The sequence below is a fragment of the Paucisalibacillus globulus DSM 18846 genome (assembly GCF_000482485.1).
GTDB lineage: Bacteria > Bacillota > Bacilli > Bacillales > Amphibacillaceae > Ornithinibacillus > Ornithinibacillus globulus.
Genome location: NZ_KI519435.1, coordinates 248,786 through 306,456, shown reverse-complemented (window position 1 = coordinate 306,456; position 57,671 = coordinate 248,786). Strand labels below are relative to the sequence as shown.

The window sequence follows — 57,671 nt, the reverse complement described above, 5'->3', positions numbered from 1 at the left end:
AATCTAGGTTGCAATGATATATAAGATCATCATTCACATCGTTTTGACGGAGAAACTAGTTCGAAATGATGTATAAGAGCATCATTCACATCAATTTGACGGAGAACCTGGTTCGAAAAGATGTATAACAGCATCGTTCACATCATTTTGAACCGAAGCCAGTTAGGTTCATAACTTAATTTATTAATAAAGTACCGCAAAGCTTCCATCATCTGTGAAAAAAACAGCAATTACCATTACGAAAACAGCGTATACAAATAAATATATAAATTTACAAACCCTTTACATTTAGTCCACATAGACTTAACATTCCCAACTTATACTTAAGTTTGTAAGGGGGAAAGCAACCCTCTAAAAATACAAAACGCACTTTGGGGAGGACAATTTAGATGAAATTCAAAAAGTATTTAATGTTCCTATTCGTAGCAGCTTTAGCGGTAATGCTTGTTGCATGTGGGGACAGTGAAGAAGAGAAAAATTCTGGAGATAACGCTTCTGATGATGCTTCAGAAAGTACAGATAACGGAAACGAAGAAAATGCTTCAGAAGAATTAGAAGGTAGCGTAGTAATCGATGGATCTGGTACTGTATTTCCACTAATGGCTAAATTATCCGAAAACTATATGCTTGATGTGCAACCAAATGTGTCTGTAGAAGTGAGTCGTGCTGGAACTTCTGCAGGTTTTGAAAAATTCTTACAAGAAAATGGTACAGACTTTAACGATGCATCTCGTTTAATTAAAGATGAAGAAACAGCAAAAGCAGAAGAACTTGGAATTGAAGTAAAAGAATTAAAAGTTGCTTTAGACGGTTTGACAATTGTTACACATCCGGATAACGACTGGGCAACTGAATTAACTACAGATCAAGTACAGGGGATCTTCCTTGGTGAGTACACAAACTGGTCTGATGTTAACGCTGACTGGCCAAATGAAAAAATCCAAACTTATGGACCTAACGAAAACCATGGAACCTATGAGTTCTTCTATGAAAATATTTTGGAAGAGCAAGATTTAGTAAGTGATGTCAGTCTTCAACAAGATTATTCAACATTAGTTACACTAGTTTCTGAAGATACAAATGCAATTGGCTTCTTCGGATTTGGATACTATGATAGCAACAAAGAAAAAGTTAATGCTGTAGGAATTGACTTTGGTGAAGGTGCAGTAACACCATCTCTTGATACTATTGCTGAAGATGGAGATTACGCAGGATATACTCGCCCGGTATTCACTTACTTAAATGTGAATAATGCGAAAGAAAAGCCACAAGTATTAGATTATGCAATCTATGTAATGGAAACAGCTAATGATGTTGCTGGAGAAACTGGATTTGCTCCAATCCCAGAAGAAGAAGCAAAAGCACTAGTTGATGAACTAAAAGCACTTCAATAATAAAATAAACTATCTTAGAAATTATGCATGAGTATAACAAAAGATGAGGGCACCTTTTTGCTCTCATCTTATTGTGACTTTTCGATTTGGAAGGAGAGCTGCGCAAAATGGCAGCAAATGAAAACAATAAAAATACCGCTATAGATGTAAAGGGAATGATCGCAAAAAACAAACAGGGAAAGAGTCTTTCAAGTATTACGGAAAAACTAATACCTGTTGTCCTGTTTTTATTTGCAATCATTACTGTTTTTACAACGGTTGGAATTGTAATCACGCTCTTAACGGAGACAATAGAATTTTTTAAACGTGTTCCAATATGGGACTTCTTTACAGGAACTGTTCTAAAGCCTATGAGTCAAAATCCCGAATTTGGCGTATTGCCACTTTTAAATGGGACGATTATTTCATCGACCATTGCTATGTTAGTGGCAGGACCAATTGGTTTAATGGCGGCGATTTATTTAAGTGAGTACGCATCTGATCGGGTTAGAAAAGTATTAAAACCGATGTTAGAAATTCTCGCTGGAATTCCGACAATTGTTTATGGTTTCTTTGCTTTTACCTTTGTAACGCCATTAATCCGTTCTATTTGGCCAGATGTCGCGGCAACAAATATATTAAGTCCAGGAATTGTAATGGGAATCATGATTATTCCGATGATTGCTTCCCTTTCTGAGGATGCAATGAGTTCCGTTCCGAATGCAATGCGTGAAGGTGCTCTTGGACTTGGTGCTACAAAATTAGAAACAACATTCAAGGTTGTTATCCCAGCTGCTTTATCAGGAATTATCGCTTCGTTTGTACTGGGAATATCCCGGGCAATTGGAGAAACGATGATTGTTACAATTGCGAGTGGTAGCTCGAAAAACTTTACCTTTGATATTACACAGTCGATGCAGACGATGACAGCCTATATTGTTGAAGTATCTGGTGGAGAAGCGGCTGCCGGCACAACGATTTATTATAGCTTGTATGCTGTTGCAATGACCTTATTTGTATTCACGTTGTTAATGAATTTACTTGCAAGATATGTCTCTCGTAGGTTTAGGGAGGAATACTAAAATGAAGTATTTAAATGCTGATCAAGTAACAAAACGTATGGATGGAAGAATTGCAAAAAATAATATATTAAAGATGCTGTTCCTTTTAGCAACAATCTTTGGACTTATTGTATTAGCTATATTAATTTATCGTGTTGTTGTTGATAGTATTGGTTGGATTGATTGGAACTTTTTAACTGGAAGACAATCTACTGATGCAGAACGTGCAGGAATTATGGGTGCTCTCTTAGGTACATTGTGGATGATGTTGGTTGTTGCACCAGTTACACTAATTCTTGGTATTGGGACCGCAATTTATCTTGAATTATATGCGAAAAAGGGGCGATTACAAGCTATTATCCAAACGAATATTTCCAACTTAGCAGGTGTACCCTCGATTGTATACGGAATTTTAGGGCTAACCATATTTGTACGAGCAATGGAAATGGGAAATATCATTTTAGCTGGTGGTTTAACCTTATCACTATTAATTCTTCCTATCGTAATTGTAGCTGCTCAAGAAGCAATTAGGGCTGTTCCAGGATTCTTAAGTGAAGCTTCATATGGCATGGGAGCAACGAAATGGCAAACGATTAAGAATGTTATTTTACCAGCAGCTTTACCGGGTATGTTAACAGGAGCGATTTTAGCACTATCCCGTGCAATTGGTGAAACAGCACCACTTACTGTAATCGGAATCCCTGCGCTGATAATTCCTTTTCCAGAAGGGATCTTTGATAAATTTACAGCACTTCCGATGCAAATTTATTACTGGACAATTGATTCATCCTTAGTAGCGGAATATGCAAACCTTGCTGCCGGAACAATCATCGTTTTATTAGTATTATTGTTTGTACTGAATTCAGCTGCAATATTTATCCGTAATAAATTCCAACAACGTTTCTAAACGAAGGAGGAAGAGAGCAATGAGTCTTTTAACAGTTAAGGAGAATATGGTAATGGTAAACAATGGTAATATAGATATCGCGTCTTCTATAGCAAATAATAATGTTGTCTTTGATACAAAGGAATTAAATCTTTGGTATGGTGAAACACATGCTTTAAAGGATATCAATCTAAAGATTAAGGAAAATGAAGTAACTGCGATTATTGGTCCTTCAGGATGTGGGAAATCGACTTATTTAAAGACATTAAATCGTATGGTGGAATTAGTTCCAACAGTACGTACAACTGGAGAAATATCCTATAAAGGACAAAGTATTTTAGACAAATCCTTTAAAGTAGAGAATCTTAGAACTCGTGTTGGAATGGTGTTTCAAAAGCCAAATCCATTTCCAAAGTCTATTTATGACAACATCGCATATGGTCCAAGAATTCACGGGATCCGTAATAAGAAAATTCTTGATGAAATTGTTGAGAAAAGTCTACGCGGTGCGTATATCTGGGACGAAGTAAAGGACCGATTAAAAGAGAATGCGTATGGTTTATCTGGAGGACAACAGCAGCGTTTATGTATCGCACGTACATTAGCAATTGAGCCGGACGTTATATTAATGGATGAACCTACTTCTGCGCTGGACCCAAAATCAACGCTTAAAATAGAGGATTTAGTTCAGGAATTGAAAAAAGACTATTCGATTATTATTGTTACGCATAATATGCAGCAGGCTGCACGTATTTCAGATCGTACTGCCTTTTTCCTGGATGGAGAAGTGGTGGAGTTTGACGTAACAGATACTATCTTTACAAAACCAAACGACAGTCGTACGGAAGATTATATTTCTGGCCGTTTTGGTTAAACTATATATTGAATTTCATCTCCCCCCTTGATGAATATAGAAAAGACTGGCCAAGTGCCAGTCTTTTATTATTGGGTTTTATATTGTTTTGTACTCTCCGCAAGGGAGTTTGATAACTTAGTAAGTTTTAGACCGACTTCGTGTGTATGCTCCATCTGTTTCATTTGACTCTCACTACTTGCTAACATTTCCTCGGCACTTGCTAGTGTTTCTTGGGAAATGGATAAGAAGCCTATTGTTTCCCTTTCGAGTGGGGGTAAAAGCTGTTCTAGTTCTTTTAGTTCTCCCTGTACACTTTGAAGTTCCGTATTAACCTCAAAAACTTCTTTCATTAATTCATCAATGGTTATTTTTGCTTCATTCGATTTCGTTAAGGTTGTTTTTGTTTTCGTAAGCATTTGTTCGAACTCTTGTGTAGCGGTATTGGTGATCTTGTCCATATTAGAAATGGATTCCGTTATCTGTTCTGCTGCACTAGAAGATTGCTCGGCAAGCATACCGACCTCATTTGCGACAACTGCAAACCCTTTTCCTGCATCTCCAGCTCTTGCGGCCTCAATGGAAGCGTTCAAAGATAGCAACTTTGTTTGATCGGCAATCCCTTGTATTAATCCGACAAGCTGACTAATGGAGTTAGAATAGGACTGTACATGATGAACGGTTGAAGTTAAATGCTCAAAGTCTTGATTAAACGTATTCATGGTACTAATTAGTTCTGATATATTTTTCTCCCCGTGTTTTGCTGAGCTATCCATATCATTTGCATTCGTAAAAATTGTCCCCATACTAGCAATCATTTGTTCAATCTTTTCCTTCATTGATTTAAAGGATTCAGAGCTTCCTTCTGAACTACTAGCCGTTTGTTCAGCACCATTTTTAACAGCTTGGATGGCTACTATAAGGTCCTGACTTGAAGCAAGGGTCCCTTCTGATGATTGCTGTAGTTCGCTACCAGTCTGTTCAAGATGATTAGTCGTGTCGTTAATCTGGTGTAACAAGGATCTCATATGAGTAACCATTGCTTGATAGCTTTTTACTAAAGATGATATTTCAGGTATGTTGGTTTGAACTGTCAACGTATCATCTTTTAAATCCCCGCTTCGAATTTGTTTCATTTTTTCCCTTAGTGCACTTAATGGGTTTGTAATGCCTCGAACGAAAATAAGTACAGCGATAGTTGCAGTTAACAGACTAATAACGATAATGCCAATCATAATATAAGCCATTTGATGGATGCTACCCATGTAGCTCGAGGTTTGTACCATGACAACATAAGTGCCGTTTACTTCATCCATTTTAACAAAGCTTAATGTATAATCCTCTCCGTTAATGGGTTGGTGAATGGTACCGTGTCCCTTTTCTTGAATGGAAGAAACTAGGGAATCTGGTATTTCTATTAAGGTTTCCTTACTAATTTTAAATGGAACAACATCATCCTCGGTTATGTAAAAGTAATCGGATATAATGCCATCATTATCAAGCTTTTCCTTTTGGGAACGTACACTGATTTCTAACTGTTGCCAAAAGTAAGCTTCGTCACTAACATAAGTGAATTTTAAATTACTAGCCAAGTCACTTGTTAAATCTACTTCACTTAATAGTCTTTTTTCAATGGCCTCCATTGTTGTATTTCTAGCAATGGTGTACGAGCTAATTCCAACTGCAATAACAGAAATCGCTAATAACGTAATAAAAATAAGTAACAAACGTTTTCTAAGACTAATCCCGTTGCTATTACTACTCTTTTTCTTGTTGTTCACGTTTTATCCCCCGCAGAAACATAATAGATTTATAGTAAATTATACCAATGTAATGTAAACCCAGTATTAAGTTAATGTGAAGTTTGTAGTGCTTTTGGCATAGAAATAGTGGGTGTGTATATCCCCCCAATAATGTTATATAAAATCTACAGTTGAAACCATCTCATTAATATGATGACTATCTGCCCATAAAATAAAGAACTGGTAGGTATCTTCACCAATTGTGATTGGATTAGGATAGCGAATAATGAAGGCAGCTTGATTATTCATTTCTGCTGGTTGGTCTAATGAAGGATAGATAAAACAGGCTTCCTGATTCTGGATAGATGTATGGGTGATTTGTGGATCGGAACCATAAGGCATTAGTATATGGTGTGCTTCATTCTGACAAACAACACCGATGGTAGCAGGGGATGATTTTACTGCTAGTTGAAAAAATCCAGCAGCACCTTCATAACGTACGTAACTCACTTGCCTCCAGTGTGATGGATATTGAAATTGCACACGGAACTGGCTGTTTTGATAGGTTGCTGTTGTATCCTTACTTGCTTCTGGTGCCCATTCCAAAGCCATAATGTTAGGCTGCGTTACTAGTCTTCTGGAAACATGACGGTTTACATCAGTTACCCAAAGTTCAGTTGCAGATATTTCAGTTGTGCAGCCGGATAGATAAGCAATCTTTGTTCCGTTTGGTGACCAATCAACTGGTGTGGAGAAGCAATTTGAAATAGAAATGGTCTGTTCATTGTTACCGTGATTGTCTGTCGTTTTAATTAATGAAAAGTATCCTAGTTCTTCGAATGATGTTGCGCTAAAGGCAATCGATGTTGCATCATGTGACCAAGTTGGAAAGTAGTTCTTCCCTAATGGACCCCCCTCAACTTCATATTCACTACCAGTTGATAAGTCAATAATATGAATGATAGAGATGCTGGCCCCGGGAGTAGTGTAAAGCACAAATTGGCCATTGGGTGAGAGTCTAACATGGTTGTATCTACCACCTGTATTTGCAGTGATTTTTGTCCGGTTAGTTCCATTTGCTTGTATACGGTATAGTTGACTAATGCCATTTTCATCTGGTGCTTGAAAAAGTAATTGATTGCCATTAGGAAACCATTGTACATCAGTTGCCTCCGATTGATTGATAATTTGGAACTGATTTGTATTAACTTGATAAAGTACGATTTGGTTAGGTTTTGAATAAGTAAGAATGGAGTTATTTGGTGACCAATTGAGGTAGGCACCTATTCCCTCAGAAAGCTGATCAATTGTTGCTGTTACTCCAGTATTTATTTGAACAAGATAGATGATATTTCCCCTACCAACAAATGCAATTTTATCCCGGTTTGGTGACCAGTAAGGAACGGAGAATGATTCTCCTAATCGATTGGTGAGCTGATGTGTGTTTCCGCTTGATACATCATAAAGCCAAATGTCAAAACTTCCTATATCCCCTGCTGTATACGCGATAATACCTTTTTCTCCAAAAGGAGCGAATGGAATGAAAAGCCGCATTCCAGGATAAATCACGGTAGATGACAGATTATTTACTGTGCGAATGAGTTCGGTGTTCACTGTTCCGGCAGTCGTCACTTTATAGCGTAGGCCGATTCGGTATAACGAATCACCGGGTTGTACGGTATAGTACGGAAGACCAGGTGGTATTTCTAAAAGCTGGTTAGGATAAATGACGTAAGGAGCGCTTAGGTCGTTCGCTTGAATAATGGCTGAAATTGGAATTCTAAATTGAGAAGCGATTTTATAGATTGTATCACCTGATTGAACGCGATAACGATTGATGCCTGGTGGAATAGATAGTTGTTGTCCAATGAAAATAGTATTATGAGATGGAATATTATTTGCATTAATTAGTGTCATAGTTGTAGTGCCAAATCTGCTAGCAATTTGGTTTATTGTGTCTCCAGATTGAACCGTATAAAAAATTTGCATAAGATCCCTCCGAAAAGTACTTATTAATTAGGTTATTCACCTAGAAAAAGAGTGTTCGGGGAAGTTTAGAATTGAGATTATTAATATTTGAATCAAATTATTTAATTAATATTTAAAATAAAATTAATTATCTTAATTTTATATTTACATATCGTAGTGGATTGTTTATAATGGTATCAAAATAAGGAAAGGGAACCAATGATGACACATACTTTACTAACTCATTGTCCAGTTTGTAGTGAAACTCTTACCGTTACCAAACTTCACTGTAACCACTGCAATACAGTTATTGAAAATGAATTTGAACTACCTAAGTTCAACCTGCTTTCAAAGGAACAGCTTCAGTTTATTGAGACCTTCTTAGTTTGCAGAGGAAACATTAAGGAAATGGAGAAAGAACTAGGGATATCTTATCCAACAGTAAGGGGAAAGTTGAATGATATTGTGCAGGCACTCGGACATGATTCCAATGACAAAACAACCGTGGATGAACGTAAAGTTGTAGGAATGCTCGAGCGGGGAGAAATCACTGCTGATGAAGCAATTAAAATGTTAAAAGATTAGGAGGAAGGAAAATGAAGGATGAGATTGCAAAGGTATTAGGTATGATGGAGGAAGGAAAAATTGATGCGGATAAGGCAGCGGAATTGATTTCTTTATTAAAAGAAAAAGGAGAAAGCACTAAAAAAGTGAAATCCTCTAATTATCTTGATAAGACATTGAAAATCCGTATTCAATCACATGAAAATGATAATGTGAAAGTAAATTTGCCAGTCAGATTATGTCATGCATTATTGAAGGCAGGGCACGGTATTGCGGCCAATATACCAGAATCACAGAAGTATGTGAAGGATTTGGATGTTGATTTGATATTAGAAGCAATTGATCAAGAAATAGATGGGCAAATTGTTGATATTACCTCAGGTGATGGGGACAAGGTTGCTATTTTTATAGAGTAGGTTGAATTATATGCTTAAGATAAAAATGAAATCTGACCGTAATTTTACATTATTAGTACCTTATTTTATATTAAATACGGCAACCACTATCATGCTGACTAACTTTATTTGGCGAAAAATCACCGAACGAGACTATTATACTAGTGAATCAACAACAATCAGTAAATCTCCTATGAATAACAAACTATTAAAACCACTAATTAAAACTGCCATCAATGAAGCCAAAAAACATCGTGGAACAACCATATTAGAATTAAAAAGCTCGCAAGGTGAGGAAATTACTATTAGATTATAGTATTTAATAGAAGGGACAGTCGCTCGCTGTTATACGTAGTAATACAGTGAGGACGGTCCCTTGTTACAGAGTGTCCTGATAAAGCTTAATTGGCTGATTGAAATAAAAATTTTCACATTTTATTTGATAAATATACTAACAAACTTATACTTTAACATATTATAAATGGTAAGTTACTTGGGGAAATTTAAACTATTTTAAGAACATCCCTACCAATATAATAAATAGTAATAAGTAGAGAGCCACTTTTTGTAATGAATTTTTATACTTTTTCTCAATTAGTCCGAAAAGTATAACAACAAAAGCTACCAATAATAGAATTTTAGAAATAGGAATCATAGGAAAAAATCCTCTCATGCAGTTATTTAGACTTATTGTCAATATAGATTATATATTTCAGACTTTATTCTCCTCAAATTCTACCTAATAAATTATAAGCTTGCTTCATACAACTTTTTCTATAAACTTGCATGATGCACAGAGGTTAACATGTAAGTTAATAGAAAACATGTCTAATCTTTTCATATTTACCTCCTTTACATAATTATTCATTTGTTATAATTGTATTACAATATTAATTTTAGCTATTTTTGTTATTTATTAAATATGCATTTTTGCATACTTGGAGAGTGGGAAAATGGATTCTATAGGATTAAAACTTCGGTATTTTCGAGAGCGACGGAATTTAACTAGAAGAGAATTAGTTGAAAATATTTGCGATGAATCCACATTATTTAGAATTGAAAAAGGAAATACGATGCCTAGTATGTTTATTATTGATAAGTTGTGTGAAAAAATGAATATACCAATTGCAATGCTTTTTGATGATGGAGCAACTAATTATAGTGAAAAATCGATCCTTTACTTAAAACAGTTATGTAGGAAACTTGTATATAGTAAAAGTTTTTTAGAACTATCCTTATTACTTGAAGAACTAAGAAAAGAAATTAATAAAAACGAGTCAGTAAATAAAGAAAATGATTTATTCTTGATATGGCATGAATCTATAGTTGTCCATAAACTTAATAACGATCCTAATCATGCAAAAAATCTTTTAATAAACCATATCCCACAACATGCTTTACTTGAAATAGAAATTTCTATGATGAATAGTCTAGCTTTAATTTGTAAATCACTAGGACAGGAATTAGAAACTATGTATTACCTAACTAAAGCTTTTGAGGCTATTCAATTCAATAATATTTTTGAGGATTCTACACTTCCAATTCGCGTAGGATACAGCTATGCTTCTCTATTATTTAATCAAAAGGATTATCTACGTGTTATTGAGATAGTAGGGAAAATAATTAGTTATTTAGACATGAACTATTTATTTTATATGCGAGGAAGAATGTATCATATCTTGGCAAAAACTTATGAGAAAATGGGAGACTTTGATTTAGCTGAACTATATATGAAAATTGCTATAGATATTTTTTCTAATGAGAATAAGACACAGTATAAAACAAAAGCTTTAGCTGATTTAGAAATAATTAAAAAGAGTAGAGTAACACTAAAGGAATCCGCATCAATTTGCTAGAAAAAACTGCATATGATTTTTTAATTGGGATTATACGCGAAAAAAGGACAGTACCACAACGCTTTATCACGGTGTGCTACAGTCCTTTTTACATAAACTCTTATTCGTCTGTCGATTTCAGAGAACGGAATACGATTAAGAAATACAAGGATCCTACTAAATATAATCCTGCTGTAATCGTGAAAACATGTGCATAACCCCAGTATGCGCCATTCAACATAACGATAGAAGTAGATACTGGCCCCATCAATGCCCACCCAAGTTGGAACACCATTTGGTTAATGGAGTTGGCAAGACCCTTCACTGAATCATCAACCTTAGACATCATTAAGGAAGCCTGGATTGGATTCCCGGCATTCATCAGTGCCTGTCTAAATAGGAATCCAATACTTGCAAGCAATAGATTTTCCGTATAAGCAGTTAATAATAAGAATGGTAGGGAAGAAAGTTGTAAATAAACTACAGCCCTTACCTCTCCTACTTTTTTCACTACTAGCGGTCCTATAAACATGGCCACTGCTGTTGCTGCCTGACCTAATGAAATGATTAGTCCAATGATCGAGTTTGAAGCAGCAAAACGATCAGCAAAGTATAAATTCAAGTACGGGATAACAAGCCCACTACCAAATCCGATAAGTAATTGCGCGACGGCAAATAGAATAATTATTTTAAAGCCTGATTTATTAATCTTTAGGAACTCCCGGAATGGAGTTTTTTCAGTTTCATTGGTTTTTTGCTTTTTCTTCTCTACCATTTTAAGAGTAGGGAAAAAAGCAAGAATATAAAAGATACTACCAATGATTAAGGTGATTCGGATACTACTTAATTCGGTGGTAAATAATGTGAAGAAGTCTGTTAAGGTTCCACCTAGTAGACTACCGATAACATTCGCTGCTGTCATAATAGCAGAGTGTAAGCTAAATAAATGAACACGCTGCTTCGGCTTAGAGTTTTCAGCTAACCATGGAATGGAAGAGACCTGTAGGAATGCTGTAAAAATACCTGTTGCAAATCCGGTAAGTAATAGAAGTGTTTGTGCCTCTACAATACTCCTTAAAAACAAAATAAGTCCCGTTAAAACAACCCCGAATATCATCACTCGTTTTCTACCGAGCTTGTCACTCATAATCCCAGCGGGTACTAGAATAATAGCTGTTGCTAATGCGGTTAACGCAATAACTTGACCATTTACCTCGTGACTTAGGCCCAACTCTTGAATATAAATATTGTACATGACCATAAACATGCCCATCCCAATTTGGGAGAAAATGTTGGCCCATATTGCTAGTTTTATATTTTGATTGTATGTCTTCAGTTGCGCAGACCATTCTTGGAGGAATACCGCCATTGTTGTATACACGTCCTTATAAATATTACAAATAAATATTTCGTGTCCCTAAGTAATATACAATCAATTGGTGAAAAAGTAAATGGAATTAACTACTGTTATTAAAAAATAGATTGTATTCGTAATTTTTGTTGCTTATACTTTCGCGGTTGATGGAAACTGCGCGGTATCTAGAGATAAAAGCTAGTCTTGCATCAAAATGATGTATAGCAGGGTTCTATACGTCATTTCACCCAAGTATCTGCTTCAAAGTGATGTATAGCAGGGTTCTATACATCATTTCACCCAAGTATCTATTTCAAAGTGATGTATAGCAGGGTTCTATACGTCATTTCACTTAAGTATCTACTTCAAAATGATGTATAGCAGGGTTCTATACGTCATTTCACCCAAGTATCTGTATCAAAATGATGTATAGCAGGGTTCTATACATCATTTCACTTAAGTATCTACTTCAAAATGATGGATAGCACGGTAATTTCTTGAGTTACCACACAGTCTATACAAATTGTCTAATTTTAAAAAGAAAACTGCCAAAAAACAAAATTAATTATTGCATATTTCGCACTATTTAGGTGTATTGTATATCATAAAGATATATATCAAAAAGATAGGTGTAAAAATGAAGAAGATAAATCAAACTAGATACGCAATATTAGGTATATTGACGACAGGGTGTCGAATAGGTTATCAAATAAAACAAAAGATTGATAATAGCTTAAATCATTTTTGGAAAATAAGTTATGGTCAAATTTATCCTACATTAAAACAGTTAGTGGAGGATGGATTAGCGATAGTTCAAGACTCCGTTCAAGATGGAAAGCCTGATAGGAAAGAGTATATTCTTACGGCTAAAGGGGAAGAGGAACTAAGAAACTGGTTGAAATTTCCTTTAGAAGACATACCCGTCAATAAGAATGAGGTTTTATTGAAGCTGTTCTTTGGACGTCATCAGGATAATGAATTAATGGTTACATTCATACAAAGTTACCAGGAAATTTTGCAAAATAGATTCAGCACATATGAAGGCATTGAAGCATCCATTCGATCGTGTTCACAAGAAAGCGCAGATGCACAATATTGGCTTTTTACTCTAGATTATGGGAAGCGGATAACTGCTGCGGAAATAGGATGGTGTGAGGATACGATTGCTAAATTAAAATAGGGGGGAATAAGGATGGGAAAGGAAATATTTCCAGGGCGTTACACAACAGATAATGACGAAGGGGTTGTTGTATTTCTAATTGGAATGAGGATTAACAAGAGATGGGCAATTAGAAAGTGGTTGCCGGTATTTAAAGCAATGCCAGCGATGATCCGGGAATTGTATGGACACAAGGAAGAACTTGGGTTTCTTTCAATGGAAAGTTTTTTCGGATTAAGAACGACAATAATGATTTCTTATTGGCGGTCTACAGAGGATTTACTGGCATATGCTAAGGGAAAAAAGCATTTGACTGCTTGGAGGGAGTTCAATAAAAAGGTAGGTGATAATGAGGCTGTTGGTATTTATCATGAAGCATATTCTGTTCCTAGTGGTAACTATGAAGCATTATACGGAAACATGCCTTTATACGGGTTAGCAAAAGCAAGGAACCATCGTTTAATAACATCTGATACACGCTCTGCTAAGAAAAGACTTACTGGAGTACGGAAGGCATAAATTAATCATGGATTTAGTGATGGTTGGAAATAGGTATATAGCCCCCTATCGTGTACATGATAATATGTTAACATTGTTATGAAATAGGTTACATAATTGTATGGAGGGATTATTATGTTAAAGAAACTTGCTTCTGATGCACTCGGCTTATCAGATATTGGTAAAATTATTGGTCCTGAGGATTATGACAAAACAGATTCAGATGATTATGTAAGACATGAGGATAATGAGAAGATTTACTTTTTGATAAAAACAAAGTCTGATGAATATTGTTTTACCAATTTGGCATTGATCCATGTAGACGGTGAAAATGCAGTATCATCGAAACGAGTTTTAAAACGTTATTCCTATTCGCAAAATAAGATTACAGATGTTTTACTGGAAACAGCTGGAAGAGTAGATCTTGATATTGAAATTAAGTTTAAGATTGGAAATGTCAGCATGTCTCTCGACGTGGATAAAAAAGAAATCAATCGCCTAAATGATTTGTATAAGGCTCTCCTGTACATTTCTGAACTTACTCATGAAAACAATACTATTCAAGAAATGGCTGGGCAAAGTCTTGATAAAGCTGTAGCTGTCCTTCATAACTCTAGAACAAATGATACGCAACTAGCGGAGCAATACAAACAACTAACCGAATATGGCTTCTCCTGGTTAACATCCATCCGTGAACAATACCATAAGAAGGACTTTGGAGATGTATTTGAGAAATATATTAACAATTAATCCTAAAATAATTTAAATAATAAAAGATAATAAAACGAGTTCAGTACCTATATTTAAGGTGCTGAACTCGTTTTGTATTAATCAGGATATCGACAAGGTTTGACAAAATTCGGGAAGTGACAGGCACCAATTAATTTTTTTGAGAAAAAAGAGAAAAAACATAAATGGGTTAAATTATATGTATAATATACATAATTCGGATTTATCAGTAAATTGGTTGGGCTGTCGGAGGAGGTTCGATATATGAAGTCTGTAAAGCCTTTATTGGAGGTAAAAAACTTACATACGCATTTCTTTACAAAAGCGGGTGTTGTTCGAGCCGTTGATGGCGTAAGTTTTGATGTGAAACCTGGGGAAACGATAGGAATCGTTGGAGAGTCAGGATCTGGAAAAAGTATTACTGCAATGTCCATTTTAGGGCTGATTCCATCTCCACCAGGAAAAATAGTGGATGGTGAAATAAATTTTAAAGGAGACAACCTCCTGAAGAAAACGGAAAAGCAAATGAGGCAAATTCGTGGTAAAGAAATTGCGATGGTTTTTCAAGATCCAATGACCTCATTAAACCCTGTATTTACGGTTGAGAAACAAATGGTAGAAACAATACTTGCTCATGAGAAAGTGACTAAAAAGCAGGCGCAGCAAAGAGCAGTAGAATTATTAAATATGGTAGGGATTCCAGACCCGAAAAAGCGTCTTAAAAATTATCCTCATGAATTTAGCGGTGGAATGAGACAGCGTGTCATGATTGCCATGGCACTTTCCTGTAACCCATCGTTATTAATTGCTGACGAGCCAACAACAGCACTTGATGTAACGATTCAGGCACAAATCTTGGAGCTTTTTAAGAAAATGCAAAAGGAACTAGACATGGCAATTATCATGATTACCCATGACCTTGGTGTAGTATCCGAAGTTTGTGATCGCGTAATGGTTATGTATGCAGGAAAGCCAGCTGAATTTACACAAACAAAAAAGCTATTTGATAATGGCAGGCACCCATACACAACTGGTCTGATGAATTCCATTCCAAAGATTACACCGAATAAGGAAAAACTTCAACCGATTAAAGGACTTCCACCAGATTTAAGATCATTACCACAAGGATGTAGCTTTGCACCAAGATGTAATCATGTGATGGCAAGCTGTTTAACAAATGATCCAACTTTGTCTGAGGTGGATGATAACCACTTCGTACGCTGTTTACTCTACGAACAATCTAAGAAGGCGGTAACGACATGAGTGCACTTTTAGAACTAAAAAATGTAAAAAAACATTTTCCATTAAAAAGTGAAAAAATTCTTTCGAGAGATAAGCCTATGCTGAAAGCTGTGGATGGTATATCACTATCGGTTAAATCGGGTGAAACATTGGGTCTTGTTGGTGAAAGTGGTTGTGGAAAATCAACTGCAGGAAGGGTTGCTTTAAAGCTACTAGAACCAACAGAAGGTGAGATTTGGTTTAAAGGCGAAGACATTACGAACTACAAAGGTGAGCAACTTAGAAAATTACGAAAGGAAATGCAAATTATTTTTCAAGACCCGTATGCGTCTCTAAATCCTCGTAAAACAATTGAACAGACCCTGGCAGAGCCGATGAAGATATTTGGAATGCCTAAAGTAGAGAGGATAAAACGCATTGATTATCTGTTGGATGTGGTGGGGTTAAGTTCCTATCATAAACGTCGCTACCCACATGAGTTTAGTGGAGGGCAAAGGCAACGGATTGGAATTGCTAGAGCACTTTCTTTAGAGCCTGAATTAGTGATTTGTGATGAACCTGTTTCAGCATTAGATGTTTCTATTCAAGCCCAAGTTATTAACTTGATGGAGGAATTGCAGGATGAATTTAATCTAACCTACATTTTTATTGCCCATGACTTAAGTGTTGTACACCATATTAGTGATCGCGTCGCTGTCATGTATTTAGGGAAAATTGTAGAGGTTGGTGAGTCAAATGAACTCTATACGAATCCACAGCATCCATATACACAAGCATTATTGTCAGCAATACCGGAAACAAATATCCACAAGGAAAAGGAACGAGTTATTCTAAAAGGAGACTTGCCATCGCCGGCTAATCCGCCAGCAGGGTGCAAGTTTCATACAAGGTGCCCATTTGCAGAAGAAATTTGCCGTTTACAAGAGCCAGGGCTCAAAACCGTATCTGAGGGTGGACAGATGGCAGCATGTCACTTTGCTAAAGAAGTAATGATGGAAAAGGTTTTAACATAAAAAATTTCAGGGTTCCGCTTATAGGATCCTGGGTTTTTATAAAATTTACAAACAATGAGGGGGAAAAGAATTGAAGAAGCGTTATCTATTTATGTTGTTGGCAGTAGTTGCCATGATTATTAGTGCTTGTAGTGGTGATACTGGAAGTACCTCTGATGGTAAGGAAGATGAAGGTGGAAAGAAAACACTTGTCTTCGGACGTGGAGCTGACTCCATTCAGCTAGATCCATCTAAAGTTACAGACGGAGAGTCAATTTATGTAACAAACCAAATTTATGATACATTAGTTCGTTACGAAGAAGAAAATACGGAAGTAAAAGCGGCATTAGCAACGGATTGGGAAGTTAGTGACGATGGACTAGTTTGGACCTTCCAATTACGTGATGATGTCAAATTCCATGATGGAACAGACTTTGCTGCGGATGATGTTGTATTTAATTTCGAGCGCTGGACAACATCAGCTGAATTTGTTTATTACGGTTATATGTTTGGTGCTTCTGAAGAGGATATGGGTGGCATCATTGAAGAAGTAGAGGCAACGGGTGACCATGAAATTACAATTACACTATCTGAACCAAATGCACCTTTCCTACAAACATTAGCAATGCCTCCATTTGGTATGGCAAGTCCTGAGGCTGTTGAAGAACATGGTGATGATTATTTTAAGAACCCAGTAGGAACGGGTCCATTTGTATTTGAGGAATGGGTTCCAGATGATAGCATTACGGTAACAAAAAATGATGATTACTTTGGTGAAGTTGCTAAAGTTGATGAAGTTATTTTCCGTGTGATTCCAGATAATGGTGCCCGTTTTATGGAACTACAGGCAGGCACAATTGATTTAATGACAGGTTTGAATCCACAGGATATTGGAACTGCTGAAGGCGATGATGCGTTGCAAATTATTCGTAGACCATCTATGAACGTAGCTTATATGGCAATGAATATGGATAAGGAAGGGCCACTGGCTGACAAACGTGTACGTCAAGCAATAAATATGGCGGTTAATAAAGAAGAACTAATTGAATTGTATGAAGGTATTGGAAAAGAAGCGAAGAATCCGATTCCACCATCGCTATGGGGATATAACGATGATGTAGAACCGTATGCGTATGATGTTGAAAAAGCAAAGGCACTACTAGCTGAAGCGGGATATGCGGATGGATTCGATATTACATTAAATACATTCTCTAACCCGCGGGATTATATGCCACAGCCTAAGATTACGGCACAGGCAATAACGGAAATGCTAAAGGCTGTTAACATTAATGTCGAAATTGTTGAAAGTGATTGGGATACCCATTTAACCTTAACAGAAAATGGGGAGCATGACATGGCATTCCTAGGATGGACTGGGGACAATGGGGATCCTGACAACTTTATGTATGTCCTTCTAGATAAAGATAATGCAACTGTTGGTTCGGCAGGAAATATTGCATTTTACAAGAGTGATGAATTACATGACCTTCTAAAGGCTGCACAAGTTGAAATGGACCAAGACAAACGCACAGAGCTATACTTGAAGGCCCAGGAAATTATTCATGAGGATGCACCGTGGTTACCAATTGCACATACAACACCACCACTTGCAGCAAGCAGCAGTATAGTTGACTATGTACCACATCCAACAGGAAGTGAACCTTTTAATCTATTAGATATGAAGGAATAAAAATTGTACAGACTTGTCTCATAAGGGGAGGATTTCTCTTATGAGACACCTCTTTATTCCTAAGAAAAACGGAGGAAAGAAGCAATGATAAAATACATTTCTCGCAGATTACTCATGCTAATCCCCGTACTTATAGGTGTCTCCATTCTTGCATTTTCCCTTATTCATTTAGTTCCTGGGGATCCAGCTAGAAGTATATTAGGCGAAAAGGCAACACAGAGTCAATTGGAAGCACTTCAAGAAGAGCTAGGGTTAAATGATCCGTATTATGTTCAATATGGTAGGTTTTTAGGTGATATTCTAAAGGGGAATTTAGGGGAATCTATCCAGTCAAAGGAAAGTATTGGAGTGGAATTACTTCATAAACTACCAGCCACTATAGAACTGGCTGTTTTCGCAATGATTGTGGCTATCATTGTTGGTGTAATTGCTGGTGTAATTGCAGCAGTAAAGCAGTATTCATGGTTTGATAATATGAGCATGACAGCTGCGTTGTTTGGTGTTTCTATGCCAATATTTTGGCTTGGTCTCATGATGATTTGGTTATTTTCTGTTACCTTTGACATTTTGCCTCCAAGCGGCCGGTTGTCGACAGGAGTGGAGTTGCACACCATCACTAATTTTTACTTATTAGATAGTATCTTAACAGGAAATTGGCTAGCGTTTAAAGATTCGTTTTCACACCTTCTCATGCCCGGTTTAGCATTAGCAACAATTCCGATGGCAATTATTGCCCGTATGACTAGATCTAGTATGCTGGAGGTTATGCGTCAGGATTATATCCGTACAGCTAATGCGAAGGGATTGAAGAAGACGCTAATAGTCTTTCAACATGCATTAAAAAATGCCTCATTACCTGTATTAACAGTGATTGGTTTACAATTTGGTTTGTTACTCGGTGGTGCAGTTTTGACCGAGACAATCTTCTCATGGCCTGGAATTGGTCGGTATGTCTATTTAGCGGTTCTTGGGCGGGATTATCCGGTGGTTCAGAGTACTATATTGATTATCGCAATTATCTTTGTGTTAGTTAATCTGATTACAGATATTTTATATAAATACTTAGATCCTAGAATTAAGTTTGAATAGACAGGGTATTTCTCTTTTGTAGAAGACATTAGAAAGGAAGTGCTAGCATTGTCGCTACAACCAATACCGAATCCAGAAATTAAATCAAAGGAAATAGCAGAACAACAAAAATCAAAAAGCCTTGGTATAGAGGCATTATTGCGATTGTTAAAAAGTAAAACGTCTATTATTGGGCTAATAATTATTACTATCTTGATTGTAACGGCTATTCTAGCGCCATTCATCGCTACCCATGATCCAACAACACAAAGTATTCCTGATCGTTATCAAGCACCATCAGGGGAACATTGGCTTGGAACAGATGAGTTAGGGCGTGACATTTTTAGTAGAATTGTCTATGGGACACAGATATCTATTCGAATTGGCTTAATTGCCGTTGGTATTTCAATGATTGTTGGAGTGATACTTGGAGCGGTAGCGGGTTATTTTGGTAGATGGGTCGATCAAATCATTATGCGGGTTATTGATATTATGATGGCGTTTCCTAGTATTCTATTGGCCATCGCTTTGGTAGCGGTTCTTGGACCAAGTTTAACGAACGCGATGATCGCTGTTGGTATTGTAGGAGTACCACAGTTTGCAAGAATTGTTCGTTCGGCAGTACTCTCTGTTAAGGAAACGGAATATGTTGAAGCTGCACGAGCGATTGGTGGGAAGCACGGTAGGATTTTATTTCGGCATGTGCTACCAAATAGTATGGCTCCAATTATTGTTCAAACAACGCTTGGAATTGGGACAGCAATATTAGATGCTGCTGGTCTGAGTTTCCTTGGCTTAGGGGCACAACCACCCACTCCCGAGTGGGGTGCAATGTTAAGTGATGGGCGTGCTGCACTCCAAAATGCACCTTGGGTAGTTGCTTTTCCGGGTTTAGCGATTTTTCTATTTGTATTAGGATTTAACCTATTCGGGGATGGACTACGTGATGCTTTAGACCCGAAATTAAAAGAATAGTGAGATTTTTGACAATTTAAATGGTATGATAAAGGATAAAGCTATGGCTTTATCCTTTTTTAATGGATGAGAAAGTATAAAAATATGGCTTTGTTAAGTTCTTGTGTAGGAACAGCCACGTCCAGCTCCAGCACCCAGAGACTAGCGGACTTCCCTCACCTCCGTACGATAAGTCAACATCGACTCCCTACGGTCGTCGTGTTTCCTTTATCTCCTACGGCTCAGTCCAGTCCGTACGTCTCTAAACGGGCGCTTGCGCTTTTGTTCATGGGAGGGTTTTACAAGTGAAGCGATTTCTTCCGGCGTTAGTTTGCTTATGTGTAGCTATTATACTGCCCTTTCTGTTAGTTTCCTCCTCTAGTGGGAAAATTAGTACATATCCTAATTTACCTGCTCCGATTGCTAAAGAGAAAATATTAATCACTTCAGCAGGACAGGCAGTAGAAAGCACTGTGCTTAAATCTATTGCTGATCAGTTAAACCTAGAGTCGGATTATCGACCAAGGGCACTAGCAGCGGACCTATATGATTATAAAAGCGTAGTAATTGTCGTAGGGTTTAGTAAAAATGGTCTCTCACAAACCATACGAAGTATTAAGGAAGAAAATGGTAGGTCGAAGGAATTGATTATGGAGGCAGAGGCGAACGCCATCCCTGTTATCTTAGTAGATATCACTGGGGTCCTGCGTGAGGATGCAATAACCCATTCGTTACTTGAAACTATAATTCCACACATCACGTATTACATCGGTTTGAAAAACTCCAATTATAACCATGATGTACGTGGATTATTAAAAGAAAATCATATTCCAACAACCCTCGTAAATCATATAAATGACATAGAAGTTCCATTTAATTCGGCATATCGCTAAGGATAAATTGAAAATAGGTGGTCATATGAAAAAGAATGACAATCATACCTCCATCATGATAGGAATTATTCTCGTTATCATAGGAATCCTACTTCCAACAATTGTAGAGGGATGGTCAACCTACATGATAGAGAATTTGGAAGGCAGTACGCTATTAATGGATAGCGGGAAACTAGTCATTATTTCTATTCTTTACGTAATGAAGTATTGTATCATTTTCTTTTTTATCCTTTTTGGTGGAATTCTTATTATTTATGGCAATTTCAGTAGAAATGGAAATCTACTTTGGCAATTTTTATATGCAATGTTGATGCTTTTAATATTTTTTATATATAACTATCTTCACAAAGAAGGCTTCTCTTATATCAGTCATTTACTAACCTTAGCGTTTTTGTTATTTGTTCAGCATTTCATTCCTAGACGAAAAAATTTTTATATTATTTATTCCATACTATTAACTTTTATCCTTCTTGCCGTGGCGTGGATGCAATTAATTCCATGGCTATCCAAATTTGGAATAGGGACGGACGATATCGCAACTAGTATTAAAATTATTGATCAATATTTGAACGATAATTATTTGTTAAATACATTAGCAAGCCTATTTTTTATTTTGTTTTTAATTATTTCAGTCATTTTAACATTTCTCGTGTATTTACTAAATAAGCGGATTATAGCAATGGAGAAGATACAGGAAAATGAGATGGAACTGAAAGCCACAAGAATGGCATTAGTAGAATCAAAGGTTCATGAAGAAATAAACTCATTAGTTCATGATTTAAAGACACCATTATCAACATTGGAAGGACTTTCTTCTTTAATTAAATTACGACTCAAAGGCAGAGGGGAATCTTCCATTAAAGAATATCTTGACCGAATGGGAAGCGCTATTCAAAAAATGAATGATATGATATCCGAAATTTTATATGAAAATATTAAACAACCAATTTCAATAAAGGAACTATTGGAATATGTAACTAGCCACTTGATTTTGTCTGAAAAGAATATAGAGATTATTGTAAAACTAGAAGATTACTTACCTCTCATCTGTGTAAATAAAATACGATTTTCTCGAGCGATTTCCAATATATTAGAGAATGCGATCTCTTCCATTGGGGAAAGTGAAGGGACTATCCGTGTAAGTGTCAGAAGGTTAAATCATCAAGTAGTATTTGAAATAATGGATAATGGGCGTGGAATTGAAACCTCTCATATTCATTCTATATGGGAGGAGGGATTTAGTACCAGGAATTCTTCTGGAATTGGCTTGTCCTTTGTTAAATCAGTTGTTGAAAATCACCATGGTACGATTCGGGTTAGTAGTGTACCAGGTAGTCATACACAAATGAACATTACACTTCCAATTCATGAAGAGGGTGGTGAAACTTATGAGTATAACGATCTTAGTCGTTGATGACAATGAAAGTATCCGTTTTACATTGAAAGAAATCTGTCAGTATGCAGAATGGAATGTGTTAGAAGCAGGAAATGGAAAGGACGCGGTTACATTATTTGAAAAAATGAATCCAGACCTTGTTCTTATGGACTATCACTTACCTAATGGGGACGGCATTACAACAACGAAAGACATACGTAAACACAATGAACATGTACCAATTATTGTATTAACGGTTGATGAGAGACAGGAGGTAGCGGATTCCTTCATGAAGGCTGGAGCAACAGATTTTGCACTAAAGCCTATAAAAGCACCGGATTTGATATCTAGAATTCGTTTGAATTTAAAGGTTAGTAAGCTTACGGAGGAGCATAGTAGTGCATTTGTGGATAAAGGGATAAAACAAGATACATTAATGTCTATAAAAAATCACCTACTCTATCAGGAGGAAGCAATAACTATCGATGAAATTAAGGAATCACTGCCAATTGCTTATCAAACCGTACATCGGTACTTAAATTATTTGGAAGGTAAGGGAGAAGTGGAGGTCGTCTCACAATATGGCAAGAAGGGAAGGCCGAAGAATCGATATCGATTGATTTAACCGGTATATAAGGTTGCTTTCAAGAAAATTACGAGTAGGCAGATTGAAAAGTCAAATAGTAAATGCACTTTTAAAAAAATCACCACCTAAATGTCATACGGGTGGTGATTTTCTTTAATTAAACCTCTCTTGATTCTCTCTTTTATGCTTTTCGATAAAGCTTTAAAAATTCAGGAATATACATTATAAATGATAGTCCCAAGAACCCACCGGTTATCAGCATTAAGATAGTAGCAAAGTGGGTACTAATTTCCGGAAAGCCAATTAGTATAAAGGTGGCTGCGTAAAACACTGCCGTGGAAACCTTACCAAACCACATGGCCCCATCTAGTTTTCTACCCTTTTTAAGTAGAATAAGTCCATTGATTCCCATAAATAGTTCCTTAATAACTAGTAGTACGACAAGTATCCACATATATTCATATCGAAACATTAAACATCCAACAATTGCCGCCTGTGTTAGTTTATCCGCAACTGGATCAACCGTTTTTCCGAGTTCTGTAATCTGATTAAATTTACGAGCAATAAGTCCATCCAACATATCTGTCAGCCCAGAAAAAAGAATGATTATTGCTGCCACATAATAGTCCTCTGTGCTATCAGCAGTTAAGTAAATATAAACGAAGACAGGTATTAATAGTAATCTTATGTAGGATAAGATATTTGGTATTGAAAATACTTCCTTTGATGTAAACTTCATGAATTATTTCCCCCTAAATGCACTACTAACATTGTAATATTTATGGGTAATATTGGGAAGTAGAAGCTCTAAAAGAGAGAATTTCAATTGTAATACTAGAAATTAATGATAAAATTTTGGTAGAAGATTATGAAAATGGGAGAGAATATGAGAAAGATTACCGTTACACCTTATAACAATGGATGGAGTAGGCAATTTCAAATAGAAGCATTAAAACTAAATGAAATCTTTAAATCTGAAATACTAGAAATATATCATATCGGAAGTACTTCTGTACCAGGACTCTCGGCAAAACCAATTATTGACATTATGCCAGTAGTTCATGAGATTACTAGAATGGATAAATATAATGAGAAAATGATAAGCATAGGCTATACACCTAAAGGGGAGAATGGAATCAAAGGACGCAGGTATTTCCAAAAAGGTGGCGATAACAGGACACATCATGTACATATCTATGAAAAAGGATGCAAAGAAATAGAACGTCATTTAGCATTTAGGGATTACTTACGAGTAAACCCAGAAGATGCTAAACGGTATGGTGATTTAAAAGAGAAGTTAGCAATGATGTATCCATTTGATGTAGATTCCTATATTACTGGAAAGAATCGTTTAGCTTTAGAAATAGAAAAGAAGGCACTACGTTGGTATGAAAATGGGGGCAATCTACATGATTGAGGTTCAAAGATTAACACTCGAAAAATCAAAACGGATAATTATTATATCGGACATACATGGAAATCTTCCTCTTTTTAAAAGACTATTAGAAAAAGTGAACCATACGAATCAGGATTACCTTTTCATCAATGGGGATCTTTGTGAAAAGGGTCCTAGTAGTCTGGACGTAGTTGCTTATGTTCGAAAGTTAGCATCTACCAATGAAAATGTATTTATTACAAAAGGTAATTGTGATGTGGTACACCGTTACGTGTTTGATGGAAATGAAGGTATTCTAGCCTACATGGAGAATAGGAACTATTCTATTTTAAATGAGATGATGGCTCAACATGATAAAACCATTAAAGATTTCACAAGTTTAAAGGAACTAGCAAACTTTTATCGTGAAAATTTTCGAAGTGAGATTGATTGGTTAGAATCACTTCCTGTTGCATATGAGATGGAGGAACATATTATCATTCATGCTGGAATTAATAACCAAGTAGATTGGTATGAAACGGAAGAAACTACAGCACTCTATGCGCAGTCTTTTTGGGAAAAGGGACATCAATCAGAGAAAACGGTGATAGTGGGTCATTGGCCGGTAGTAAATTACCGTTCCCACCAGGTTAGTTCACATAACCCGTTGATTGATCTGGAAAAGCGAATTATTTCAATCGATGGTGGTAACCAAATTAAAAGAGATGGTCAGCTCAATGCTTTAATTATCGAGAATGGCGATTATTCTTCTGTTTATGTGGATACTCCGAAAATGGAAGTAAAGATTGTAAAAGAGCACTTGAATAACCCAAACAGAATTGGAACGGTTACATATCCTAATTATGAAATGAAAATAATTGAGCGTGATAAGTATTTTACACGATGTGAAAATGTCAATCTAGGAATAACCCAGTGGATTAAAAATGAGTATTTAGTTGAACAAGAGGGTAAGTATTTTTGTAAAGATGACGTTAGCGTGACGTTTTTAACTGTCCATATCGGTGAGTATGTGAAAATAGTAGATGATAATTGTGAGGGTTATGTTCTAATAAAGAAAGTTAGTGGTGAGGTAGGATGGATTCCTCAAGAATGTATTGGAAAATAGAACTTTCATACTATTTAAAGTTCCGCCACCTTTGGTAAACTTACTGTATAAGGTATTGAGACAAGGAGTGCTGGAATGGAGTTCTTAGGAAACAAAAAGAAATACAAGGCTATGATTATATATGGATCCATTATTGCTTTTATAGCCTTTTTTATTGGAATTACTACTCAAGGTGACGAATTTCAATTTCTTAATGCTTTTTTGTTTGCAATAGGTGGTGGGGCTGCAGGTGGTTTTGTTGGGGTACCACTATTTCTTCTAATGGCTCCCATTAAGAAAGTAGTCATAACGGATGAGGAAATTCAATTAATAGAAGGAAAGAAACCTAAAACAATTAAGTTGGGTGATATACAAGCTGTGAAACGTATGAATAATGGAATTGGTATTCGACATAGCAAAGGGAGAATAGTCATAAGTGGTATGCATGGATATAACTTAGAGGCTATCTACCAGCAGTTAAAATCAAAAATAAGTGCATAAATCTACCAGCATTATGGGCATACTTTCCAATGTAGTTGTATTTTACATAATTATATTCAATTTATCACTAAAAACCCATGGCGAACACAGGTTTCTAGTGGTATAATTAACTATATATAGTTAATTAGTAAGGAAAATGAGGTTGACACTGCTGTCTACCTGTACTAAAATTATATTGAATTCAAGATATTTAATATAAACTATCATGTTTTGATTATGGGAATACATGAGTCTTTCAGGTGATTGAACCATTGGAAACAGAACACGGGATAAGTTGTCAAATCTCTTCTAGAGAGAAAGGAAGTAATTACATGGTAACACTTTACGTTACACCAAGTTGTACATCCTGCAGAAAGGCAAAAGCCTGGTTTCAAGAAAACAACATACCATACAAGGAGCGTAATATCTTTTCGGAACCGTTGTCATTTGACGAAATTAAAGGGATATTGCGTTTAACAGAAGATGGTACAGAAGAAATTATTTCGGAGCGTTCTAAGGTTTTCAAAGAAATTGATGTGGACATCGAACAGCTTCCGATGAAGGAATTGTATCAATTAATCCAGGAAAATCCAGGGTTATTAAGAAGACCGATTATCATCGATGAAAAGCGTCTACAAGTAGGCTATAACGAGGATGAAATTCGTCGCTTCTTACCAAGGTCGGTTCGCACGTTCCAATTACACCAACTTCAAAAAATGGTTGATTAGTATTTAAAAAGGTGAGCGCTACTCGTGCTCACCTTTTTCTTATATTGTATTTTCTAAAGTGTTTAATATACTTTATCGCCATTGAAGATAGAGTTTTTGACTACTACATAATCAACATTTCGAATAGCCTCTAACTTGTTTCCACCAGCATAAGAAATAGAGGATTGAAGGTCTTGTTGCATTTCAACTAACGTATCTTTTAAAGAACCTTTATGTTCGACAAGCATTTTCTTTCCTTCGACATTCTTCTTCTCACCTTTTTGGTATTCTGAAGCAGAACCAAAGTATTCCTTATACAGTTTTCCATCTCTTTCGACTGTTTCACCAGGAGATTCTTCATGGCCGGCGAATAATGAGCCAATCATCACCATGGATGCGCCGAAACGTACGGATTTAGCTATGTCACCGTGTGTGCGAATGCCACCATCTGCAATAATTGGTTTGCTTGCTGCTTTTGCACACCAACGAAGTGCTGCTAATTGCCAGCCACCTGTTCCGAATCCAGTCTTAATTTTTGTAATACAAACTTTACCAGGTCCAATACCAACTTTAGTAGCATCAGCACCAGCATTTTCTAATTCGCGAACAGCTTCTGGCGTACCAACGTTTCCAGCAATTACGAAGCTATCTGGTAAGTGCTTTTTAATATGTTGAATCATTTCAATTACTGCGTTGGAATGACCGTGAGCGATATCAATCGTTATATATTCTGGAGTTAAATTTTCATTTGCTAGTTCTTCAACAAAAAGATATTCTTCATCTTTAACACCGACGCTAATTGAAGCATACAGTCCACGCTCTTGCATATCCTTAATAAAGTCCACGCGCTTTTCAGGCTGGAAGCGGTGCATTACATAGAAATAACCATTTTCTGCTAATTGTAAAGCAATATTTTCATCTATAATAGTTTGCATGTTTGCAGGTACGACAGGTAATTTAAAATTTCGTCCACCAAATGTTACGGATGTATCACATTCCGAACGGCTTTGTACAACACATTTTGCGGGAATTAATTGAATATCTTCATAATCGAATACGTTTTCCATCATTTTACACCCCTAAATACGAATGTTTTATTTAATGCGAATTTAAATCGTTCGCCATTAGCTAATTTACTATATATTCGTAAGTATGTCAAATTCCATAGTTAGGTTTACTAATTTGTCTGATTTAGATAGTTGATTTATTGCTTTTTCCATTTGAAGTACGCCCATTGTTTTATCTCTTACGATGGAATATTGGTCTTTTAAATTATAGATATAACGGTGATAATATATTGGGTATACTAGCAAGTAGAATAAATAGAAGGTGATAGGTTGGAAGTTGGAATATTTTTAGATCGTGATGGTGTGATTAATGAAGTACTCACTCGCCGTGTGAAGTTTGTTAATAAACCGAGTGATTTCTACTTATTAAATGGAGTTGGAGAAGCAATTAAGAAGTTGAATGAAGCGAGTTATAAGGTGTTTGTTGTAACCAATCAGGGCGGTATTGGTTTAGGTTATATGAGAGAAACAGCGCTAGAAAGTGTTCATCAAAAAATGATGGATGATTTAGCTGAATTTGGTGCGCACATTGATGATATTTCTTATTGTCCGCATAAACCACATGAGGGTTGTGTTTGTCGTAAACCGAGGCCTCAGATGCTATTAAATCTGGCTGAGAAACATCATATTGATTTAGAGAATAGTTATATGGTTGGGGACCGTGACCCAGATATTGAAGCGGGTAAAAAAGCCGGGACGAAGACGGTATTAGTTGGCAATCGGGAAAAAACGATTAGTGAATCAGATCTGAAGTTTAAGGATTTGCTTGAATTTGTGGAATGGTTAATAGAGGGTGGCTCTCAATAAGAGCCACCCTTTATGTTTATTCGCTAGCAACCACAGGTTCGAGAGTCGTAATACCTTGTTCTGTGACGATGTAAGCATCGGGAATACCGGCATTTTTAACCTGTTGCAAGCGTTGCTCAGCACTTTCACGACTAGAGAATGCTCCTGCTTGCACACGATACCAGGTTATACCTGATATGATTACTGTGCCGATAAATGAATCAATGCCTTTGCTACTTAGGTAGGTGACGCGATCCTCTGCGTTAGTTCTTGAAGTAAAGGAACCAGCAATAATCTTGTAAAGCGTGTCACCACCGCTTTGTTTCGGAGGTAGATTAAATGCTTTTGCTATTCCATTTGCGTGTCCTTGTGCTACAGCTTGCCTCCATGACGATTGTTTCATCAAATTTGCATCGGACGCATTATCAATGAATCCATTTTCGGTAAGCATTGCAGGCATATTGGATTCTCGTAATACATGGAAATTATCCTTTTTCTTTCCTCGATTATTTAGTTGGTTTAACGTTGTAATTTCTGTATGAAGAGTATTTCGGTATCTTGCAGTCAAAGATGAATCAGATATATTACTGTGAATATAATCCTCGTATCCTCGTGCCGACCCATTAAAAGCGTTGCAATGGATGGATAAAAAGTAGTCAGCTCCCCAGGCGTTTGCTTCGTCGGTTCGCTGTTTGAGGCTTTTTGTAATGTCGCTTGTACGGCTCATTCGAACCTCTACATTATCGTAACTATTGATAAGTGTACTTTGAATACGCAATGCAATATCTAAGGTGATATTTTTTTCTAACAACCCATTTCCACTAGCTCCGTTATCCGTACCACCATGACCAGGATCTAAAAATAGTTTCATTCAAATCTCCTCCTAAATTTTTGGTAGAAAGCATTTGTGAAACTTCTGAGGTGGGAAAAAGCTATTTGTCGACAAGTTGAATGTGGAAACTTTTAAGATGTATTTTGATAGCTACTTGAGAATAGTAGGGCTTGTCCCATATCAAGACCTCCTTTGCTTTTTGGTTAGTGGAACTATTCGATGAAAGAATCACGTTATCCTTTTTAATTTTGAAAAATGAGGTAATGTTCTTAAGTGGAATTTAGGGAAAAGGTAGAAAGTAATGTGAATATCTAGAGAACTACATAGAAGGATTCAGTACTATTTTCATAGGGTTTTTCATTTGAGTTGATAGAGTTTAAATGTCAAATAAAGACGAACTTTGTTAAAGATTTGTTAATTTGACGGATAGGAAGGAATAGTATTCCAATTTATAGAATATAGTATTTATGCTTTGAAATTTTGAAAATTAGGGAGGAATTATCATGTCCAAAAAAGTATTAATTCTTGCTGGAGATGCAGTTGAGGCATTAGAAATCTATTATCCATATTTTCGATGCTTAGAAGAAGGATTTGAAACCACCATTGCTGCCTCATCACCAAAGAAACTACATACTGTTGTTCATGATTTCATCGGTTGGGAGACGTACACGGAGAAGGAAGGTTATTTGATTAAGGCCAATGCAAGCTTTGCTGAGATTAAACCGGAAGAATATGATGGATTAATTATCCCTGGAGGGCGAGCACCGGAGCATATGCGTTTGAATGAGCATGTTCCTGGTATTGTAAGTCATTTCTTTGAAGCGGATAAACCGATAGCTGCAGTATGTCATGCAGCACAAGTACTTACAACTGTTCGCGAACATATGAAGGGAAGAGAGGTAACGGCCTATATCGCTTGTAAGCCGGAAGTAGAGGCATTAGGTTCCACTTATGTGAGCGAGCCCAACCACGTTGATCGAAACCTCATCTCGGGTCATGCTTGGCCAGATTTGCCCGGTTTGATGAAAGAGTTTGTTAAGCAGGTCAATGGAGTCGGAGTGGAAGCATAATAGATTGGCTAATTGCCTAGCTTTCCTAAAACTGGAATAACTTAGTTGAGATTGGTTATCCTCTTATTGTGTGAAAGGTTGGCAAGAAGTAAAATGATAAAAATGAAATAGAGGTGCTAATATGATACAAGATATTAATCCTTATCTAGTAACGAATGGAAATGGACAAGAGGCAGTTGATTTTTATAAAGATGCATTCGGGGCAGAGGTGCTAAGCTTCCAAACATTTGGTGAGAATCCGATGGAAGGACATCCACTTCCAGAAGAAGCAAAAAATCTTGTCCTACATGCCCATTTGAAAATCGGGAATTCGATATTAATGATATCGGATAATTTTCCTGGAAACCCTTATCAGGTAGGGGATCATTTATCAATTGCCATTATGATAAAGGGTGCGGAGAATACAAGAGAAATATTCTCCAAGTTGGAAGTAGGCGGAGAGGTCCCAATGGAGTTACAAGAGACTTTCTGGAGCCCGCTTTATGGACAGGTACAAGATAAATACGGTGTTTTATGGCAAGTATCCACAACAGAATAGTATCAACAGGTATGGGGCTTGATTCTATCTCAAGTTCCTTACTTTTTTGGAGGAAAACATATGAGAACCATTAATTTCATTTCTGACATTCCAACCCTGGAAACAGACCATTATGTCCTTAAAGGTATGACGATTGGTGACTCACCTCAACTCCTATCATTTATGTCACATAAGGAGACGATGAAATTCATTACCCCAAATCCAGTTCAGTCCATAGATGAGATGAGGGAAACCATTTCAAGGTACTTAACAGAATTCATGGAACAAAAGGGAATTCCTTGGGTTATTATTCACAGGGAAAGTGGGGAGGTCATCGGACAATTTCGTCTTCATAAACTAAACCTATGGCATAGAAAAGTAGAAATGGGAGCAATCATTAAAGATGACTTTCAAAGAAAAGGCGTAATGACAGAGATTCTTCAAGTTATACTGCCATATGTCTTTGATTCTCTAGAACTTAATCGTCTAGTTGGTGACATATTTGCGGAAAATGAAGGGTCCAGAAAATTGTTGGAAAAGTTCGGATTTCAAAAAGAAGGCGTATTAAGAGATACCGATTTTGATGGAGAGAGATTTCATGATACGGTAATTTATTCGATGCTAAGGGCGGAATATAATGAAAACGCACCTCACTAACAAGTGAACTAATTTACATAATTATTAGAAAATCATATAATTAGTCGTATAGAATGAACGAGTGGAGGTGCAAGAAATGAAGCTAGTTAGTTATCGAATGAAAGATAAAGAAGGCACGCAGCGAGTTGGAGTTATCATAAATGAAAGTGTAGTAGATTTACAAGAAGCATATCGCATTCACAATCAAGAGTGGGAAGAAGAGTTAGATAGAATACTTCCTGCAGATCCGACAGCCTTTTTCAAGATAGGTAAACCAGTGCTAGAGAAGGCGAAAGAAGTTTATACCTATTTGGCGGAAAATAAGCTAGCTAACGTTCAACGTATGTCTCGAGATGAAGTCATTTTAGGCACCCCTATTCCGGAACCTTCCAAAATCATTTGTGTAGGAAGAAATTATGTGGAGCATGCACAAGAAATGAAAAGTGATATTCCAGAATATCCTGTTCTATTTGCTAAGTTTGCAAATGCACTAATTGGCCCTGAGGATGCCATTGAAAAAACACCACTTACTGAAAAGCTTGATTATGAGGTCGAGCTTACCGTCGTCATTGGTAAAGAAGCATCTCAAGTTAAAAAAGAAGAAGCATTGGATTATATTGCTGGATATACGATTGGAAATGACATTTCAGCACGTGACTTACAGAAAAGAACACCGCAATGGCTGCAAGGGAAATCAGTTGATAAGAGTACACCTGTGGGACCATGGGTTGTAACTGCTGATGAGATTTCAGACCCTGGTAAGCTTGATGTTCGTTGTTATGTTAATGGAGAACTACGTCAGTCTTCTAATACGGAAAAGTTTATTTTTGATGTACCGTTTTTGGTGGAGTTTATTTCAAACTTAATAACCTTAAAACCGGGTGACATCATCATGACGGGAACACCAAATGGCGTGGCATTTGGTATGGAATCTCCTATATTCCTTCGCGATGGTGATGTAGTAGCTTTAGAAATTGAAAATATTGGCCGTATGGAAAACCGCGTAAGGAACAGTTGATAAATCATATTCTGATATAAAGCTGCGTAAGATAGTACTAAGTTTTTGTACGTAATCCATTATCTCACATGAAAAAGATCGTAGTGTAGGAGGGGTTTCATGGGCGAAAAGGTTGTAATCAAAGTAAATGATAATGGCTCCTATCGTATTACTGGTGATGTAGAACTTGTTGATGCGGCAGGTAATCTATTTGAAACGAAAAAGAGCTTTTCCTTATGTCGCTGTGGCCATTCAGAAAACAAACCATTCTGTGACGGGACACACCGTAAAATAGGCTTTGAAAGTGCACCTCGTGCGAAATAATAAAGTCCGTAATCCTATATACAGGGTTACGGACTTTATATTATTGAATAGGTAACCAAGATACCTTCCAGACATTTAACTCTTTATCTTTAAGGAGTCTAAATCCAATATCGTGGTCCGTGGTGAAACGAATAAGTACTTCATTCTCTGTTAGATAAATCTCATCAAATGTATTAATTTCTAGCATTTCATTATAAATTTCATCGGCTTGTCGGTTAGATTGATTTGCATCTGCCATAAATGTTTCCTTATCAGGTACAAAGTGATTTTCTTTATTGAAGTATAAGGCATAGGTTACTTCTAAATCACCCTGAAGGTCGGCGTAATGGTATAATTTAAAGACTTCAAAAGGAACTAATCCTTGTAAAACTTTATCATTCAGTGTATTCCTATATTCTTCGTAAACGGTAAGCAGTTCCTCTGATAATTCAATTGTTTCCTTATACGTATTGGTTGCCTCCCCAGGTATACTCCCATCACTTCCTAAGGTTAAATATATACTTGAACCATTTGGAGAGTAGTGGTACTCGATGATATCTACTTGGAATGTTAAATCAGAAACCATGCCCTGTTCTATATTAAGGGTACTTCTAGCTAATTCTTCATCAGAAAAATAAATAGGAATTTCCTTATCGATATCAGCTTCAGCAATTGGAATCCTATTCCAGGTTTCTTCATTTGGATGAAACATTAATGATTGTTCATCTGTAAGAAGCCCAGTAAGAAGGTCTCCTTTAAATGTAATAATCTTTTCATCTCCGTTTTGTTGAACATCAAGAACTGGTAGAATCATTTCATCCTGAACGGTATTGGGATTAAAGATATTTAATCCTGAGCTTTCTTCAGTGGCTAAATCATTTTTCGTTGAATCCGAATTCTCCATGTCAAAAGTAGCGTTTTCCTGAACACCAATTTCATGCGCTGTTTTAGCATCTGAACCAGCGGAATCATTACTGCTCGTAAAGAAATTGGGTGATTGGTTAATCGTTATCACTAGTAAAAGTATAGCTAAAGCTACCACAGCCCCAGTTAGTGCCTTTGGATAGAGTTGGAATACCTTGCGTTTCTCCTGATTTTGTAACTTCTCAATTTTGCCACGGACAGCTTGCTTATCTTTATTCGTAAAAGTGGTAGGGATTTGATTAAACTCACTTTGTAAATTTTTAATTTCCTTATCCACGGTATACACCACCTTTTTCAGAGGATAAGCATTCCTTTAATTTTTGCCTGCCACGAGTAAGCCTCGTGCGGACGGTTGCTTCATTCATATCCAGAATCTTGCTTATCTCCCCAGTGGATAGCTCTTTAAAATAAAACAGAATAATTATTTCCCGATACTTGATTGGTAGATCCATTACAGTACGGAATAGTTCACTGGAATGGTCTCTCTGAAGTGCTTGTTCTTCTGGAGTTATTTCTTCCTTTTTCATAGTATGGGAAGATGTAATAAGCTTCTCGCGTAATCGCTTGTTTCTAGCATGCCAACTTCTGAGATAGTCTTTGCACTTATTAATCGCAATCGAGTAAATCCAGCTTTTTAAGGATGAATTACCCTTGAAAGTATTTAATTTTTGATAAATCGTTACAAACACTTCCTGTGTGACATCGTCTGTATCTGCGGAGTTTTTGACATAAGCAAAAACTAGTCGTTTAATTTCATCTCCATACATATCCATAATGGTTTCTATGGCAAGGGCCGGGTTGGACTGCAGTTCCTTTATGCCCTCTTTGTCATATGTCGGATGGAAAGTATCTTGAGTGGCCACTCTAATTTCCCCCTAACTTTCTAACTCATCTATTAGACGTGATGATTTTTATTGAAGTTTCATGTTGGAGTTATTTTTTATATGTAGTCTATCATAAGGATTGTTTAAAGTAACTATGTTTAAAATTTTCTGATTTAAAATACATTTCATTACTATTATACTAAGAGTAAGGTTAATTAAAGATAAGGGGGTAAATAAATGGGACATGATGTGATAGTTGTGGGGGCAGGATTAGCTGGATTAGTAGCAACGAAGGAACTTGCCGATGCAGGTAAAAAGGTATTATTAGTTGATCAGGAACCAGAGGCGTCACTAGGGGGACAAGCTTGGTGGTCATTTGGTGGACTGTTCCTTGTCGACTCTCCTGAACAACGGCGGATGGGTATTAAGGATTCGAAGGAATTAGCATGGCAGGATTGGCTAGGTACTGCTGGTTTTGACCGTGAGGATGATGAAGATTATTGGGGGAGACAATGGGCAGAGGCTTATGTTGATTTTGCTGCAGGAGAAAAACGCGAATGGTTAAGGCGTTTAGGGGTACGTTTTTTTCCAGTGGTCGGTTGGGCGGAGCGAGGTGGCTATTTAGCGGAAGGACATGGCAATTCCGTGCCCCGCTTTCATATTGTATGGGGAACAGGCCCAGGGATTGTTAAACCATTTGAAAGTAAGGTTCGAGAATATAGGAAAACTGGTGTTGTTGATTACCGTCCTAGACACCGTGTGGATAAGTTGCTTCAAGAAAATGGAAGAGTGGTTGGTATACAAGGGTCAAAACTTGAGCCGAGTTATGTTAAAAGAGGTGAAGAAAGTTCTCGCCATGTTGTTGGTGACTTTGAATTTCGTGCAGAGTCGGTCATTGTTACCAGTGGGGGAATTGGAGCTAATTTCGATTTAATAAGGGAGAACTGGCCAAGTCGATTAGGTAATTCTCCTAAAGAAATGATAGCAGGAGTTCCTGCACATGTTGATGGACGAATGCTAGGTATTACGGAACAGGCTGGTGGAAAAGTAGTTAACCGAGATCGAATGTGGCATTATACAGAAGGAATTAAAAACTGGAATCCGATTTGGCCTTCACATGGAATTCGCATCCTTCCTGGTCCATCATCCATTTGGCTAGATGCACGCGGCGAGCGTTTCTCTGCACCAAATTTTCCGGGATTTGATACGTTAGGGACCTTGGATGCCATCATGAAAACAGGTTATGATTACTCCTGGTTTATTTTAACAGAGAAAATGATTGAAAAAGAGTTTGCCTTGTCTGGATCGGAACAAAACCCGGATTTAACGGAAAAAAGTATTCGTAAACTTCTATCAAGAGTATTACCGGGTCCACCTGCACCTGTGAAAGCGTTTATGGATAAAGGTGAGGATTTTATTGTTGCAGATAATATAAATGACCTAGTTAGCGGAATGAATAAATTAACTGGTGATAATTTGTTAGACGTTAAGGGAATTGAAAGGCAAATTGCTGCAAGAGACCGTGAAATGGATAATACATTTACAAAGGACCTTCAGATTACAGCACTTAGAGGCGCAAGAAATTACAGGGGAGATAAACTAATTCGAGTAGCTTCCCCTCATAAAATACTGGATCCCAAAAATGGCCCACTTATTGCGGTTCGATTAAATATTTTAAGCAGGAAGACACTAGGTGGGCTACAAACGGATTTATCCGCGAGAGTTTTAGACGACAATGGAAAACCAATTCCCGGCTTGTATGCAGCTGGCGAGGTAGCTGGATTTGGCGGTGGAGGTGTTCACGGATATCGGGCTTTGGAAGGCACTTTCCTTGGTGGCTGTTTGTTTAGTGGAAGAATTGCAGGTAGAAGCGTAGCGGAAGCACTCGGTAAAGGAATGGTTACGGGAACATCAATGGTAACTAGTTAACTATAGAATAGGTTGCTCTATAATATTTTGGGTATAACTTTACCATTCACTCAAAAACTATCGACAAGGAGGCGAAAACTATTGGTTAATAAAGAGAAGGAATTCAATAATATGTTTAAAGAAAACAAAAACAACGGGGAACATCGGAACGGCAGAAAAAGCCAATTTAAAAATAGTTCCACAAACGGTGAAAAGTTAAATGAGTACCTAGATAGTAAGGATTAATTAGAAAAACTTACATTCGTTCGCATTTTAATGAATGTGGTAGTTTCTCTAATATCGGTAGAAAGTTTTTATACTTTCTTAACTAACAAAAAGGCATTCGCCGTGAGCGAATGCCTTTATTGTTTACTACTAATTATTATTCATCTTTTCACTAACCATACTATTAAGTAAGTGATTAATACCAACTGTTTTTTCAACCTCTAACACAAAGGCAATACCCTTTCCGGGAATATTTAATTCAGCGTCCTTATTAATAGCGTCAAGAACAGCTTCTGTTTTATCTCTTGTAATAAGTGTCAGTACAACTTCTTTTTCGGGTTCAATTAAGATATTAAATAATTTTGCTTGTTCGTGAATTCCAGTTCCTCGACCATTGATAATGGTCCCACCTTCAGCACCTGCACTTTTTGAAGCGTCAACCACTTTTTCTGAGTCACCTTTATTCACGATGGTAATTATTAAATCGTAAAGAACTTTTTCCTCATTCATGGTGATTGATGCCTCCTCACTATCATCATCTACGTCTATTCCGAGCATATGGCAAATTCCAGTAACATGTTTCGTATTCAATACAAAAGCTATACCTTGCTTGTGTTTTGTTAATTTTGCTGTGGTAATGATAGTATCAAGTACCTTAGGATAGATGTCATTTGTCACTAAGGTTAAGATAATTTCCCGTTCTCGTTCAACTGGGATGCCCATGAAACGCATCTTTTCATCAGCCCTGAAACCATTTCCTAGGAGAGTTGTTCCGCCGCCAGCACCAGCTTTTTTCGAAGCTTGAACGACTCGTTTAGCCATTTCCTTTTTAACGATCGTGATGATGAGCTTTTGTTGAAGCTTGGTCCCCTGCATTTTGTTTTCTCTCCTTCCTACCAAATAAAATTCCAAGTGTAAGCACACTTAAAATCGGTGCAAGTGCAACTAGTGCAACCATACCAAATCCATCAAGAAGAGGATCCCTTCCTTCTGTAACAGATGCAACCCCGACAAATAAAGCTAAAAGAAAGGTTGCGGTCATTGGACCGGTTGCTACACCACCGGAATCAAAGGCTATTGAAGTAAATGTTTTGGAAGAAAATTTAACCATGATTAGTGCTATTATATAACCAGGCAAGATAAAATACCATAGGGAAATACCTAAAAATATACGGATAAAGGCAATGACAATAGCTATTCCTACACCTATGGATAAGGTATATAAAAGAATTTTCCCTGGGATATACCCTCCGGACACTTTTTCTACTTGATTAATAAGTACGCTAACTGCGGGCTCTGCATAAATAACGAAGAATCCAATAATAAACCCAATTGGTAGCAGAATCCACTTATTAGATAAGACACCTAGTTTTTGTCCCATTAATTCTCCAACGGGAAGAAATCCGATATGTACGCCTTGTAAGAATATGGAAAGACCTAAAAAGGAAAGGAGAAATCCTATTCCAATATCAATTAAACGCTTCTTAGGTAATTTTAAAAAGATTAACTGAAAGAACATAAATAGTGCGGCTAATGGTGCCAAGGCACTAAAAACTTCTACCATTACACTGCCTAGACCTTCAAAAATATGTAGGTTCATCCATAAATCACCCCTAACAATAAAACCGAAATAACAGGGCCAATGGATGCCAGGGCAACTAAGCCAAAACCATCGCTTGTTGATGTTTTACCACGAATAACCGTAGCAACTCCAACGCCTAAGGCTAATATAAATGGAACGGTTAGTGGTCCAGTTGTTACACCACCAGAATCAAAGGAAATAGGAACAAAAGTAGGAGGTGTAAACGCAGCAAGAGTGAAAGCGATTGCATACCCGACAATTAATAAATAAACAATATTAACATTTAAGATAATGCGTAGCATAGCTAATCCAACGAAAATCCCAACCCCAAGAGCAACGGATAATATTAAAACAGATTGTGGTATTGCACCATCTGACACACTGTCAACTTGTGTACCGAGTACGCGTACATCAGGTTCTGCAATGGTAACAACAACCCCTAAAATAAATCCGAATAATACAATCATCCATACCTTTTTCGTTTTAGAAAGTGCAGATCCAATTAACTCTCCAACAGGCTGTAATCCAACATTAACACCTAATAAGAATAAAATAAGTCCAACACCAACCATTGCAGCGCCAATTAAAAATTGGATAAATACCTCCAATGGGAGCCAAATCAAGGTAAATTGTAAAATGGTAATAATGACTGTAATCGGTAGAATGGATAAAATAACTTCTTTTATTGTTTCTTTAATATTGTCCATATATGACCACCCTTCATTTGATGAAAAATATAAAGAAAAGAGTAAGAGTATTCAGATAGATATATTCATAACCTATCTGAGGATTACCGCACTAATGGGGGATAAAGAGAGATTAATAATTCATACAAATAAATTATAGCATTAATCATAATTTTTCTAAAATAATTGAGCGGATGAATAATTAGTATGGTAGGTTTGTGACAAGTCCTTACTTGAATAGATTATTGTCCCGGGATTCTCACCTTTAGCATAATATAAAGTATTAATTTTTGGTGGAAAAGGGAGAGGGAATTGTGAGCTTATTTATGAATACCAATTCACATCCGAATCTTTTTAAAAATAATGATTCTGTCGAATGCCCAAATCAATCATACTTTAAAAGTGATTATTTAAAGGAACGATTAGAGGAACACTCTCGGGTTAATGAAGCTTTTCAACAATCCATGAAGAAACTTCGGATATCATTTCAGAAACAACGATATAACAATGAGGTTAAGTGGCGAGATGTTGTCAAGGATGTCGAATGGATGAAGGAAAATAACAAGCAACATAAGGAGTTTGAAATCAAGACGAGGGAGTGGATGGTCATGCTAGAACATAACAGTCAAGAACTTCATCGTATTGTTGGAGAAAATAGTACAGTTAACCAAAATATATTGAAGGAAATTCATCGAATTCATCAGTCTAATGAAGAGATTATGCAAAAGCTAATCAGCTTTGACACGACAAAGGAACAGTTTACAAACAAAATGGCTGAACTGGTAGATAAGCAACAAGTAGTGGCTGAACATGTTGCCAAACAGCATGATAAACAAGATAAAGTTATGGATCAACTAGAAAACCAGGAAGCATTAATAGAAAAGTCCAATTTACAACTAAGCAATTTGCGCTCCATTCTATTTGAACGTACAGGATTTATAGCCGATAAAATTGAGGAGAGTTATAAACTAACCTCATCCGTTCTATATAAATTCTTAACGGGATCGGATAGACCCTTAACATTAATGATGAATCAGAAGAAACAAGCGAATAGGGACGAGGATAAATAAATGACACTTTTGTTGGAAGAAAGAAGTATATTCATTTTGTTGCAGTCCGATAAAAATCAAAGACAAAAATAAGAAAAAGGCTTTTCCAGTGGAAGAAATCCGCATGGAAAAGCCTTACTTTTTAATGTCGTCTATTTAGCCATAAAACCCCAGACTTAACTAACCTGGGAACAATACCTGTAAGTGGCTGTTTCATCATATTTCCAAAGCCATCACTTTTTCCAAGTGATCCAAGCGTACCTTTTAAGCGAATTTCTTTTGGTACTTTTGGTTCTTGGTTACGTAAAACGGCGTTCAAGATAACTGCAGTTTGTTCGCCTTGGATACCAGCTAGCTGTGCACTTGGAGAGTAAATGGAAGATGCACAGTCTCCGATAACATATACATTTGGCTGATCTGGTACCTGAAAGTACTCATTGACCATAATTTTATCTTGTGTGTCCTTTTTGAAAGGTAATTCTCGGACCACTTTATTTGGCCGAACCCCGGCAGTCCAAATCGTTACATCATTCACGTAACAGACACCATTATTACAGACCCCATCTTTTTCTACATATTCTACATTCGAATGATGCAATACCTCCACATCATTTTTATTAAACCAATCGGCAACATAGCCTTGAATTCTCGGATCAAATGCTTTAAGAACCGATCCTCCCCGGTCTAATAAGCGAACATTTAAATCTGCCCGGCTTTCACGAATTTCTGAAGCTACTTCAATCCCACTTAACCCAGCCCCAACGATGGTTACCTTTCCACCGGCTTTTAAATTACCGACTGCCAAACCTGTTTTGCGAGCGTTTGCAAAAGTTTGTACACTTTCTGTGTATACGTCTGCCCCTTCAATACCATGGTAATTGTCTTCACACCCTAACGCTACAACAAGGTAGTCATAAGGAATAATTTGGCTTAAATCGCGTAAAATGATTTGTTGATTTTCCACGTCTACTTTGTCTACTTCAGCAAACACATAATTAATTGGTACATTCTTTGGGAAATCAACTCGTACTTCACGGTCTGCAACTGTACCAGCTGCAATGGTATAAAACTCTGTTTTTAGTGATTGGTATGGATTTCGATCAACAATTGTTAAGTTAATGTCCTCAGACAAGCCCTTATCAACCAAGCCTAGAGCAACCTTAATCCCTCCATAGCCACCACCTAGAATTACTAAATTTCTCATCTATTTTACCCCCATCCCCTGGTAGAAATCTAGAATGCTAGTCATTTGGGATACTAAATCCGTAAACGCTTTCCACCTTTAAGAGTATCAAAGAAACTTAAGTAAGACTAGTAAAAAATGAAGATTGTGTTACAGATTTCTTTTTCCATTATAAAAGTTCAATTGTATTGGATTGAAAATTATTGTAATTCGGTCAAACGTTTAGGTTTAAGGGACAAAAATAGTAAACAATTAATTCATGTATTTTCATTTTTTGGTAATAGTAAGTAATGATTTTATAGATAAAAGCCAAACAGGAAAGGAAGAAAAAGAATGAAAGCAAAGTTTTTTATCGTATTAACAGCAGCATTAATAGCAAGCTCATGGCAGATTTCTACTGTGTTAGGAGAAACAAACACCGATGATGCCTGGTTTGACTTCTTTAAGAAGGACAAAGAGGAAGAAAAATCAAAAGAGCATGGAAAGAAAGATGTACATAAGCATGAAACATGGATCAAGTTTAAAGCTAGTGAACTAGGGATTGAAACAGAAGGGAAAGACCTTGGTACGTTAGCAAAAGAGGTAAAAGAAGCAAGCGTTTTGCAAAAGGCAAAGGAACTTGGTATTGAAGCGGAAGGAAAAGAATTAAAAGAACTAGCAATAGAGATTCATCAGGCGGAAGTAATGAAAGAAGCGAAAGAGCTTGGTATTGAAGTTGAGGGCAAAGATACGGATGATTTAGCAGAGGAAGTATTGGATGCTAAATTCAAAGCGAAAGCAGATGAATTAGGAATAGAAACAGAAGGAAAAGAAGTAGGTGATCTTTTAGATGAAGTAAGAAAGGCAATCCTTGAGAAAGAGGCAGAATCCTATGGTGTCGAGACAGAGGGTAGAAAGCATCATGAAATCGTGATGGATATTCACGAGGCGAAGATTTATGATTCAGCGGAAAAACTAGGGATTGAAACAGAGGGAAAAAAACCGAAAGATATATTGAATGAAATATTTGAAAGCCATGCAGCGGAAGCTAAGGAGCTAGGGGTATTTCCGTTTGAAGATAATGATGATAAGTTTTATATGGAGCACCATATGAAGAATCACGATTAACAAAAACAGGCTGTCTTAAAGGGTTAAATTTCAGACTTTAAAGACAGCCCCCTCTCTTTTAAAAGATTATTTTTCAGACCGATAAGCTTCAGACGGCGGGGACATGAAGGAAATATTTTCTTCTACGTGTATAACCAACAAGTGGGATTATCAGAATTACATTAATAATCCTACTCAGGCTAAATAGATTAATAGGGTTTATACTGCCCCATTAATTTACTTTTATATTTTTCCAGTCTTTTAATTTTCTTGAATGTAAGTACAGAGCAAATTGCAATAATTATAAGTAACGATTCGTGTGCTTCTCTATCAAGTGATTTTTCTTTATCCATTTAAAAGACCCCGCAAAAAAATGATTACTTACATGTTACCATACTTTAATTTAATTTATTCAAAATATTGCTGATATTTATATAGAAAGTGAATTTTTCTCGTTCTAATATTGAAAATTAGCTTCAACTAGTGCGGTTATTTTAAACTGACCAGCCTCAATTGGTGTAGTAGTTACCTTTTCAGTAGAAACACCTAACACAAATGGTCTTGGTTGTTCAGGTGATGTGCTAGTTATTTCTTTTAAATCACTAGGAATTTCATTTATAGAAACACCTAATGTATCTGCAATTAATAATGCTTTTTCCTGTGCATTTTTGATTGCCTTCACAAGTGCTTGTTGGTAGAAACGCTCCTGATTTGAAACGGTCATATCAATATTGCGTACGGTATTGGCTCCATTATCCACAGCAATGTCCACAATTTCCCCGACGTTTGCAAACTGATCAATGGTGATGGTAAGTAAATTAGTTATCCGATATCCCCGAAACACTTGTTGACCATCTTGATAGTCATAATCGATATCGATTCGGAATTCAGATGTCTGGATATTCTCCCTAGGAATACCACTTCCAAGAATAGCATTGATAACATTTGTGGTTTCGGTAGCATTTATTTGTTGTGCTTGCTGGAGGTTCTTGTTCTCCGTAATCACGCCTAGGGTTACGGTTGCTTGATCTGGCTGTACAGAAACGGAACCTTCCCCGTAAACCTTTACTTTATTTTTATTCTGCCTAGTTGGAACTGGACTACGAAAATATGGATTAACCTGGTAGTACATAGATTCACCTCTTTAAAGGATTATATATGGTAAATATATGTATCTATAGGCAAATAGTGTATAGAAAAAAGAAAAGGAGTGCTCCAAATTGGAACACTCCTACAGGTTATGCTAGACGCTTGATACGCTCATCCAAATCTGGGTGTGTAGAGAAAATGGATGATTTACGCTTGTTATTGATTTTTAACGTAGCGATAGATGTATCCTCGCCACCTTTAATACGACTCGTGTATGCTTTTAAACTCTCCAGTGCATGACGCATTTTATCTTTACCAGCTAAATCCGCACCACCACGGTCTGCATGGTACTCACGATGTCTGGAGTATGCGTAAACAACGATACTTCCTAAAATGGAGAATACGATTTGGAACACAATAATAGCAATGAAATGCACAATCGGTGCAAGTTCTTCTTTTACAAATCGAGAAGCAACAAACGCAACGATTCGAGATAGGAAAACAACAAATGTGTTTACGATACCTTGTAGTATTGTCATCGTAACCATATCACCATTAGCGATGTGAGCTACTTCATGTGCAATAACACCCTCAATCGCATCGTCATCCATCTCCTGTAGTAGACCAGTTGAAACAGCAACTAGAGAGCGTTTCTTAGAAGGACCAGTTGCAAATGCGTTTACTTCTGGAGAGTTGTAAATTCCCACCTCAGGCATATGCATTAATCCTGCCGCTCTAGATAGACGGTGAACTTTTTCCACCACAGCTTTTTCGTATTCATTCATCGGGCCGTTTGGATCGATAACTTGTACACCCATCATTTTCTTAGCCATCCAACGGGACATGGCTAGCGAGATGAAGGAACCTGTGAAACCGATAATTGCACTGAAGATTAGTAATGGACCAAATTGAATGGTACCATTCGAGATGTAATCAACCGGTAAAATGGTAAAAATAATACTAATTGTTAAAAGTACTAAAACGTTTGTTAATAGGAAGTAAAAAATTCTTTTTCCCATACTCTCACCTTTCTATTTTTAATTTTTAAAATTGTATTCACAAAACAGTTATGTTTATTATAATGGTAAAAGCTCTTGTTGTCATCTGGAATATATATATGAACAGATGGTACAAGTTATTCAGGGAAAAGGAGTGGGAGAAATGGTGGAAAAAGTGATACATGCTATCCAAGACGATTATGCAGATGATTATTCATGGTGCTATGGTTGTGGTAGGTTAAATGAGAATGGGCTTCACTTAAGAACGGGTTGGGACGGAGAAAAAACAGTAACGATTTATACACCAAGGGAAGAGCAAACAGCAATACCTGGTTTTGTATATGGAGGAGTGATCGCATCCCTTGTTGATTGTCATGGAACGGGTTCTGCTGCACTTGCATTACACAGGAAAAACGGCCATGAGCCGGGTGATGAAGAGGAGCCACCAAGATTCGTTACGGGTTCTTTGAAGGTGGATTTTCTAAAACCGACCCCATATGGTGTGCCACTAAAAGCAATTGGTACGGTAGAAGAAATTCATCCTAAGAAGTGGAAAGTGCTGACAGAAGTTTATGCAGGAGATGTGTGTGTAGTCAAAGGCGAAGTAATCGCTGTCATTATGCCCAAGACATTTGTCCAGAAATAAATAGAGGTGAAAGCAAGTGAGTAGAATATGGTTAAATGAACTAATGTTAGAAGTTGAAAGCTTAAATGATGCAGTTGTTGAAAAGGACGAAGAAAAGCTCCTACAGCTTGAACTGGAATTTAAGGTAACCCACGAAACGTATCATGATGTAACTACTGAATTATATAAAAATGATTTTTTTGTTAGCGTTCCTGAAATTGATTTGAAATTTCAAGCAGAAATTCAAAACTACTCCACCTCTGTAACCAATTTGTATGAGAAGGATACGGTCGGTGATTTTAAACTAGTACTTATACAAAAAAGGTAACGCACAGGACTTTTGGGGTCAACTCCAAGGTCCTTTTCACATGAAAGCGTGTTAAAATACAACTAGTATTCGACAAAGTTTGGAGTGCCAGGCACCACAAAGCTTTCGGGCAAAGGAGTATCGATTGTATGGAAATTTTGGATATTGTTGGAGAGCTATTTTCGGATGAAATTTCGATTGCAGTTTCACGTGGGAATAGGTATGTGTATTACAGACCGAGTAAGCGGATTGATTTGAAGATACGGCCTGGGGATCCGGTAAAGGAAGGAACGATTGCCTATAAAGCTTGGCAAACGGAACAGAAGGTTTCTGAGTTTATAGACCGGAATATTTTTGGTGTTCCATACCACGGGATGGCAGTGCCTTTTAAAGAAGACGGTAAGATCGCAGGTTGTGTACTAGCTATTTATCCAGCTTTTACAGAGGGTAAATCGGTCATTACGTTAAAGTCCCAGGATGGTTGGAAGCCAATTCCATTCCAAGATGTTTACTATATAGAGGTAAAAGACAGGAAAACCCATGTGTACGGTAAAAGTTTTTCGGGAACACATAAAAATACATTACAAGAGTTTGAATATAGTCTTCCTAGAGAAATATTTATTCGTTGCCACCGGTCTTTTATCGTAAATGTGCGTCATATAAAGGAAATTTATCCAGATACCCATTCAACATTTCTATTAGAAATGGCTAATGGGCAAACTGTACAAGTAAGTCAATCGTATTCAAGCTATTTTCGCAAATTACTAGGATTTTAAAAAAATATTCTATTTTAAACATTCATTTTCATGGTTTAAGCAATTATTTCCTTATCCCGTCTTGTTTTCGCAATTGTCGCAATTAATGCGTTAAACTAAATGAAAACGCTTAACAGGGGATGGGAATATGGAAAACGTAACAGATCGTATTAAAGATCCTCGTATACAAGATAGAGTAGTTTCAGCTGATGAGGCAGCATCTTGGATTCAGGATGGTATGACATTGGGGTTAAGTGGATTTACTCGAGCCGGTGATGTGAAAGCAGTACCGATGGCATTAGTAAAACGTGCCGAAGCAGGGGAAAAGTTCAAAGTGAACGTCTTTACTGGGGCATCCTTAGGTTCAGATGTGGATAAGTTGTTTGCTGAGGTTGGCATTATTAATAAACGCCTTCCGTTCCAAGCAGATCCTATGATGAGAAAGAAGATAAATGCTGGGGAACATTTGTTTGTTGACCATCACTTGTCGCATACCGCGGAATTACTTCGTGCGAATGTTATCGAACAAGTAGATTATGCAATTTTGGAGGCGATTTCCATAACGGAAGATGGCATGATCATTCCAACAACTTCTATCGGCAACTCGATGGCTTTTGCAGAAAACGCAAAAAATATTATCGTGGAAATTAACTTAGCGCAATCAGAATTGTTAGAGGGATTACACGACTTATATAGTCCGGGCAGACAAGGTGAGCGTGACCCAATTCCATTAACAAAACCAAATGATAGAATTGGTACCATTGGGATTCCTGTAAATGATGACAAAATTAAAGGAATCGTGTTTACCAATCAAGTAGACTCTGCATCAACGATTGTACCGCCAGATGAGGAAACACAAATCATGGCCAATCATCTACTAGACTTCTTACGTAAAGAAATCGAGGTTGGTAGATTATCAGAGCGATTAGCACCATTACAATCTGGTATTGGCTCTGTTGCAAATGCGGTCTTACACGGCATGGTTGAATCCGAGTTCAAGAATCTAGAGGTTTACTCTGAAGTACTTCAAGATGCAGTATTTGATCTTATTGATGCAGGAAAGGTAGACTTCGCATCCTGTTGTTCTATTACACTATCAGAAGAGAAAATGAATGAGGTATACTCTAACTTTGAAAATTACCGTGATAAATTAATCATGCGTCCACAAGAGATGTCCAATCATCCAGAAATTATAAGACGTCTTGGATTAATTTCAATTAATACCGCACTAGAGTTTGATATTTATGGTAATGTGAACTCTACCCATGTGTCCGGAACGAAAATGATGAATGGTATCGGTGGATCCGGTGACTTTGCACGGAATGCTAGACTAGCAATCTTTGTTACCAAATCCGTTGCCAAGGGCGGAGATATCTCAAGTATCGTACCATTCGTATCTCATGTTGATCATACCGAGCATGATGTAGACGTTGTGGTGACAGAGCAAGGGTATGCCGATTTACGAGGACTTGCTCCTCGCGAAAGAGTTCCGTTGATTATCGAAAACTGTGTACATCCAACCTATCGTGCACAGCTCTGGAAGTACTACGAAGAAGCACTTGAACGAGGCGGGCAGACTCCACATGTGCTGGAAAAGGCATTTTCATGGCATGAAAATTATGCTAAGCATAGGACAATGCTTCATAAGGAACTTGTTAATAATTAGATTTCTAGTAGAAAAAGGGAAAATGGCAATACTTTTGTAAGTGAGAATTGCAACGGAATCTGCAATCTTAAGGCAGCTTGACTTTAGAATGAAAATTTCATAGATTTTAGGGGTTTGTTTATTATATAGAACGTATATAACCGATTTTCTTTCTGGGGGGAAGGGAAATCGGTTATACTTTTATTGAAACCAATTATGGGAATTTTTCGTATAGTACGTAACGAAATATAAAGGGGATTCACACATGGGATATCGATTTGCAGATACAAGTGATTGGAATAAACAAGCATTTGGATCATTTATAGCGGCATTTATAGCTGTTGTTACAACCACTATGACAGTGCAACGGTCCCCCGACATGGGTCTGGTATTTTTCTTCCTCGGTTTAATTCCGGTGTTGGTGGGTATTATTCGTGGAATTCACTATATGAATCGCTCAAGTCAGGATTATGTTTATTTATCTCCGAATGAGCTTGAGATTAACAAGGGGCCATTATTTTCAACAAAAAGGGCAAATTACTATGACATTGAATATTGTGTTGAATTTCATGATTATGACCGTAGATTAATAACAATCAATCTAATCGACGGAAAAGAGATTACTTTCCACGGAGAATGGCTGACAGAAGATGACTTTATAGAACTAAAAAATGAATTAGTTAAAAGAACCAAGAATGATAGACTGTTTCGTTTTAGGTCGAATAATAAAGTGCTATAAAAAGGTAAATCCAATTATTAAGACGCGGTATATATCGTGTCTTTTTTCTATTAATAGGGAACCTGATTAATTCACTTTTCGTCTAACAGAATGAAAGGAGGGAAGATATGCACGATAAACTAGGCCCAGAGAAAAATCAATCAAACCGTGAAGTTTTAGTGGATTTAATGCAAAGGTACGGAGATATGGTACTTCGAGTTGCATTTACATATGTGAAGGAAAGACAATTAGCTGAGGATATTTCACAAGAGGTATTTATTCGATGCTATCAGTCCCTAGATACATTTAAACATCAATCTTCCTATCAGACCTGGTTGTACAGCATTACAGTCAATTATTGTAAGGACTATGTTAGAAGTTGGTCTTATCGTAATCTGATCCCCCAAGCACTGATTAAGGAAGAAGAAAGAAAAGTGGATTCGGTAGATTCTCAAGTTGTCAGAAAAGAAGAGAGTGATTTCATTTTTCATGAAGTATTAAATTTATCGGTGAAACTACGTGAAGTACTTATACTTTATTATTATGAAGATCTTACCATTGAAGAAGTAGCCAATATTTTAAGTGTAAAACAAAACACAGTTAAAACTAGATTACATCGCGCTCGAAAAAACTTGAAACTTCATATAGAAGGAGGAATGGTTTTTGAAAAATAGAAGGGATTATCCAGAAAGGGTGAACCAAATGCGCTTTTCAGAGGAAAACCAGCAAAAGGTGCTGCGTGCAATTGATAAACCTTCCCCAAAAAATAAGTCTGCAAGACGTATCAACAGGAGATTAACAGTTGCTGCGATGGGGATATTGTTGTTCACAATCATTCTCTTTCTACCATCAATGGAACATGTTATTGCAAAGATTCCTTTCATTAGCCATTTCGTGAAAGAAGAAGAACAACGTATGGAAGAAATGGATAGTATTTTTAAGGAGATTCAATTGGTTTTGGATGAACAAGGAATGGAAATCGGGGCCGCTGGGATGGAAGGAAAAGAAATAAAAGTCCATATAATGGGTTTAACCGAAGATAGTAAAGACATTGCAGACCAGATACACAATAGACTAGAAGAAGTCGGACTTGCAGACTATGAAGTGAAAGTGACTGCTTATGAGGAAGGAGAAATGGATTTCGAACGACACCACAATAATAAAGATATTCAAGATAGTATTGCACTTCAAGAAGCTTTAACAAATCGCTTACAGCAAGAAGGCTATGAGCTTATGTTTCCTGTTCAGGTTCGAATAAATGATGTGGAAGGAATCTACATGAATGCGATTGTTCCTGACACCGAAAGTCGTTTAGAACAATTAGAAGAAATAATGAAGGATGAAGCAAAGGTTTATGGAGAAGAGTATAAACTAAGTATTAGACAAGTGGAAAAAGTTGCACGTGAACAAGAACTACGTTGGGAAAAGACAGGTGCACTCCGTCACATTTCAAGTGCGTTAATGGAAGCTGAAAAATATCCTGTAACTGGATTTGCACACTCGTTCCACCCATATCCACTTCAAATCAAAGTTAAAACATCTTTGGAAGTTAATGATCCTCAAACTTCAGAGATAGCTATGGAAATTCTAAACGAAATTGAGTTGTATATTCAAACGGATGAAGGAACGAAGTCGATTCGTGATGACCTTTATGAAGTGAAAGTATTAAGTAAAGATAAGAAAGAAATAAAAGTGAAGTAGGAAGTAACCATGACAATTCATCGCAAAGTGTAAAAGTTAACCAAGGCACCAGATGGATTGTCTTGTTTTTTTTATAAAGGGATGAATAATCCAATTTAGATACTAGGAAACTAAATTGAGGTGAAAATCATGAAAAAAATAATAACAATGATTATAGTAGGACTGTTTTTGGCAGTATTAAACATACCTATTGAAGCCAAAACCATAAATGATGCAGATACAGAATTATGTAAAACATTAAAATATGCTCTTATCGGTAGCCTAAGAGAACCTGTAGATAAAGCAATTGTTGAAATTTATAAAAGAGATAAAAATGCACATAAATATCTGAATTGGGCAACATATGATGCAGAAATACTTAAAATAAAGCAGGTGTATGGGGTTGGCGGATTGTATGAGCTAACACTGAAGGTATTCCCTTATTATGAAGCTCATAATAGCTATGGTATGGATGAAGTTGTTGTTAATACAGAAGGTGAACTGCTAGGGTATAAGCATCTGAAAACATATCCATAAAATATGTTAAGTGATTTCTAATAATTGTGGTTTTGTATACTCAAAGAATGGGGAAAATGATGATAGTAAACAACTCTTCACAAAAGTAAATGGACATATTTCACCGTACTATGTATAATAACAGTAGAAAAGCAATACTAATAAAATAACCGAGAATGCTGCTAACATTCTCGGTTTAGCATGATACTGTTGTTCCGGTGGGCTTCCCTCCTGAACACATGGTCAAGGAAAAGAACCTCACCCTACGTTGATTGTGGAATCAAGGGTGAGGTTCACTTTTTATTAATCAAATCATTGATTAATTGTCTAATGAAATTTAGCAGTGTAACTAAAAAAGCCCCCGCTGCAAAAAGTACCATCAAAATTGATAATACAATCTCCATAGACATCCCCTCCTTTCCACCACTTGAATGGTGTCCAGAAGGGAAGGAAGGTCCTCACCCGTCTAATATCATACTTGTCTATATTTTATCCTATCAAAAGTAATAAGCAAGTTATATTATTAGTATTTTCATTTATGGAAATTGGGCAGGTTATACTTTGTGTTTTTATATCTCCTATTCTTATTTTTAGTTAGGCTTGCTTTTTATTTAATAGTAATAAATTCAATTAACATGATAGAATGATTCCATATGTTGAAAACGTAAAAAGAGGTAACCAAATGTCAAAAAATAATGCACTACCATTTCAAGTATCTAAATCAGAAAACTACTACGATAAACTAGGTGATTATGTCGGGGATGTTTTTTATGATATTTTACCAGAGCAAGGATATGAAACTCGCGATGAACAAATTTTCATGGCCTTTCAACTAGAAAAGGCATTTAAAGAGAAGCGCACTATTTTTGCTGAGGCTGGGGTTGGAACAGGGAAGACTTTTGCCTATTTGTTGTATGCAATCTGTTATGCCAGGTATATCGGAAAACCAGCTATTATTTCCTGTGCAGATGAAACCTTAATCGAACAGCTAGTTAAAAAAGGTGGAGACATAGAAAAGCTTGAGAAAGCACTTGGTCTCGAGGTAGATGTAAGACTAGCTAAAGCAAGGGAAAATTATGTTTGCGCCAGAAAGCTGGACCAACTAATTGGAGAAACAAATAATCAAGATATTGTCAGAGTATATGATGAAGTTCCCGATTTCGTCTTTGATACGAGTTCTGTTAAAAAGACGTTTGAACGATATGGAGACCGAAAAGAATATCCATGGGTATCTGATGAAACATGGGAGAAAATTGCCTGGGATCCACTACAGCAATGTGCAACCTGTCAACTCAGACATCGAAGTGGACAAACACTAAATCGTGAGTACTATCGTCATGCGAAAGATCTTATCATTTGCTCGCATGATTTCTATATGGAACACGTATGGACAAAGGAATCAAGAAAACGGGAAGGGCAAATTCCATTGTTGCCGGAAGCAAGTACTGTAATTTTTGATGAAGGACATTTGCTGGAATTTTCTGCCCAAAAAGGGCTTACGTATCGCTTCCACTCTGAAACACTTAACCAAGTGCTTACAGGGTATATGGGACAAGATGTACGTGAAGAATCCCTTTATTTGATTGAAGATATTTTAGCGTTACATGATGACTGGTTTGATATGCTTAGTGAATCAGCCAGTGAGGTAGCGGGTTCTAACCGTAAAGAAGTAGAAGCCACCAAAGCTATGATTGAATTGGTGTCAACTTTAGATGGAAAAGTAGAAAAGCTACTTGACCAGCTAGTCTTTGATTCGGAAATGTTTACTATTGATGGTTATCATCTCAAAATAATTGAAGAGTATTTGGAGTTTTACCATTACGGTCTTTCTATTTTCCTAAAGGAAGATGAAGGAATCTTTTGGATTGAAGATAATAAAGATACGACTACCCTTGTACTGATGCCAAGACTTGTAGAAGATGTATTAAAGAAAGAGGTATTTTCAAAAAATATCCCATTTGTCTTCTCTTCTGCAACTCTTTCACAAGACGGAGACTTTTCATACTTGGCGAATAGTCTAGGTATTGAAGCGTATGATTCTTTTTCTGTGGAATCACCATTTAATTATGAGGAACAGATGCAGTTGTTTGGGCATTTGGATCAAAATAAGGATAAGAAGTGGAATCAAATAGGGAAGCAAATTGAAGAAAATAATGGTAGTACGCTAGTTTTATTTTCTAATATAGAGGAAATGAATGCTTTCCGTAGCTGGGCTGAAGGGGAGGACTGGTCATTTAATCTTCTATACGAAGGGGATCAGGAGATTAGTGAAATAGTAAATCACTTCCAAACTCAAAAGGACTCTGTCTTATGTGCCTATCACTTATGGGAAGGACTCGATGTTCCTGGTGAATCCTTAAGCCAGGTCATTATTTCATCTCTCCCATTCCCGCCGCATGACCCAGTTTTCAAAGCAAAACGAAAACATGTAGCAAATCCTGAAAAAGAAGTAGATGCTCCATATATGTTATTACGTCTTCGTCAGGGAATTGGTCGGTTAATTCGAACAAGTGAAGATCATGGGGTAATTCATTTATGGTTGAATGATGAAGAATGGGAAATGTATAAGGAAGAAATAGAGAGCGTTATGCCAGTAGGAATAAAATGGAATTGATATGGAAGTGGCTAGGATGGCGTGACATCCTAGCTGCTTTTTTATTTGGGGATGTTGATGTGGTTATGAGTTACTCTAATTCATCATTTCAGCACCGGCCTCAGTTTGAAATGATGTGTAAAAGCCTCTCATTCATCATTTCAGCACCGACCTCAGTTCGAAATGATGTGCAAGAGCCTCTCATTCATCATTTCAGCACCGGCCACAGTTTGAAATGATGTGCAAGAGCCTCTCATTCATCATTACGTCGCTGATCTCCTAGTGAAAGGATGTATAGAACACTCCCTTTCGTCATTTCTAAATAAATACAAATTTTCCCTACTTGCACTTTACGTTAAGGTAAAGTGTATTATTATAATTATATGAATATTTGTTCAAAGGTGGATGTGTGTGGATAACGTTGAAAACTATACAATAGGTGAACTGGCAGAAGAATTTGGAATTACAACAAGGGCAATACGATACTATGAAGAAGTTGGTCTGTTGACACCTGACCGCACGCAAGGGAATCGCCGTATATTCACAAAAAAAGAACGCATTCGCCTTCTACTCATTTTCCGCGGGAAAAAATATGGGTTCCAACTAGAAGAAATACGAGAAATGATTCAGTTATTTGACCGCGACCGCACCGGGAAAAAGCAACTTCAGCGAACAATGGAGTATGGGCAAGAAAAAATCGAGGAGGTGACAAAACGTATTGATGAATTAATCCAAATTCGAAATGAGATGGAAGAGTTGCTTAGTCAGTTTCAATCAAAATTAAAAGAATTGGAGCGTGGAAAAGAGTGAATATACCTAATCTACTTGCAGTGATGTCGAGAAAATACCCAAATCAAGAAGGGATTTTAACGCCAACAGAGAGAATTACATATGCAGAGTGGAATGAGGCGGTTAACCAACTGGCAGATAGTCTATCAAAGCTAGGTGTCAAAAAGGGTGATAAAGTAGTTTTGCATATGCCAAATACAAAGGAATTTATGTATGCCTACATAGCTATTCAACGTATTGGTGCTCTTGTTGTTCCAATCAATGCAAAGCTAGTTGGGCAAGAAATCTTGTACATTTTAAATCATAGTGATGCAAGTGTGTTCATGACCTATGAATTATTGTTTGAGCAAGTGAAAAGTTTGCCAGATACTGTTAAGGAAATGGTTTATATTAAAACTGGATCACAAGCAGATGGGTGGCTAGCTTTTGATACGCTTCTAGAAGAAGGTTCCCCGGAAGAAATACCATGTAATTGGACCGAAGATGATGAAGCATCCATTCTTTATACCTCTGGGACAACTGGTGATCCTAAAGGAGTGTTATTCACCTATCGAAGCATTTTAACAGTTGCTATGACTATTTGTGTAGAAATGGAACTAAAGCCGGAAAGTAGAGTACTCCACATGATGCCGCTTAGTCATTCTGCACCACTGCATTTATTTATGATAGCAGGCTTGTATGTTGGTTCAACGCATGTAGTTGTTCCAACATTCACCCCAGACTTACTACTAGAAACAGTCTCCCGAGAAAAAACTACCCACCTATTTGGCGCACCAATCGCATACTTAGTAACCTCAAAGCATCCTAGAATAAGAGAGTATGATTTGTCTTCGATGAAGTATTGGGTCTATGGTGGAGCCCCTTTGGCAAAAGAAGAAGTTATGTTTGTGAAAAGTCAATTTAATACGGATAAAATAATTTGTGTGTATGGTCTTACAGAAGCGGGGCCAAATGGAACGTTATTAGGTTTTGATGATCACGAACAAAAAGCTGGTAGCATCGGAAATCGAGCAGCCCTAAATTGCGAAATCCGTCTAGTTGATGAAAAAGGAAATAATGTTAAACAAGGAGAAATTGGCGAAATTATCCTTCAAGGAGAAGGAAACATGAAGGCTTATTATAAGAATGATGAAAAAACAAAAGAAGTATTAAAGGATGGTTGGCTATATACAGGAGATATGGCTAAACAAGACGAGGATGGATTCTTTTGGGTGGTTGACCGCAAGAAGGACATTATTATTTCTGGTGGTGTTAATATTTATCCAAAGGAAATTGAGAATCTGCTAATCACGCATCCTATGATTTCGGATGTTGCTGTTGTCGGTGTTCCAAACCCAGATTGGGGTGAAACCGTCAAAGCATTTCTAGTTGTTGATGGTGAAATAGAGGACGCAGCATCAGCGTGTAAGGAGTTCCTTCAAGGAAAAATAGCAGATTATAAGATTCCTAGGTTTTATGGGGTGTTGGATGCACTCCCAAGAAATACTACTGGTAAACTACTAAAACACCAGTTACGTGAGCGGGTTGGAAACTAGTAAGAGGATTTTGGAACTGGTTTAAATAATTCATCTTTGGAGGTTTGAACATGGCAATAGAGCTAAAGGAAAATCAAGAAGCACGTAACTTTTATAAAGATGATTCCAATTTGCATCGTTTATTAAAAGATTACTTACCAGAGGATTTCTTTCATTGGGCAGATAAGGAATTAGAACGTTACGGTACATTATGTGCAGGAGCCATTGAAAAACGGGCTATTCACACCGACCGAGAAGGAGAGCCTAAACTAATTCGCTACGACAAAATGGGCAATGAGGTTTCTGAAGTTTGGCTCAATGAAGGATATAAGCAATCGGTAGAGGATACGTATAACACGGGAATAGTGGGTTATGTCCATAAAAAGATTCCCGAGCTGGGTATGAAGGGAAACTATGTGTATGCTTATGCGCTGACCTATTTACTTTCGCATACTGAACCCGGATTAGCATGTCCCGTGACGCTAACAAAAGCAACGGCATATTTAATCGACCATTATGCGTCGGAAGAACTGAAAGAAAAATATTTACCTCATGTTGCTTCAACTGGTGATGTCGAGCTTTATGAAGGTGCTACGTTTTTAACGGAGCGCCAAGGTGGTTCTGATGTTGGTGCCAATGAGGTAACCGCGATCAAAGACGGATCCCTTTATAAAATTTCTGGTGAAAAGTACTTTGCCAGCAACGCGGGAGCCTGTGAAGTGGCAATGGTATTAGCTCGTTTAGAAGGAGCATCCAAAGGAACAAAAGGGTTAAGTTTATTTCTAGTACCTTGGGAAGAGAACCGGAGACAAGGACATTTAAGAATTCGTCGCTTGAAAGATAAACTCGGTGTTCGTGCGGTGCCATCTGCTGAAGTAGAATTTCAAGGTGCTAAAGGTTATTTAGTTGGAGAAGAAAATAAAGGATTTTATTACATGATTGAAGCACTGAACTTATCACGAGTGTCAAATGCAATAGCTTCTCTAGGCATTATGAGACGTGCCTATCTAGAGGCAAAAAGCTACGCAAATAACCGTGCTGCTTTTGGTAATAAACTAACCAATTATCCAATGGTCCAAGCGACATTAAGTAAACTAGTTGCAAAACAGGAAGTGGAAATGAACGCAATGTTTGAAGTGGTCCAGATGATGGATGAAGTTATGGGACTTGAAACAAAGCATACCGCACCGGAAAAAGAACAAGCACTATTCCGTTTGTATGTCGCTATTATGAAAAAGGAAACAGCTGAACAAGCCGTGCATTTTTCTCATGAAGCGATTGAAATGCATGGCGGGAATGGTTATATTGAGGATTTTGTGACACCACGACTACTTCGGGATGCTCAAGTTTTAACTGTATGGGAAGGTACAGCGAATATACTTGGGCTAGAGGTACTTCGGTTAATCGATAAATATAGTGTTGACCAAGTCTTTGCGGAGGAAATGCTGAATCGACTGAATAAAATAAGTGTAGGTAAAAGTGAAATTTGTGGATGGATTGATCGGGTTGAGGAAGAAGTTATTAAAATGACAAACAAAATAAATGAAATTAAAACATTTCCGGCAGATTTGCAAACGTATTACTGTAAGGACCTTGCCAGGTGGATGGTGGATATATTGGAAAGTGTTGTTGCAATTGAACATGCCGTTAAAGCAGGCGGTCGCCAGGAAACAATTGCTAAAGTTTATTTGGAAATGGTATGGGAAAAGGAAAATATTAAAACTAAACCGTCAGATTTGGCTATGTTTAGTGAGATAGTTGAGAATTAAATAGATTGTTAATAAATCAGTCGCAGCCCGATTCGTGGCTGCGGCTGATATTCCTCAAACCTGGCTGATATTCCTCAAACCTGGCTGATATTCCTCAAACCTGGCTGATATTCC

Annotated in this window: 59 protein-coding genes; 45 read left to right on the top strand and 14 right to left on the bottom strand. The window is 37.0% G+C overall.

All coding sequences use genetic code 11. The annotated features are described in order from the left end of the window. The first annotated feature begins 389 nt into the window (after positions 1-389). The 4 genes from K332_RS0113645 (at position 390) to pstB (ending at position 4,194) form a co-directional block, all read left to right on the top strand. Entirely contained in the window at positions 390-1,394 is a 1,005-nt protein-coding gene (locus K332_RS0113645) for a PstS family phosphate ABC transporter substrate-binding protein (protein WP_026907962.1), read from the top strand. 107 nt (positions 1,395-1,501) lie between these two features. Then, entirely contained in the window at positions 1,502-2,455 is a 954-nt protein-coding gene (pstC, locus tag K332_RS0113640) for a phosphate ABC transporter permease subunit PstC (protein WP_026907961.1), read from the top strand. A gap of 1 nt (position 2,456) precedes the next feature. Beyond that, positions 2,457-3,341, top strand: coding sequence for a phosphate ABC transporter permease PstA (gene pstA, locus K332_RS0113635; RefSeq protein ID WP_026907960.1), 885 nt, complete (start codon positions 2,457-2,459; stop codon positions 3,339-3,341). 52 nt (positions 3,342-3,393) lie between these two features. Continuing rightward, positions 3,394-4,194, top strand: coding sequence for a phosphate ABC transporter ATP-binding protein PstB (gene pstB / locus K332_RS0113630; protein ID WP_425414460.1), 801 nt, complete (start codon positions 3,394-3,396; stop codon positions 4,192-4,194). A 68-nt stretch (positions 4,195-4,262) separates the two neighbouring features. Here the strand turns inward: pstB and K332_RS0113625 are convergent, their stop codons facing one another. Then, on the bottom strand, positions 4,263-5,954 hold the full coding sequence (locus K332_RS0113625; RefSeq protein WP_036688932.1) for a methyl-accepting chemotaxis protein: 1,692 nt from the start codon (positions 5,952-5,954) through the stop codon (positions 4,263-4,265). Between the two features lie 135 nt (positions 5,955-6,089). Then, entirely contained in the window at positions 6,090-7,904 is a 1,815-nt protein-coding gene (locus K332_RS0113620) for a LysM peptidoglycan-binding domain-containing protein (protein ID WP_036688930.1), read from the bottom strand. A 201-nt stretch (positions 7,905-8,105) separates the two neighbouring features. Here K332_RS0113620 and K332_RS0113615 point away from each other — a divergent pair, with 201 nt between their 5' ends. The 4 genes from K332_RS0113615 to K332_RS0113595 all read left to right on the top strand — a co-directional run bounded on the left by K332_RS0113615 (position 8,106) and on the right by K332_RS0113595 (position 10,698). Next, positions 8,106-8,468 carry a DUF2089 domain-containing protein gene (locus K332_RS0113615; protein WP_026907956.1) on the top strand — a complete coding sequence of 121 codons (363 nt, stop codon included), beginning with the start codon at positions 8,106-8,108 and terminating at the stop codon, positions 8,466-8,468. A gap of 11 nt (positions 8,469-8,479) precedes the next feature. Then, a complete protein-coding gene (locus tag K332_RS0113610) occupies positions 8,480-8,863 on the top strand; it encodes a hypothetical protein (protein ID WP_026907955.1) in 384 nt (127 codons plus the stop codon). Positions 8,864-8,873: 10 nt separating this feature from the next. Continuing rightward, the gene (locus K332_RS0113605; protein WP_026907954.1) at positions 8,874-9,158 is read left to right on the top strand and encodes a hypothetical protein; all 285 of its coding nucleotides are present in this window, start codon (positions 8,874-8,876) and stop codon (positions 9,156-9,158) included. Positions 9,159-9,795: 637 nt separating this feature from the next. Continuing rightward, positions 9,796-10,698, top strand: coding sequence for a helix-turn-helix domain-containing protein (locus K332_RS0113595; protein ID WP_026907953.1), 903 nt, complete (start codon positions 9,796-9,798; stop codon positions 10,696-10,698). Positions 10,699-10,798: 100 nt separating this feature from the next. Here the strand turns inward: K332_RS0113595 and K332_RS0113590 are convergent, their stop codons facing one another. Continuing rightward, a complete protein-coding gene (locus tag K332_RS0113590) occupies positions 10,799-12,046 on the bottom strand; it encodes an MFS transporter (RefSeq protein WP_026907952.1) in 1,248 nt (415 codons plus the stop codon). 622 nt (positions 12,047-12,668) lie between these two features. On the opposite strand from K332_RS0113590, the gene K332_RS0113585 reads away from it, so the two are divergent. From K332_RS0113585 to K332_RS0113535, 11 genes are all read left to right on the top strand, one after another. Beyond that, positions 12,669-13,211, top strand: coding sequence for a PadR family transcriptional regulator (locus tag K332_RS0113585; RefSeq protein ID WP_026907951.1), 543 nt, complete (start codon positions 12,669-12,671; stop codon positions 13,209-13,211). A 12-nt stretch (positions 13,212-13,223) separates the two neighbouring features. After that, positions 13,224-13,709 (top strand): DUF4188 domain-containing protein, encoded by a 486-nt coding sequence (locus tag K332_RS0113580; protein WP_026907950.1) that lies wholly within the window; start codon positions 13,224-13,226, stop codon positions 13,707-13,709. Between the two features lie 114 nt (positions 13,710-13,823). After that, entirely contained in the window at positions 13,824-14,438 is a 615-nt protein-coding gene (locus K332_RS0113575; protein WP_026907949.1) for a PH domain-containing protein, read from the top strand. 243 nt (positions 14,439-14,681) lie between these two features. Then, complete coding sequence (locus K332_RS0113570) at positions 14,682-15,680, top strand: ABC transporter ATP-binding protein (protein WP_026907948.1); 999 nt, start codon at positions 14,682-14,684, stop codon at positions 15,678-15,680. After that, positions 15,677-16,672 carry an ABC transporter ATP-binding protein gene (locus tag K332_RS22535; RefSeq protein WP_051359463.1) on the top strand — a complete coding sequence of 332 codons (996 nt, stop codon included), beginning with the start codon at positions 15,677-15,679 and terminating at the stop codon, positions 16,670-16,672. Before K332_RS0113570 ends, K332_RS22535 begins: the two co-directional genes overlap by 4 nt. A gap of 70 nt (positions 16,673-16,742) precedes the next feature. Further along, positions 16,743-18,341: an ABC transporter substrate-binding protein gene (locus K332_RS0113560; protein WP_026907947.1), complete on the top strand. Its 1,599-nt coding sequence runs from the start codon at positions 16,743-16,745 to the stop codon at positions 18,339-18,341. An 84-nt stretch (positions 18,342-18,425) separates the two neighbouring features. Continuing rightward, entirely contained in the window at positions 18,426-19,430 is a 1,005-nt protein-coding gene (locus K332_RS0113555; protein WP_026907946.1) for an ABC transporter permease, read from the top strand. Positions 19,431-19,478: 48 nt separating this feature from the next. Next, positions 19,479-20,384 carry a nickel transporter permease gene (nikC, locus tag K332_RS0113550; RefSeq protein ID WP_425414459.1) on the top strand — a complete coding sequence of 302 codons (906 nt, stop codon included), beginning with the start codon at positions 19,479-19,481 and terminating at the stop codon, positions 20,382-20,384. Between the two features lie 284 nt (positions 20,385-20,668). Continuing rightward, positions 20,669-21,256, top strand: a complete 588-nt coding sequence (locus K332_RS0113545) for a DUF6305 family protein (protein WP_026907944.1) — start codon at positions 20,669-20,671, stop codon at positions 21,254-21,256. Between the two features lie 25 nt (positions 21,257-21,281). Then, positions 21,282-22,670, top strand: a complete 1,389-nt coding sequence (locus tag K332_RS0113540) for a sensor histidine kinase (protein WP_026907943.1) — start codon at positions 21,282-21,284, stop codon at positions 22,668-22,670. Then, a complete protein-coding gene (locus K332_RS0113535; RefSeq protein ID WP_211237419.1) occupies positions 22,645-23,256 on the top strand; it encodes a response regulator in 612 nt (203 codons plus the stop codon). Before K332_RS0113540 ends, K332_RS0113535 begins: the two co-directional genes overlap by 26 nt. Positions 23,257-23,398: 142 nt before the next feature. Here K332_RS0113535 and K332_RS0113530 read toward each other — a convergent pair whose 3' ends face one another. Then, the gene (locus K332_RS0113530; protein WP_026907941.1) at positions 23,399-23,956 is read right to left on the bottom strand and encodes a CDP-alcohol phosphatidyltransferase family protein; all 558 of its coding nucleotides are present in this window, start codon (positions 23,954-23,956) and stop codon (positions 23,399-23,401) included. Between the two features lie 135 nt (positions 23,957-24,091). On the opposite strand from K332_RS0113530, the gene K332_RS0113525 reads away from it, so the two are divergent. From K332_RS0113525 to spxA, 4 genes are all read left to right on the top strand, one after another. Further along, positions 24,092-24,634: a GrpB family protein gene (locus K332_RS0113525; RefSeq protein WP_425414458.1), complete on the top strand. Its 543-nt coding sequence runs from the start codon at positions 24,092-24,094 to the stop codon at positions 24,632-24,634. Beyond that, on the top strand, positions 24,627-25,718 hold the full coding sequence (locus K332_RS0113520) for a metallophosphoesterase (RefSeq protein ID WP_026907939.1): 1,092 nt from the start codon (positions 24,627-24,629) through the stop codon (positions 25,716-25,718). The genes K332_RS0113525 and K332_RS0113520 overlap by 8 nt, the downstream gene beginning before the upstream one ends. A gap of 75 nt (positions 25,719-25,793) precedes the next feature. Then, the gene (locus K332_RS0113515; RefSeq protein WP_026907938.1) at positions 25,794-26,198 is read left to right on the top strand and encodes a hypothetical protein; all 405 of its coding nucleotides are present in this window, start codon (positions 25,794-25,796) and stop codon (positions 26,196-26,198) included. Between the two features lie 311 nt (positions 26,199-26,509). Next, positions 26,510-26,905: a transcriptional regulator SpxA gene (gene spxA, locus K332_RS0113510; protein WP_026907937.1), complete on the top strand. Its 396-nt coding sequence runs from the start codon at positions 26,510-26,512 to the stop codon at positions 26,903-26,905. Between the two features lie 62 nt (positions 26,906-26,967). Here the strand turns inward: spxA and guaC are convergent, their stop codons facing one another. Next, positions 26,968-27,951, bottom strand: a complete 984-nt coding sequence (gene guaC / locus K332_RS0113505) for a GMP reductase (RefSeq protein WP_026907936.1) — start codon at positions 27,949-27,951, stop codon at positions 26,968-26,970. A gap of 270 nt (positions 27,952-28,221) precedes the next feature. Here guaC and K332_RS0113495 point away from each other — a divergent pair, with 270 nt between their 5' ends. Then, on the top strand, positions 28,222-28,758 hold the full coding sequence (locus K332_RS0113495; protein ID WP_026907935.1) for a D-glycero-alpha-D-manno-heptose-1,7-bisphosphate 7-phosphatase: 537 nt from the start codon (positions 28,222-28,224) through the stop codon (positions 28,756-28,758). 16 nt (positions 28,759-28,774) lie between these two features. Here the strand turns inward: K332_RS0113495 and K332_RS0113490 are convergent, their stop codons facing one another. Next, positions 28,775-29,608, bottom strand: coding sequence for an N-acetylmuramoyl-L-alanine amidase (locus tag K332_RS0113490; RefSeq protein ID WP_026907934.1), 834 nt, complete (start codon positions 29,606-29,608; stop codon positions 28,775-28,777). A gap of 464 nt (positions 29,609-30,072) precedes the next feature. Here K332_RS0113490 and K332_RS0113485 point away from each other — a divergent pair, with 464 nt between their 5' ends. The 5 genes from K332_RS0113485 (at position 30,073) to K332_RS0113465 (ending at position 33,113) form a co-directional block, all read left to right on the top strand. Then, complete coding sequence (locus tag K332_RS0113485; protein ID WP_026907933.1) at positions 30,073-30,639, top strand: DJ-1/PfpI family protein; 567 nt, start codon at positions 30,073-30,075, stop codon at positions 30,637-30,639. A gap of 121 nt (positions 30,640-30,760) precedes the next feature. Beyond that, positions 30,761-31,177: a VOC family protein gene (locus K332_RS0113480; protein ID WP_026907932.1), complete on the top strand. Its 417-nt coding sequence runs from the start codon at positions 30,761-30,763 to the stop codon at positions 31,175-31,177. Between the two features lie 60 nt (positions 31,178-31,237). Further along, positions 31,238-31,813 (top strand): GNAT family N-acetyltransferase, encoded by a 576-nt coding sequence (locus tag K332_RS0113475; RefSeq protein WP_026907931.1) that lies wholly within the window; start codon positions 31,238-31,240, stop codon positions 31,811-31,813. Between the two features lie 76 nt (positions 31,814-31,889). Next, on the top strand, positions 31,890-32,810 hold the full coding sequence (locus K332_RS0113470) for a fumarylacetoacetate hydrolase family protein (RefSeq protein WP_026907930.1): 921 nt from the start codon (positions 31,890-31,892) through the stop codon (positions 32,808-32,810). A 99-nt stretch (positions 32,811-32,909) separates the two neighbouring features. Continuing rightward, positions 32,910-33,113 carry a CDGSH iron-sulfur domain-containing protein gene (locus tag K332_RS0113465; protein ID WP_026907929.1) on the top strand — a complete coding sequence of 68 codons (204 nt, stop codon included), beginning with the start codon at positions 32,910-32,912 and terminating at the stop codon, positions 33,111-33,113. Between the two features lie 40 nt (positions 33,114-33,153). Here the strand turns inward: K332_RS0113465 and K332_RS0113460 are convergent, their stop codons facing one another. Beyond that, positions 33,154-34,293: a hypothetical protein gene (locus K332_RS0113460; RefSeq protein WP_026907928.1), complete on the bottom strand. Its 1,140-nt coding sequence runs from the start codon at positions 34,291-34,293 to the stop codon at positions 33,154-33,156. Then, positions 34,286-34,879: a sigma-70 family RNA polymerase sigma factor gene (locus tag K332_RS0113455; protein WP_026907927.1), complete on the bottom strand. Its 594-nt coding sequence runs from the start codon at positions 34,877-34,879 to the stop codon at positions 34,286-34,288. Before K332_RS0113455 ends, K332_RS0113460 begins: the two co-directional genes overlap by 8 nt. Before the next feature lie 198 nt (positions 34,880-35,077). On the opposite strand from K332_RS0113455, the gene K332_RS0113450 reads away from it, so the two are divergent. Continuing rightward, on the top strand, positions 35,078-36,769 hold the full coding sequence (locus tag K332_RS0113450; protein ID WP_026907926.1) for an FAD-binding dehydrogenase: 1,692 nt from the start codon (positions 35,078-35,080) through the stop codon (positions 36,767-36,769). 81 nt (positions 36,770-36,850) lie between these two features. Next, positions 36,851-36,994 carry a hypothetical protein gene (locus K332_RS24225; RefSeq protein ID WP_169727365.1) on the top strand — a complete coding sequence of 48 codons (144 nt, stop codon included), beginning with the start codon at positions 36,851-36,853 and terminating at the stop codon, positions 36,992-36,994. A gap of 129 nt (positions 36,995-37,123) precedes the next feature. Here the strand turns inward: K332_RS24225 and K332_RS0113440 are convergent, their stop codons facing one another. From K332_RS0113440 to K332_RS0113430, 3 genes are read right to left on the bottom strand one after another with little or no spacing between them, the layout of a single operon-like run. Further along, entirely contained in the window at positions 37,124-37,849 is a 726-nt protein-coding gene (locus K332_RS0113440) for a P-II family nitrogen regulator (protein ID WP_026907925.1), read from the bottom strand. Then, complete coding sequence (locus tag K332_RS0113435) at positions 37,803-38,573, bottom strand: DUF1538 domain-containing protein (RefSeq protein WP_026907924.1); 771 nt, start codon at positions 38,571-38,573, stop codon at positions 37,803-37,805. The genes K332_RS0113440 and K332_RS0113435 overlap by 47 nt, the downstream gene beginning before the upstream one ends. Then, a complete protein-coding gene (locus K332_RS0113430; protein ID WP_026907923.1) occupies positions 38,570-39,262 on the bottom strand; it encodes a DUF1538 domain-containing protein in 693 nt (230 codons plus the stop codon). Before K332_RS0113430 ends, K332_RS0113435 begins: the two co-directional genes overlap by 4 nt. Before the next feature lie 293 nt (positions 39,263-39,555). Between K332_RS0113430 and K332_RS0113425 the strand changes: the two genes are divergently transcribed. Beyond that, positions 39,556-40,311, top strand: a complete 756-nt coding sequence (locus K332_RS0113425; RefSeq protein WP_026907922.1) for a hypothetical protein — start codon at positions 39,556-39,558, stop codon at positions 40,309-40,311. Positions 40,312-40,432: 121 nt separating this feature from the next. On the opposite strand, the gene K332_RS0113420 is transcribed toward K332_RS0113425, so the two are convergent. Further along, positions 40,433-41,494 carry an NAD(P)/FAD-dependent oxidoreductase gene (locus K332_RS0113420; protein ID WP_026907921.1) on the bottom strand — a complete coding sequence of 354 codons (1,062 nt, stop codon included), beginning with the start codon at positions 41,492-41,494 and terminating at the stop codon, positions 40,433-40,435. Between the two features lie 312 nt (positions 41,495-41,806). On the opposite strand from K332_RS0113420, the gene K332_RS0113415 reads away from it, so the two are divergent. Then, positions 41,807-42,580 (top strand): hypothetical protein, encoded by a 774-nt coding sequence (locus K332_RS0113415; protein WP_026907920.1) that lies wholly within the window; start codon positions 41,807-41,809, stop codon positions 42,578-42,580. Between the two features lie 436 nt (positions 42,581-43,016). Here the strand turns inward: K332_RS0113415 and K332_RS0113405 are convergent, their stop codons facing one another. Together K332_RS0113405 and htpX are read right to left on the bottom strand one after the other, a co-directional pair. Further along, positions 43,017-43,691 (bottom strand): SIMPL domain-containing protein, encoded by a 675-nt coding sequence (locus K332_RS0113405; protein WP_026907919.1) that lies wholly within the window; start codon positions 43,689-43,691, stop codon positions 43,017-43,019. A gap of 106 nt (positions 43,692-43,797) precedes the next feature. Next, on the bottom strand, positions 43,798-44,667 hold the full coding sequence (gene htpX, locus K332_RS0113400) for a protease HtpX (RefSeq protein WP_026907918.1): 870 nt from the start codon (positions 44,665-44,667) through the stop codon (positions 43,798-43,800). A gap of 142 nt (positions 44,668-44,809) precedes the next feature. Here htpX and K332_RS0113395 point away from each other — a divergent pair, with 142 nt between their 5' ends. The 12 genes from K332_RS0113395 (at position 44,810) to K332_RS0113330 (ending at position 57,557) form a co-directional block, all read left to right on the top strand. Continuing rightward, positions 44,810-45,292, top strand: a complete 483-nt coding sequence (locus tag K332_RS0113395; RefSeq protein ID WP_026907917.1) for a PaaI family thioesterase — start codon at positions 44,810-44,812, stop codon at positions 45,290-45,292. Positions 45,293-45,308: 16 nt separating this feature from the next. Then, positions 45,309-45,599, top strand: coding sequence for a DUF3219 family protein (locus tag K332_RS0113390; protein WP_026907916.1), 291 nt, complete (start codon positions 45,309-45,311; stop codon positions 45,597-45,599). Between the two features lie 128 nt (positions 45,600-45,727). Then, a complete protein-coding gene (locus K332_RS0113385; protein WP_026907915.1) occupies positions 45,728-46,354 on the top strand; it encodes a LytTR family DNA-binding domain-containing protein in 627 nt (208 codons plus the stop codon). Positions 46,355-46,481: 127 nt separating this feature from the next. Further along, the gene (scpC, locus tag K332_RS0113380) at positions 46,482-47,999 is read left to right on the top strand and encodes a succinyl-CoA:acetate CoA-transferase ScpC (RefSeq protein WP_026907914.1); all 1,518 of its coding nucleotides are present in this window, start codon (positions 46,482-46,484) and stop codon (positions 47,997-47,999) included. 244 nt (positions 48,000-48,243) lie between these two features. Further along, complete coding sequence (locus K332_RS0113375) at positions 48,244-48,717, top strand: hypothetical protein (protein ID WP_026907913.1); 474 nt, start codon at positions 48,244-48,246, stop codon at positions 48,715-48,717. Between the two features lie 107 nt (positions 48,718-48,824). Beyond that, on the top strand, positions 48,825-49,370 hold the full coding sequence (locus K332_RS0113370; RefSeq protein ID WP_026907912.1) for a sigma-70 family RNA polymerase sigma factor: 546 nt from the start codon (positions 48,825-48,827) through the stop codon (positions 49,368-49,370). Next, the gene (locus K332_RS0113365; RefSeq protein ID WP_026907911.1) at positions 49,360-50,397 is read left to right on the top strand and encodes a DUF4030 domain-containing protein; all 1,038 of its coding nucleotides are present in this window, start codon (positions 49,360-49,362) and stop codon (positions 50,395-50,397) included. The genes K332_RS0113370 and K332_RS0113365 overlap by 11 nt, the downstream gene beginning before the upstream one ends. Before the next feature lie 168 nt (positions 50,398-50,565). Further along, a complete protein-coding gene (locus K332_RS0113360; RefSeq protein WP_245604683.1) occupies positions 50,566-50,913 on the top strand; it encodes a DUF3888 domain-containing protein in 348 nt (115 codons plus the stop codon). 661 nt (positions 50,914-51,574) lie between these two features. After that, a complete protein-coding gene (locus K332_RS0113350; RefSeq protein WP_026907909.1) occupies positions 51,575-53,506 on the top strand; it encodes an ATP-dependent DNA helicase in 1,932 nt (643 codons plus the stop codon). Positions 53,507-53,896: 390 nt separating this feature from the next. Continuing rightward, positions 53,897-54,295 carry a MerR family transcriptional regulator gene (locus K332_RS0113340; RefSeq protein WP_026907907.1) on the top strand — a complete coding sequence of 133 codons (399 nt, stop codon included), beginning with the start codon at positions 53,897-53,899 and terminating at the stop codon, positions 54,293-54,295. Beyond that, positions 54,292-55,809 carry a class I adenylate-forming enzyme family protein gene (locus K332_RS0113335; protein WP_026907906.1) on the top strand — a complete coding sequence of 506 codons (1,518 nt, stop codon included), beginning with the start codon at positions 54,292-54,294 and terminating at the stop codon, positions 55,807-55,809. Before K332_RS0113340 ends, K332_RS0113335 begins: the two co-directional genes overlap by 4 nt. A gap of 50 nt (positions 55,810-55,859) precedes the next feature. After that, positions 55,860-57,557: an acyl-CoA dehydrogenase family protein gene (locus K332_RS0113330; RefSeq protein WP_036688920.1), complete on the top strand. Its 1,698-nt coding sequence runs from the start codon at positions 55,860-55,862 to the stop codon at positions 57,555-57,557. Positions 57,558-57,671 lie beyond the last annotated feature (114 nt).

What these genes read in the sequence shown, in the direction of transcription:
- K332_RS0113645 (WP_026907962.1), top strand. Translation starts at nt 390, where the DNA reads ATGAAATTCAAAAAGTATTTAATGTTCCTATTCGTAGCAGCTTTAGCG.
- pstC (WP_026907961.1), top strand. Translation starts at nt 1,502, where the DNA reads ATGGCAGCAAATGAAAACAATAAAAATACCGCTATAGATGTAAAGGGA.
- pstA (WP_026907960.1), top strand. Translation starts at nt 2,457, where the DNA reads ATGAAGTATTTAAATGCTGATCAAGTAACAAAACGTATGGATGGAAGA.
- pstB (WP_425414460.1), top strand. Translation starts at nt 3,394, where the DNA reads ATGGTAAACAATGGTAATATAGATATCGCGTCTTCTATAGCAAATAAT.
- K332_RS0113620 (WP_036688930.1), bottom strand. Translation starts at nt 7,904, where the DNA reads ATGCAAATTTTTTATACGGTTCAATCTGGAGACACAATAAACCAAATT.
- K332_RS0113615 (WP_026907956.1), top strand. Translation starts at nt 8,106, where the DNA reads ATGACACATACTTTACTAACTCATTGTCCAGTTTGTAGTGAAACTCTT.
- K332_RS0113610 (WP_026907955.1), top strand. Translation starts at nt 8,480, where the DNA reads ATGAAGGATGAGATTGCAAAGGTATTAGGTATGATGGAGGAAGGAAAA.
- K332_RS0113605 (WP_026907954.1), top strand. Translation starts at nt 8,874, where the DNA reads ATGCTTAAGATAAAAATGAAATCTGACCGTAATTTTACATTATTAGTA.
- K332_RS0113595 (WP_026907953.1), top strand. Translation starts at nt 9,796, where the DNA reads ATGGATTCTATAGGATTAAAACTTCGGTATTTTCGAGAGCGACGGAAT.
- K332_RS0113590 (WP_026907952.1), bottom strand. Translation starts at nt 12,046, where the DNA reads ATGGCGGTATTCCTCCAAGAATGGTCTGCGCAACTGAAGACATACAAT.
- K332_RS0113585 (WP_026907951.1), top strand. Translation starts at nt 12,669, where the DNA reads ATGAAGAAGATAAATCAAACTAGATACGCAATATTAGGTATATTGACG.
- K332_RS0113580 (WP_026907950.1), top strand. Translation starts at nt 13,224, where the DNA reads ATGGGAAAGGAAATATTTCCAGGGCGTTACACAACAGATAATGACGAA.
- K332_RS0113575 (WP_026907949.1), top strand. Translation starts at nt 13,824, where the DNA reads ATGTTAAAGAAACTTGCTTCTGATGCACTCGGCTTATCAGATATTGGT.
- K332_RS0113570 (WP_026907948.1), top strand. Translation starts at nt 14,682, where the DNA reads ATGAAGTCTGTAAAGCCTTTATTGGAGGTAAAAAACTTACATACGCAT.
- K332_RS22535 (WP_051359463.1), top strand. Translation starts at nt 15,677, where the DNA reads ATGAGTGCACTTTTAGAACTAAAAAATGTAAAAAAACATTTTCCATTA.
- K332_RS0113555 (WP_026907946.1), top strand. Translation starts at nt 18,426, where the DNA reads ATGATAAAATACATTTCTCGCAGATTACTCATGCTAATCCCCGTACTT.
- K332_RS0113540 (WP_026907943.1), top strand. Translation starts at nt 21,282, where the DNA reads ATGAAAAAGAATGACAATCATACCTCCATCATGATAGGAATTATTCTC.
- K332_RS0113535 (WP_211237419.1), top strand. Translation starts at nt 22,645, where the DNA reads ATGAGTATAACGATCTTAGTCGTTGATGACAATGAAAGTATCCGTTTT.
- K332_RS0113530 (WP_026907941.1), bottom strand. Translation starts at nt 23,956, where the DNA reads ATGAAGTTTACATCAAAGGAAGTATTTTCAATACCAAATATCTTATCC.
- K332_RS0113525 (WP_425414458.1), top strand. Translation starts at nt 24,092, where the DNA reads ATGGGAGAGAATATGAGAAAGATTACCGTTACACCTTATAACAATGGA.
- K332_RS0113520 (WP_026907939.1), top strand. Translation starts at nt 24,627, where the DNA reads ATGATTGAGGTTCAAAGATTAACACTCGAAAAATCAAAACGGATAATT.
- K332_RS0113515 (WP_026907938.1), top strand. Translation starts at nt 25,794, where the DNA reads ATGGAGTTCTTAGGAAACAAAAAGAAATACAAGGCTATGATTATATAT.
- spxA (WP_026907937.1), top strand. Translation starts at nt 26,510, where the DNA reads ATGGTAACACTTTACGTTACACCAAGTTGTACATCCTGCAGAAAGGCA.
- guaC (WP_026907936.1), bottom strand. Translation starts at nt 27,951, where the DNA reads ATGGAAAACGTATTCGATTATGAAGATATTCAATTAATTCCCGCAAAA.
- K332_RS0113490 (WP_026907934.1), bottom strand. Translation starts at nt 29,608, where the DNA reads ATGAAACTATTTTTAGATCCTGGTCATGGTGGTACGGATAACGGAGCT.
- K332_RS0113485 (WP_026907933.1), top strand. Translation starts at nt 30,073, where the DNA reads ATGTCCAAAAAAGTATTAATTCTTGCTGGAGATGCAGTTGAGGCATTA.
- K332_RS0113480 (WP_026907932.1), top strand. Translation starts at nt 30,761, where the DNA reads ATGATACAAGATATTAATCCTTATCTAGTAACGAATGGAAATGGACAA.
- K332_RS0113475 (WP_026907931.1), top strand. Translation starts at nt 31,238, where the DNA reads ATGAGAACCATTAATTTCATTTCTGACATTCCAACCCTGGAAACAGAC.
- K332_RS0113470 (WP_026907930.1), top strand. Translation starts at nt 31,890, where the DNA reads ATGAAGCTAGTTAGTTATCGAATGAAAGATAAAGAAGGCACGCAGCGA.
- K332_RS0113465 (WP_026907929.1), top strand. Translation starts at nt 32,910, where the DNA reads ATGGGCGAAAAGGTTGTAATCAAAGTAAATGATAATGGCTCCTATCGT.
- K332_RS0113450 (WP_026907926.1), top strand. Translation starts at nt 35,078, where the DNA reads ATGGGACATGATGTGATAGTTGTGGGGGCAGGATTAGCTGGATTAGTA.
- K332_RS0113440 (WP_026907925.1), bottom strand. Translation starts at nt 37,849, where the DNA reads ATGCAGGGGACCAAGCTTCAACAAAAGCTCATCATCACGATCGTTAAA.
- K332_RS0113435 (WP_026907924.1), bottom strand. Translation starts at nt 38,573, where the DNA reads ATGAACCTACATATTTTTGAAGGTCTAGGCAGTGTAATGGTAGAAGTT.
- K332_RS0113430 (WP_026907923.1), bottom strand. Translation starts at nt 39,262, where the DNA reads ATGGACAATATTAAAGAAACAATAAAAGAAGTTATTTTATCCATTCTA.
- K332_RS0113420 (WP_026907921.1), bottom strand. Translation starts at nt 41,494, where the DNA reads ATGAGAAATTTAGTAATTCTAGGTGGTGGCTATGGAGGGATTAAGGTT.
- K332_RS0113415 (WP_026907920.1), top strand. Translation starts at nt 41,807, where the DNA reads ATGAAAGCAAAGTTTTTTATCGTATTAACAGCAGCATTAATAGCAAGC.
- K332_RS0113405 (WP_026907919.1), bottom strand. Translation starts at nt 43,691, where the DNA reads ATGTACTACCAGGTTAATCCATATTTTCGTAGTCCAGTTCCAACTAGG.
- htpX (WP_026907918.1), bottom strand. Translation starts at nt 44,667, where the DNA reads ATGGGAAAAAGAATTTTTTACTTCCTATTAACAAACGTTTTAGTACTT.
- K332_RS0113395 (WP_026907917.1), top strand. Translation starts at nt 44,810, where the DNA reads ATGGTGGAAAAAGTGATACATGCTATCCAAGACGATTATGCAGATGAT.
- K332_RS0113385 (WP_026907915.1), top strand. Translation starts at nt 45,728, where the DNA reads ATGGAAATTTTGGATATTGTTGGAGAGCTATTTTCGGATGAAATTTCG.
- scpC (WP_026907914.1), top strand. Translation starts at nt 46,482, where the DNA reads ATGGAAAACGTAACAGATCGTATTAAAGATCCTCGTATACAAGATAGA.
- K332_RS0113375 (WP_026907913.1), top strand. Translation starts at nt 48,244, where the DNA reads ATGGGATATCGATTTGCAGATACAAGTGATTGGAATAAACAAGCATTT.
- K332_RS0113370 (WP_026907912.1), top strand. Translation starts at nt 48,825, where the DNA reads ATGCACGATAAACTAGGCCCAGAGAAAAATCAATCAAACCGTGAAGTT.
- K332_RS0113350 (WP_026907909.1), top strand. Translation starts at nt 51,575, where the DNA reads ATGTCAAAAAATAATGCACTACCATTTCAAGTATCTAAATCAGAAAAC.
- K332_RS0113330 (WP_036688920.1), top strand. Translation starts at nt 55,860, where the DNA reads ATGGCAATAGAGCTAAAGGAAAATCAAGAAGCACGTAACTTTTATAAA.